The sequence below is a fragment of the Paenarthrobacter sp. PAE-2 genome, from assembly GCF_026013155.1.
GTDB classification, from domain to species: domain Bacteria; phylum Actinomycetota; class Actinomycetes; order Actinomycetales; family Micrococcaceae; genus Arthrobacter; species Arthrobacter ureafaciens.
In genome coordinates, this window is record NZ_JAPDNV010000012.1 from 57672 (window position 1) to 114758 (window position 57087).

The 57087-nt window shown below is 62.9% G+C and carries 52 protein-coding genes (2 of these 52 running past the window's edge); 33 read left to right on the forward strand and 19 right to left on the reverse strand.

What is annotated here, in order from left to right:
- On the reverse strand, positions 1 to 897 hold the 5' portion of the coding sequence (locus tag OCL88_RS09900) for a zinc-dependent alcohol dehydrogenase (protein ID WP_264962390.1). The gene continues 279 nt to the left of window position 1, outside the view; 897 of the gene's 1176 nt are visible here — the first part of the coding sequence; the start codon lies at positions 895 to 897; its stop codon lies beyond the left edge, outside the window.
- Positions 898 to 1258: 361 nt separating this feature from the next.
- Here OCL88_RS09900 and OCL88_RS09905 point away from each other — a divergent pair, with 361 nt between their 5' ends.
- From OCL88_RS09905 to OCL88_RS09920, 4 genes are all read left to right on the forward strand, one after another.
- Positions 1259 to 1507 carry a hypothetical protein gene (locus tag OCL88_RS09905; RefSeq protein WP_021472745.1) on the forward strand — a complete coding sequence of 83 codons (249 nt, stop codon included), beginning with the start codon at positions 1259 to 1261 and terminating at the stop codon, positions 1505 to 1507.
- A gap of 45 nt (positions 1508 to 1552) precedes the next feature.
- Positions 1553 to 2083: a hypothetical protein gene (locus OCL88_RS09910; RefSeq protein WP_264962391.1), complete on the forward strand. Its 531-nt coding sequence runs from the start codon at positions 1553 to 1555 to the stop codon at positions 2081 to 2083.
- 30 nt (positions 2084 to 2113) lie between these two features.
- Complete coding sequence (locus OCL88_RS09915) at positions 2114 to 2731, forward strand: SIS domain-containing protein (RefSeq protein ID WP_225740050.1); 618 nt, start codon at positions 2114 to 2116, stop codon at positions 2729 to 2731.
- Positions 2732 to 3193: 462 nt separating this feature from the next.
- A complete protein-coding gene (locus OCL88_RS09920; protein ID WP_021472742.1) occupies positions 3194 to 4264 on the forward strand; it encodes an alkene reductase in 1071 nt (356 codons plus the stop codon).
- A gap of 134 nt (positions 4265 to 4398) precedes the next feature.
- On the opposite strand, the gene OCL88_RS09925 is transcribed toward OCL88_RS09920, so the two are convergent.
- The gene (locus tag OCL88_RS09925; RefSeq protein ID WP_021474539.1) at positions 4399 to 4647 is read right to left on the reverse strand and encodes a hypothetical protein; all 249 of its coding nucleotides are present in this window, start codon (positions 4645 to 4647) and stop codon (positions 4399 to 4401) included.
- Positions 4648 to 4735: 88 nt separating this feature from the next.
- Positions 4736 to 5686, reverse strand: a complete 951-nt coding sequence (locus tag OCL88_RS09930; protein ID WP_264962392.1) for a DDE-type integrase/transposase/recombinase — start codon at positions 5684 to 5686, stop codon at positions 4736 to 4738.
- 277 nt (positions 5687 to 5963) lie between these two features.
- On the opposite strand from OCL88_RS09930, the gene OCL88_RS09935 reads away from it, so the two are divergent.
- The 8 genes from OCL88_RS09935 (at position 5964) to OCL88_RS09970 (ending at position 14219) form a co-directional block, all read left to right on the forward strand.
- Positions 5964 to 6662, forward strand: coding sequence for a GntR family transcriptional regulator (locus tag OCL88_RS09935; protein WP_264962393.1), 699 nt, complete (start codon positions 5964 to 5966; stop codon positions 6660 to 6662).
- A 268-nt stretch (positions 6663 to 6930) separates the two neighbouring features.
- The gene (locus tag OCL88_RS09940) at positions 6931 to 7935 is read left to right on the forward strand and encodes a sugar phosphate isomerase/epimerase family protein (protein WP_264962394.1); all 1005 of its coding nucleotides are present in this window, start codon (positions 6931 to 6933) and stop codon (positions 7933 to 7935) included.
- A gap of 2 nt (positions 7936 to 7937) precedes the next feature.
- Positions 7938 to 9689: a dihydroxyacetone kinase subunit DhaL gene (gene dhaL / locus OCL88_RS09945; RefSeq protein WP_264962395.1), complete on the forward strand. Its 1752-nt coding sequence runs from the start codon at positions 7938 to 7940 to the stop codon at positions 9687 to 9689.
- On the forward strand, positions 9686 to 10168 hold the full coding sequence (locus OCL88_RS09950; protein ID WP_021472738.1) for a ribose-5-phosphate isomerase: 483 nt from the start codon (positions 9686 to 9688) through the stop codon (positions 10166 to 10168). The genes dhaL and OCL88_RS09950 overlap by 4 nt, the downstream gene beginning before the upstream one ends.
- A 2-nt stretch (positions 10169 to 10170) precedes the next feature.
- Entirely contained in the window at positions 10171 to 11163 is a 993-nt protein-coding gene (locus OCL88_RS09955; RefSeq protein ID WP_021472737.1) for a 3-hydroxyacyl-CoA dehydrogenase family protein, read from the forward strand.
- Between the two features lie 20 nt (positions 11164 to 11183).
- Positions 11184 to 11948: an SDR family NAD(P)-dependent oxidoreductase gene (locus OCL88_RS09960; protein ID WP_021472736.1), complete on the forward strand. Its 765-nt coding sequence runs from the start codon at positions 11184 to 11186 to the stop codon at positions 11946 to 11948.
- 151 nt (positions 11949 to 12099) lie between these two features.
- Complete coding sequence (locus OCL88_RS09965) at positions 12100 to 13449, forward strand: MFS transporter (RefSeq protein WP_062095497.1); 1350 nt, start codon at positions 12100 to 12102, stop codon at positions 13447 to 13449.
- 50 nt (positions 13450 to 13499) lie between these two features.
- Positions 13500 to 14219 carry a triose-phosphate isomerase family protein gene (locus OCL88_RS09970; protein WP_052474152.1) on the forward strand — a complete coding sequence of 240 codons (720 nt, stop codon included), beginning with the start codon at positions 13500 to 13502 and terminating at the stop codon, positions 14217 to 14219.
- Positions 14220 to 14288: 69 nt separating this feature from the next.
- Here OCL88_RS09970 and OCL88_RS09975 read toward each other — a convergent pair whose 3' ends face one another.
- A complete protein-coding gene (locus OCL88_RS09975) occupies positions 14289 to 17867 on the reverse strand; it encodes a TM0106 family RecB-like putative nuclease (RefSeq protein WP_264962396.1) in 3579 nt (1192 codons plus the stop codon).
- A 97-nt stretch (positions 17868 to 17964) separates the two neighbouring features.
- On the opposite strand from OCL88_RS09975, the gene OCL88_RS09980 reads away from it, so the two are divergent.
- Complete coding sequence (locus tag OCL88_RS09980; RefSeq protein ID WP_062095501.1) at positions 17965 to 18417, forward strand: nucleoside deaminase; 453 nt, start codon at positions 17965 to 17967, stop codon at positions 18415 to 18417.
- A gap of 119 nt (positions 18418 to 18536) precedes the next feature.
- On the opposite strand, the gene OCL88_RS09985 is transcribed toward OCL88_RS09980, so the two are convergent.
- Positions 18537 to 20780 (reverse strand): hypothetical protein, encoded by a 2244-nt coding sequence (locus OCL88_RS09985; protein WP_062095503.1) that lies wholly within the window; start codon positions 20778 to 20780, stop codon positions 18537 to 18539.
- A gap of 379 nt (positions 20781 to 21159) precedes the next feature.
- Between OCL88_RS09985 and OCL88_RS09990 the strand changes: the two genes are divergently transcribed.
- Positions 21160 to 21591, forward strand: coding sequence for a CBS domain-containing protein (locus tag OCL88_RS09990; RefSeq protein WP_021472729.1), 432 nt, complete (start codon positions 21160 to 21162; stop codon positions 21589 to 21591).
- Positions 21592 to 21667: 76 nt separating this feature from the next.
- Here OCL88_RS09990 and OCL88_RS09995 read toward each other — a convergent pair whose 3' ends face one another.
- Positions 21668 to 21964: a hypothetical protein gene (locus tag OCL88_RS09995; RefSeq protein ID WP_021472728.1), complete on the reverse strand. Its 297-nt coding sequence runs from the start codon at positions 21962 to 21964 to the stop codon at positions 21668 to 21670.
- 76 nt (positions 21965 to 22040) lie between these two features.
- Here OCL88_RS09995 and OCL88_RS10000 point away from each other — a divergent pair, with 76 nt between their 5' ends.
- Positions 22041 to 24494: a Tex family protein gene (locus OCL88_RS10000; protein WP_264962397.1), complete on the forward strand. Its 2454-nt coding sequence runs from the start codon at positions 22041 to 22043 to the stop codon at positions 24492 to 24494.
- 102 nt (positions 24495 to 24596) lie between these two features.
- On the opposite strand, the gene OCL88_RS10005 is transcribed toward OCL88_RS10000, so the two are convergent.
- From OCL88_RS10005 to pxpA, 5 genes are read right to left on the reverse strand one after another with little or no spacing between them, the layout of a single operon-like run.
- Positions 24597 to 25577 carry a biotin-dependent carboxyltransferase family protein gene (locus OCL88_RS10005; RefSeq protein WP_264962398.1) on the reverse strand — a complete coding sequence of 327 codons (981 nt, stop codon included), beginning with the start codon at positions 25575 to 25577 and terminating at the stop codon, positions 24597 to 24599.
- A complete protein-coding gene (locus OCL88_RS10010; RefSeq protein WP_264962399.1) occupies positions 25567 to 26472 on the reverse strand; it encodes a 5-oxoprolinase subunit B family protein in 906 nt (301 codons plus the stop codon). Before OCL88_RS10010 ends, OCL88_RS10005 begins: the two co-directional genes overlap by 11 nt.
- A complete protein-coding gene (locus OCL88_RS10015; RefSeq protein WP_264962400.1) occupies positions 26469 to 27824 on the reverse strand; it encodes an acetyl/propionyl/methylcrotonyl-CoA carboxylase subunit alpha in 1356 nt (451 codons plus the stop codon). Before OCL88_RS10015 ends, OCL88_RS10010 begins: the two co-directional genes overlap by 4 nt.
- Before the next feature lie 6 nt (positions 27825 to 27830).
- Positions 27831 to 28070, reverse strand: a complete 240-nt coding sequence (locus tag OCL88_RS10020; RefSeq protein WP_021472723.1) for an acetyl-CoA carboxylase — start codon at positions 28068 to 28070, stop codon at positions 27831 to 27833.
- A gap of 50 nt (positions 28071 to 28120) precedes the next feature.
- Complete coding sequence (pxpA, locus tag OCL88_RS10025) at positions 28121 to 28885, reverse strand: 5-oxoprolinase subunit PxpA (protein WP_062095513.1); 765 nt, start codon at positions 28883 to 28885, stop codon at positions 28121 to 28123.
- Positions 28886 to 29006: 121 nt separating this feature from the next.
- On the opposite strand from pxpA, the gene OCL88_RS10030 reads away from it, so the two are divergent.
- Together OCL88_RS10030 and OCL88_RS10035 are read left to right on the forward strand one after the other, a co-directional pair.
- Positions 29007 to 30449: a PucR family transcriptional regulator gene (locus OCL88_RS10030; RefSeq protein ID WP_264962401.1), complete on the forward strand. Its 1443-nt coding sequence runs from the start codon at positions 29007 to 29009 to the stop codon at positions 30447 to 30449.
- Positions 30450 to 30639: 190 nt separating this feature from the next.
- The gene (locus OCL88_RS10035) at positions 30640 to 31971 is read left to right on the forward strand and encodes a purine-cytosine permease family protein (RefSeq protein ID WP_264962402.1); all 1332 of its coding nucleotides are present in this window, start codon (positions 30640 to 30642) and stop codon (positions 31969 to 31971) included.
- 108 nt (positions 31972 to 32079) lie between these two features.
- Here the strand turns inward: OCL88_RS10035 and OCL88_RS10040 are convergent, their stop codons facing one another.
- Entirely contained in the window at positions 32080 to 32985 is a 906-nt protein-coding gene (locus tag OCL88_RS10040; protein ID WP_062095517.1) for an MSMEG_6728 family protein, read from the reverse strand.
- Between the two features lie 83 nt (positions 32986 to 33068).
- Between OCL88_RS10040 and OCL88_RS10045 the strand changes: the two genes are divergently transcribed.
- The 3 genes from OCL88_RS10045 to OCL88_RS10055 all read left to right on the forward strand — a co-directional run bounded on the left by OCL88_RS10045 (position 33069) and on the right by OCL88_RS10055 (position 35458).
- The gene (locus OCL88_RS10045) at positions 33069 to 34100 is read left to right on the forward strand and encodes an adenosine deaminase (RefSeq protein ID WP_264962403.1); all 1032 of its coding nucleotides are present in this window, start codon (positions 33069 to 33071) and stop codon (positions 34098 to 34100) included.
- Between the two features lie 151 nt (positions 34101 to 34251).
- A complete protein-coding gene (locus OCL88_RS10050) occupies positions 34252 to 35073 on the forward strand; it encodes a glycosidase (RefSeq protein ID WP_021472717.1) in 822 nt (273 codons plus the stop codon).
- 100 nt (positions 35074 to 35173) lie between these two features.
- Entirely contained in the window at positions 35174 to 35458 is a 285-nt protein-coding gene (locus OCL88_RS10055; RefSeq protein WP_264962404.1) for an acylphosphatase, read from the forward strand.
- A 24-nt stretch (positions 35459 to 35482) separates the two neighbouring features.
- Here the strand turns inward: OCL88_RS10055 and OCL88_RS10060 are convergent, their stop codons facing one another.
- On the reverse strand, positions 35483 to 36235 hold the full coding sequence (locus OCL88_RS10060; RefSeq protein ID WP_264962426.1) for an ArsR/SmtB family transcription factor: 753 nt from the start codon (positions 36233 to 36235) through the stop codon (positions 35483 to 35485).
- A gap of 399 nt (positions 36236 to 36634) precedes the next feature.
- On the opposite strand from OCL88_RS10060, the gene OCL88_RS10065 reads away from it, so the two are divergent.
- From OCL88_RS10065 to OCL88_RS10085, 5 genes are read left to right on the forward strand one after another with little or no spacing between them, the layout of a single operon-like run.
- Positions 36635 to 38707, forward strand: a complete 2073-nt coding sequence (locus OCL88_RS10065) for a beta-galactosidase (protein ID WP_021472713.1) — start codon at positions 36635 to 36637, stop codon at positions 38705 to 38707.
- Positions 38698 to 39672, forward strand: a complete 975-nt coding sequence (locus OCL88_RS10070; RefSeq protein WP_021472712.1) for an ABC transporter permease — start codon at positions 38698 to 38700, stop codon at positions 39670 to 39672. The genes OCL88_RS10065 and OCL88_RS10070 overlap by 10 nt, the downstream gene beginning before the upstream one ends.
- A gap of 41 nt (positions 39673 to 39713) precedes the next feature.
- The gene (locus tag OCL88_RS10075; protein WP_264962427.1) at positions 39714 to 40583 is read left to right on the forward strand and encodes a carbohydrate ABC transporter permease; all 870 of its coding nucleotides are present in this window, start codon (positions 39714 to 39716) and stop codon (positions 40581 to 40583) included.
- A gap of 6 nt (positions 40584 to 40589) precedes the next feature.
- On the forward strand, positions 40590 to 42239 hold the full coding sequence (locus tag OCL88_RS10080; protein WP_264962405.1) for an extracellular solute-binding protein: 1650 nt from the start codon (positions 40590 to 40592) through the stop codon (positions 42237 to 42239).
- 5 nt (positions 42240 to 42244) lie between these two features.
- Positions 42245 to 42913: a YesL family protein gene (locus OCL88_RS10085; protein ID WP_264962406.1), complete on the forward strand. Its 669-nt coding sequence runs from the start codon at positions 42245 to 42247 to the stop codon at positions 42911 to 42913.
- Here OCL88_RS10085 and OCL88_RS10090 read toward each other — a convergent pair.
- The 3 genes from OCL88_RS10090 to OCL88_RS10100 form a co-directional block, all read right to left on the reverse strand.
- Positions 42910 to 44247: an amidohydrolase family protein gene (locus OCL88_RS10090; protein ID WP_264962407.1), complete on the reverse strand. Its 1338-nt coding sequence runs from the start codon at positions 44245 to 44247 to the stop codon at positions 42910 to 42912. The two genes, OCL88_RS10085 and OCL88_RS10090, sit on opposite strands and share 4 nt — an antisense overlap.
- A 137-nt stretch (positions 44248 to 44384) precedes the next feature.
- Positions 44385 to 44816, reverse strand: coding sequence for a VOC family protein (locus OCL88_RS10095; protein ID WP_264962408.1), 432 nt, complete (start codon positions 44814 to 44816; stop codon positions 44385 to 44387).
- A gap of 36 nt (positions 44817 to 44852) precedes the next feature.
- Complete coding sequence (locus OCL88_RS10100; RefSeq protein WP_264962409.1) at positions 44853 to 45617, reverse strand: SDR family oxidoreductase; 765 nt, start codon at positions 45615 to 45617, stop codon at positions 44853 to 44855.
- Between the two features lie 169 nt (positions 45618 to 45786).
- On the opposite strand from OCL88_RS10100, the gene OCL88_RS10105 reads away from it, so the two are divergent.
- On the forward strand, positions 45787 to 46476 hold the full coding sequence (locus tag OCL88_RS10105; protein WP_264962410.1) for a hypothetical protein: 690 nt from the start codon (positions 45787 to 45789) through the stop codon (positions 46474 to 46476).
- A gap of 18 nt (positions 46477 to 46494) precedes the next feature.
- Here OCL88_RS10105 and OCL88_RS10110 read toward each other — a convergent pair whose 3' ends face one another.
- Positions 46495 to 48840: a glycoside hydrolase family 3 N-terminal domain-containing protein gene (locus OCL88_RS10110; RefSeq protein ID WP_264962411.1), complete on the reverse strand. Its 2346-nt coding sequence runs from the start codon at positions 48838 to 48840 to the stop codon at positions 46495 to 46497.
- A 207-nt stretch (positions 48841 to 49047) separates the two neighbouring features.
- Here OCL88_RS10110 and OCL88_RS10115 point away from each other — a divergent pair, with 207 nt between their 5' ends.
- From OCL88_RS10115 to OCL88_RS10130, 4 genes are read left to right on the forward strand one after another with little or no spacing between them, the layout of a single operon-like run.
- Positions 49048 to 50154, forward strand: coding sequence for a Gfo/Idh/MocA family protein (locus tag OCL88_RS10115; RefSeq protein WP_264962412.1), 1107 nt, complete (start codon positions 49048 to 49050; stop codon positions 50152 to 50154).
- A gap of 20 nt (positions 50155 to 50174) precedes the next feature.
- A complete protein-coding gene (locus OCL88_RS10120; RefSeq protein ID WP_264962413.1) occupies positions 50175 to 51152 on the forward strand; it encodes a PmoA family protein in 978 nt (325 codons plus the stop codon).
- On the forward strand, positions 51152 to 51898 hold the full coding sequence (locus OCL88_RS10125) for a cupin domain-containing protein (protein WP_413775458.1): 747 nt from the start codon (positions 51152 to 51154) through the stop codon (positions 51896 to 51898). Before OCL88_RS10120 ends, OCL88_RS10125 begins: the two co-directional genes overlap by 1 nt.
- Positions 51899 to 51924: 26 nt before the next feature.
- Entirely contained in the window at positions 51925 to 52944 is a 1020-nt protein-coding gene (locus tag OCL88_RS10130; RefSeq protein WP_264962415.1) for a LacI family DNA-binding transcriptional regulator, read from the forward strand.
- 153 nt (positions 52945 to 53097) lie between these two features.
- Here the strand turns inward: OCL88_RS10130 and OCL88_RS10135 are convergent, their stop codons facing one another.
- Entirely contained in the window at positions 53098 to 53532 is a 435-nt protein-coding gene (locus OCL88_RS10135; RefSeq protein ID WP_021472698.1) for a hypothetical protein, read from the reverse strand.
- A gap of 263 nt (positions 53533 to 53795) precedes the next feature.
- Here OCL88_RS10135 and OCL88_RS10140 point away from each other — a divergent pair, with 263 nt between their 5' ends.
- Positions 53796 to 54533, forward strand: coding sequence for a GAF and ANTAR domain-containing protein (locus tag OCL88_RS10140; protein ID WP_021472697.1), 738 nt, complete (start codon positions 53796 to 53798; stop codon positions 54531 to 54533).
- 110 nt (positions 54534 to 54643) lie between these two features.
- Here the strand turns inward: OCL88_RS10140 and OCL88_RS10145 are convergent, their stop codons facing one another.
- Positions 54644 to 55249: a DUF4190 domain-containing protein gene (locus OCL88_RS10145; RefSeq protein WP_264962416.1), complete on the reverse strand. Its 606-nt coding sequence runs from the start codon at positions 55247 to 55249 to the stop codon at positions 54644 to 54646.
- Between the two features lie 484 nt (positions 55250 to 55733).
- On the opposite strand from OCL88_RS10145, the gene OCL88_RS10150 reads away from it, so the two are divergent.
- Together OCL88_RS10150 and OCL88_RS10155 are read left to right on the forward strand one after the other, a co-directional pair.
- Positions 55734 to 56516: a hypothetical protein gene (locus OCL88_RS10150; protein ID WP_264962417.1), complete on the forward strand. Its 783-nt coding sequence runs from the start codon at positions 55734 to 55736 to the stop codon at positions 56514 to 56516.
- A 135-nt stretch (positions 56517 to 56651) separates the two neighbouring features.
- A protein-coding gene (locus OCL88_RS10155) for an MFS transporter (RefSeq protein ID WP_264962418.1) crosses the window boundary here: on the forward strand, positions 56652 to 57087 show its 5' portion. It continues 962 nt past the right edge of the window; 436 of the gene's 1398 nt are visible here — the first part of the coding sequence; it begins with the start codon at positions 56652 to 56654; its stop codon lies off the right edge, out of view.

Here is a 57087-nt window from a genome sequence, read left to right on the forward strand (position 1 = left end):
GACCAGGTCCACCGCGGTGTGAAGCGCCGCAAGGCGGTCCACGCTCATGGTCTCCATGGCCACCTGTGCAGGCTTGTCCGGCAGCAAGGACACGGCCTTGTGGAGGAAGGACGCAACGGGGGAGCCATGCGCTTCCATACCCACCGCGTCAACCACGGAGTCCGGTCCGCGGCCCACGGTCTCTTCCTTGATTTGCCCGGCAACATCGGGGCTGTAGTCCATCGTCTCGATGCCGTGGGCTTCGGCCATTGCGCGCCGCTCCGGAACAGGGTCCACGCCGATCACCCGGAAGCCCTTGTACTTGCCGATCCTGGCAGCGAACTGCCCCACCGGTCCCAGCCCCAGGACCGCCAGCGTGCCGCCGTCGGGGACGTTGGCGTACTCCACTGCCTGCCATGCGGTGGGAAGGATGTCGGAGAGGAACAAATACCGTTCGTCGGGAAGGTCGGAGCTGACTTTGACCGGACCGTAGTCGCCGAAAGGCACGCGCAGGTACTGTGCCTGGCCGCCGGGCACGGAGCCGTAGAGTTCGGAATAGCCGAAGAGGGCAGCTCCGGAGCCCTTCTCCTTGACCTGGGTGGTCTCGCACTGGGACTGCAGACCCTGGTTGCACATGTAGCAGCGGCCGCAGGAGATATTGAAGGGCACCACAACACGGTCGCCCTTCTTGAGCCTGTGGACTTCCGGGCCCACTTCTTCCACGATGCCCATGGGCTCATGGCCGATCACGTCGCCCTTATGCATGTAGGGGCCGAGGACCTCGTAGAGGTGCAGGTCGGAGCCGCAAATGGCCGTGGACGTAATCCTGACGATCACGTCCGTTGGTTCCTGAATAGTTGGATCGGGGACTTCGATGACGCTCAATGAGCGCCTGCCTTGCCACGTCACTGCTTTCATACCGGTGCTCTCCCTGCTTTTGGCTGGAGGTGTCCCACGCTGCAGGAGACCATCCCAGCCAAACAGAGTTGGATGACCCGCACAAGGGACGGCGGGCCTCGACACCCCTTGGCCCCGTCATGGATTGAGGCCATGAGCGGAGAACCGAACGAACAGAAGCGAGCACCCGCCGAACCGCAGCAACCGACTGAACCGGCTGGCGTCGAACCTCCCCACAGCGAGCCCGGAAGCGGTGACTTCACCAGCTAGCTGGCCGGTGTCGGCGGACAATTGCGCCCAAATCGTTAGTAAGCAACCTGATAAATAGGTTAATATGATGTAAGGCACAACAGATCGAACTGAACTGACGAGGAGTGGGCAGTTGTCAATCATAGAGAATCCCCTGGTTCCCGACGGCGTTCCACGCAAGCATGCCGACCTGTCCGGCCTACTCAAGGTGCACGGCGAGTACATCCACTGCGGCGAGCCCATGAAGTTCGCCCGGTCATCGGCCCGGAGCATCTACACGCCCCTGTCCACCGAAGAGGACGAAGAGGCCCTCATGGACGTGTACCTGGAAACCCGGGTGCTGCAGTGCACCTGCGGATTCCGCATGGAACTCCCGGCCTAAGACACTCGAAAACCACCCAAGCCGTTCACCAAGGAGGCAATCCACATGGATACCGGGCAAATAGTACTGATTATCGTAGTGGCCGTCGTCGTCATAGCCGCGATCATCATCGCGCTGATGGTGGGGCGCAAAAAGAGGGCCGAAGCCAACCGCCAACGCGCCCTCGACCTGCGGGAGAAGGCAGACCAAGAGGCGGTCAGCGCACATCAGGCCAAGGTGGAGTCCGCGCAGGCCGAGGCCGCTGCTGTCCAGGCCGAAGCCGAGGCGAACCGCCTCCGCCGCGAAGCCGAGCGCAACTCAGCCAAAGCCAAGGAAGCGAGCGGCCGCGTTGAAGAGCACCTGCGCCACGCAGACAAACTTGACCCTGATGCCAACACCCGCGGCAACGGCTCCTCCCGGGACGCCGATGTCCCCGAACACGACGCCCGCGTCCAGAACGCCGAACACGACGGCCACCGCCTGACCCGGGACCGCTCGCACCGCGAAGCCGCCAATGACGGTGCAGGCCAGGGCAACACTGTGCGGGACGGTTCTGTGCGGGATGGTTCTGTGCGGGACGGCGACAGGAACGCCTAGTTTTCGAACAAGACTCTGGAGGGCAGGGAAGTGAGCATCGTGGTGAGGCGAACAGGACAAACGGTGCGGTCGGGCGACGCAAAGCCAAACAGGCACGCAGTGGACGTAGTCCTCAGCCATCTTGGCGAGATCGGTCCGGCCGTGGCAGCGTTGCGGCGCGAGTCTTCACGCCTTGCCGAGTGGGGTGAAGAGTTGGCCCGGGCCAGGCTTCGCGGCGCCAAGGTCTTTGCTGCCGGCAGCGATGGCTCAGCCCATGAGGCCCAGCGCTTCGCTTCCGAGCTCACTGCCCACGACGCCGCCCACCATCCCGACGGCAACCCGGGCACCTTCAGAGCGATCGTGGCCCACAAGGAAGCCGGGGAAACCATCAGCGGCCAGATCCCGGAGTTGGTCAACCGGGGCGACGTCGTGGTGCTGTTGGCTGCCAAGGGCATCACGGACGATCTCCGGGACGCCGCATCAGCTGCCAAGAAAGCCGGCGCCAAGGTATGGGCCCTCACCGGCAGGGAATCCAAGGACCTGGCCCAGGCCGTTAACGAGGCCGTTAACATCAATACGGATCCGCCGCACGCCGAAGAAGCGCACCTCGTCGCCGTGCTTGCCCTGTGCGAGTGCTTCGACGAGGCCATGCGCGAGGTCAACCAGTAGCACTCCCTCTATCACTTCCCGCCCGGTTTTTTCGGGTTGCTCTATCACTTCCCGCCCGTTTTCGTGGGTTGCTCTATCACTTCCCGTCGGGCTTTTTGGTTTGCTCTTTCACGTCCCGCAGCGGAAGGCTCGACGGCGGCGCTCGCCGAGTGCCGCCGTCGAACTTTATCGGCTGGCCGGGCTCCGATCGCGGCGCACGCCTTGCCGCCCATCGCGTCCGGTACCACGGGCGCGTCAAGCGGATAGGGGAGCGGCGGGAAGTCACACGGGGTGCGCCGGGCGGATAGGGGAGCGGCCTCTAACCCGATCAGGTGACAGAGCAATGCGCAAAACCCGTTGGTATGTGAGAGAGGGATGGAAAGAGGGGGAGTCGCCGGTGTGACTTGCGACTCATGACGGAATAGTTGCGGACGCCGCTCAGTTGCCGAGGGTGAACCCGATTCACTCTGAAAGGAACTGCGCATGCTGTTTTCCCCGCTGGCACTCGGTGAGCTTGAACTTCCCAACCGCCTTGTCATGGCCCCGCTGACCCGACTGCGTGCAGGCTTGGACGGCGTGCCGAATGACCTCATTGCAGAGCACTACCGCCAGCGGGCTTCGTTGGGCCTGATCGTGAGCGAAGGCACCTACCCGACGCCCGCCGGCCAGTCCTACACCGGCCAGCCCGGCTTGGTCACCGAGGAGCAGATCGCCGGCTGGAAGAAGGTGACTGATGCGGTCCACGCTGAAGGTGGCAGGATCTTCGCCCAAGTGATGCATGGCGGCCGCGTCTCCCATGCCGACATCACTGGCGGGCATGAAATTGTTGGCCCCAGCCCCGTAGCGATCGACGGTGACGTCCGTACCCCCAACGGCAAGCAGCCCTTCCCGGTTCCCCGCGAGCTGCGCACTGACGAACTTCCCGGCGTGCTCCAGGAGATCGTCACAGCGTCCAAGAACGCTATTGAGGCAGGATTCGACGGCGTGGAACTGCACTCCGCCAATGGTTACCTCCTTCACGAGTTCCTCGCTCCGAACTCCAACGTCCGCACGGACAGCTACGGTGGCTCGCCGGAAAACCGGGCACGCTTCGTCATCGAAACGGTCAACGCCGTAGTGGAGGCCCTCGGCGCCAACCGCGTGGGCATCCGCATCTCGCCCGAGCACAACGTGCAAGGAATCGCAGAGACCGATGCGGCGGATGTCCGGGCCACTTACGAGGTCCTGGTTGACACCATTGCGCCGCTCAACCTGGCATACCTCAGCATCCTGCACCACGATCCCAAGGGTGCCCTGGTCCAGGACCTGCGTGAACGCTTCAATGGCACGTTCCTGGTGAACACCGGGTTCAGCGAGATCACCACGCGCGAGGAAGCCGTCGCGCTTGTTGCCGATGGCCTTGCTGACGGTGTGGTGGTGGGCCGTCCCGCGATCGCCAACCCGGACCTTGCCCGCCGCTGGCGCGAAGGCCTGCCCCTGAATGAGCCGAACGCCGCCACGTTCTACGCCGACGGCGCGGAGGGCTACACGGACTACCCGTTCTACGCCAACTAACCCGCCACCCACTAACCCGCCACCCACTAACCCGGCACCCAACTGGGTCGCATTTGTGCGCGTTTTGCCCGCTTGTCATGTCTCATGACCTTGTAGACACTTCATGTCTCATGACTTCGTGGACGGTTGTTGTCTCACGACTGTGTGGACACTTCGTCTTGGGACTTTGTTTGTCGGCCTCTGCGGGGCGGGTACTTTGTTCGTTTCTTGCGGGTGCCTTGTGGGTCTGCGACGACTCCTGAGGGTTTTCCGTTGCCGACGTAGGTGGTTCCGTGCGGAGGTCTGGGGTGAGTGATGATCTCGGTGCCTTGTGCTCCGAAGAACATGATGGTGGTGTCGTCGTAGATGATGTGCACGGTGGTGCCGGTGTGTTCTTTGCCCATTTTGAAGTGGGTTCCTAGGATCGTCACGGACCCGTTCCGGTTCACTGTTCGGTGCGCGCTTTGCCTGTCCGTTGCGGGCGTGACTTGCTCAGGAACGGTTGGCGGGGGCGTTTTCGGGGTGGCGTTCCAGGGCCTCATAGGGCGTCGTTCCCGCGGGTAGGCCTTGATGTTCGCGTTCGTTGTTGTAGTAGAGATCGAAAGCGTCGACCTGCAGTTGCAGGGCAGCCATTGAAGGGGCCGGGAGTTGCCTGTGCAGGTATCGGTGCAGGGTTTGGTGGAAGCGTTCGTTCTTGCCTTGGGTGGTGGGTTTGTAGGGTTTGCCCGTTATCGGTTCGATGCCTTTGGCTTTGAGGAACTCCACGAGGGCCCCGGTGCGGCCGCGGCGGGTGGGATTCAGTGCCGAGCCGTTGTCGGAAAGGAACTTCTGCGGTGCTCCGTGGCGTTCGATGGCCTGGGTAACGACGGCGATTGCGGCGGCGCTGGTTTCGCCGGGTGCGACCAGGGACGCCAGCGCCAAACGCGAATGATCATCGATGAGTTGGAAGATGGCTACCTTCTTGCCGCTGGCGAGCTGCCATTCGGTCGAGTCGATTTGCCAGCACGCGTTGGGTTGCGGATAGACGAACCTTTTGTAGGCGCTTCGAGGCTTCTTCCGCGGTTCGGGCATCACGACACCGGCCCGGGAAAAGATCCTGGCCACGGTGGCACGCGAGGGCGGTGTGAAGCCTTGTCGTGAGAGCTTCGCGATGACAGAAAGCGGACCGTGGTCCTGCCCGCTCTCCTGCAGTTCCGCCCGGGTACCGAGCAGCAACTCGATCATCGCCTGTGGGGTCAGGGCCGGCATGGTTCTTGGAATCGTGGGCTTTTTCTCCAATGCCTTCACCGGCCCCACCTCGGCAGCCGCCGCCCGGACCCGGTAGAACCAGGCCCGGGAGACATTGTGCTTCCTGCAGAACGCAGTAACCGCGCCTCTGGGCGAATCCTCGGACCACGTTGCCACAGCATGCCGGATCTTGATGTCCGGTTGGGGTTTGCTCATGCATAGCAGCAAACCCGCAAGCTAAGTGTCCACGATGTCCTGAGACAGAGTGTCTACGAAGTCATGAGACAGAACTGTCTATTAAGTCATGAGACTCCACACGCGTTTAGAGCCGTCTAAACGCGCTCTGCTGCGACCTAGTTGGGGGCGTGCGGACGAAATGTGACGCTGGGGAAATGGCTGGGGATAGCTGGGGGATAGCAGGGTAATAGCTGGGGAATGGGTCCGTCCGGGCGTCCTCCTCCCTTCCGGGGGAGCATTCCTATAGGATTTGCTCATGCCTGCAGCTTCCCCGAGCTCCGTCCGTACCGGCCTTCCCGTGAGCCGGCAGGTCCTTGCCGACCACGTTTATGAGGCCCTGCTCGAGTGGTTGATGGATGGCCGGCTCGAGCCCGGAGCGGCTGTGAGCATTGACGGCATGGCCCGGGAACTGGAAGTCTCACCTACCCCCGTGCGCGAAGCGTTGGCACGTTTGGAGCACACGGGGATGGTCCGTCGGGTGGCGCTCAAGGGTTACCGTGTGGCCCCCGTTTTCACCCGAGAGGACTTCGCGGAACTGATGGAAGCCCGGCTTTCCATCGAACCTGTCAATGCCCGCCTGGCCTGTTCGCGGATGACCCCGGACGGCCTCGCAGCCTTGAAGCAGGCCGTAGAGGACCTGCGGACAGCTCCGCGCGGTGGAAGCTTTGCGGAGTACCGCAGCTACCTCGAAGCGGACGAGCGCTTCCACCAGTTGATTGCCGCGCAGGCCAGCAACCAGTTCCTCCTGGCGGCCTATAACACCTTGGGCGGCCAGATCCAGCGGTTCCGGTTGTTCGGGGGAGTGGGCATTACCGACGCCGAACAAGCGATCGCCGAACACCAGGCAGTGTTGGATGCGCTGCTGAGCGGCGATCCTGAGGCCGCTGCCTCAGCCATGACCAAGCACGTAGAGAACGTGCGGGGCCGTGCGATGGCTGACGCGCCCGAAGACTGAGGTCCGTCAGTCCCTGCCCGCGGCCGGGGAAGCCATAAGAATTTTTCCAGCGTCCATGATTCTGCGGGGCCGCACGCCGCCAGGCGCCCTGACGCCGCGTGTTTCCGCACGTCACGGACGCCTATGACGCCGCTCTCCTGATCCCGTGACGGGCTTCACAAACATTTGTATGACATATAGGATCTAGGAAGTTACGCATTCAGGGTTGACAGCGTTAACTTATTCGTAAATCCTATAGGAAACAGGATTCCACGAAGGAGTGATCATCATGGCGTACACCGCCGAAAACTGGCCCATCACCGCGGCCCTCCTGCAGTTCCCGGGCACGGATGCTTCGGGCCAGCAGGTCAACGACGCCGACGCTTCCGTTTGGGCCTCGGTCTTCCAGGAAGTCAAGGACGCCGGTTTTGCCAACGCCGACCTCACGGACAGCTGGGTCCGTCCCGGCGACCTGAGCAAGGCGCGCCTGGCCGAGTTCAAGCAGACCGCTGACGAAGTTGGCGTCGGGATCCCGGTGATCTCCGCGATCCGCCGCAGCGTCATCCACGAACGCGACTGGGAAGACAACCTGGCCTACAGCCACCGCACCATTGACGCCGCAGCAGAGCTTGGCTGCGAAGTGGTTTCCATCGGCCTCCACCAGGCCATCACCCCGGAACAGCAGAAGCAGTTGTGGTTCTGGACCGTGGAAGGCTACAAGGATCCTGTTGATGACAAGGAAGCGTGGGGCAACGCAGTCTCCCGCATCCGTGAAATCGGCAAGCACGCCGCTGAAGCAGGCATCCTGGTCTCGCTGGAGATGTACGAGGACACCTACCTCGGCACCGGCGATTCCTCCGTGCAGCTGGTCCAGGACATCGGCCTGGACAACGTCGGCCTGAACCCCGACCTTGGCAACCTGATCCGCCTGCACCGCCCCATCGAGGACTGGCGCGAGCTTGTCCACAAGACCCTGCCGTACTCCAACTACTGGCACATGAAGAACTACATCCGCGACGAGGATGTTGCCCGCGACAGCTACATCACCATGCCTGCTCCCATGGAAAGCGGCCTCATTAACTACCGCGAGGCCTTCAAGTACGCATTGTCCGTGGGCTTCCAGGGCATCCTCTGCGTTGAGCACTACGGCGGAGACGGCCTGAGCGTCACCGCCAGCAACCAGGATTACCTGCGCCGCCACGTCCTCCCCAAGAACGACGGCTACGCACTGGGCCAGAGCAAGGTAGCCCAGGGTCGCCAGCAGCCCGCATCTACCCAGTTCGCAGGAGTCTAGGAATGACGCAGATCTTCGACAACCCGGCAGAATTCGCCGACGACGCCTTGGACGGCTTCGTCGCTGCGAACCGCAACTACGTTGCCCGCGTTGACGGCGGCGTGGTCCGTTCCACCGAAGTTCCCGCCGGCCAGGTAGCACTAGTGGTTGGCGGCGGTTCCGGACACTACCCGGCATTCGCCGGTTTGGTGGGTCCGGGCCTGGCAGCAGGCTCAGCCTGCGGCAACATGTTCGCTTCCCCGGCAGCCGGACAGGTTTACCGCGTAGCCAAGGCCGCAAACGCCGGCGGTGGCGTCCTGCTGAGCTACGGCAACTACGCAGGCGACGTGCTGCACTTTGGCCAGGCACAGCTTCGCCTCAACGCGGAAGGCATTGAGACCCGCACCGTCACCGTGACCGATGACATCGCCAGCGCCCCGATTGACCAGCTGGAGAAGCGCCGAGGCATCGCCGGGGACCTTACCGTCTTCAAGATCGCCGGTGCCGCCGCGGAAGCGGGCCTGAACCTGGATGAGGTAGAGCGGTTGGCCATCAAGACCAACTACCGCACCCGTTCGCTGGGCGTGGCTTTTGACGGCTGCACGCTGCCCGGTGCCAAGGAACCGCTGTTCCACGTTCCGGCCGGCCAGATGTCCCTCGGCCTGGGTATCCACGGCGAGCCCGGCATCTCCGAGCACCCGATGCCCACCGCGTCCGAGCTCGCCGAACTGCTGGTCTCCAAGCTTCTGGCAGACAAGCCCGACGACGCCGGCGACCGCGTGGTGGCAATCGTCAACGGCTTGGGCACGGTCAAGTACGACGAGCTCTTCCTGCTCTTCGGCAAGATCGAGAAGCTGCTGAGTGCAGAAGGGCTTACCATCGTTGAGCCTGAGTGCGGCGAGCTGGTCACCAGCCTGGACATGTCCGGACTCTCGCTCACGCTCCTGTGGCTGGATGAGGAACTGGAGCAGTACTGGTCCGCTCCCGCCGACACCCCGGCGTTCCGCAAGGGAAGCATGGCACCGCGCGCTGCCCGCACCCAGGCAATTGCGGACGACGCCGAAGCCACCGAGACCGAGCAGGCCACACCGGCTGCCGCTGAACTCGGGCAGCAGGCAGTTGCCTTGCTCGCCCAGGTGAGGGACGTCGTCGTCGAGCATGAAGAAGAACTCGGCAAGCTCGACGCGATCGCCGGCGACGGCGACCACGGTATCGGCATGCGCCGTGGCGTGGACGCTGCGGCCGCAGCAGGCGAGGCCGCGTCGGGATCATCCGTGGCCAGGATCCTGCTGGCTGCCGGCGAGGCCTGGAGCGAAAAGGCCGGCGGCACCTCCGGCGCGCTGTGGGGTTCTGCGGTCATCGCGGCTGGCCAGGCCCTCGGCAACCGCGACTCCTACACTGACGCGGACGCACGCGCGGCAGTGACCGCGTTCGCCAACGCCATCACGGAGCTCGGCAAGGCAGAACCGGGGGACAAGACCATGGTCGATGCCCTCCTGCCGTTCCGGGACACTTTCCTGGCAGAGCTCGACGGCGGAGCGTCGGCTAACCAGGCACTGGCAGCAGCTGCTGCGGCTGCCGAGCCCGCTGCCGCGGCAACCGCGGACCTCCGTCCGCTCAAGGGCAGGGCACGTCCACTCGCGGAGAAGAGCCTTGGCCACCCGGACCCCGGTGCTGTCTCCTTCGGGCTGATAGTCAACCGCATCTCGCAATTCATTGATTCACAACTGGCCATCGCCGCTTCGGCACCGGCCGGAAACGGAGCCACAGAATGAGTACAGCAGCAGGCTGGCGCATAGTCGTCGGCAACGATGAAGCAGGCGTCGAGTACAAGCAGGCCCTGGTGGCCCTCCTCGAAGCAGACCCGCGCGTCGAGTCCGTCACCGACGTCGGGGTGGGAGCCAACGACTCCACCGCCTACCCGCACGTGGCCGTCGACGCAGCCCGCAAGGTAGCCGACGGCGAAGCCGACCGTGCGCTGCTGATCTGCGGCACCGGACTGGGTGTGGCCATCGCCGCGAACAAGGTTCCCGGCATCCGCGCAGTCACCGCGCACGACAGCTACTCGGTGGAGCGTTCCGTCCTGAGCAACAATGCACAGGTCCTCACCCTCGGCCAGCGCGTGATTGGCTTGGAACTTGCCAAGAAGCTCGTGGGGGAATGGCTCGGCCACCGCTTCGATGAAAACTCTTCTTCCGCCGCCAAGGTGGATGCCATCTGCTCCTACGAGCCCAACTACACGAAGGCAGTCTGATCATGACCGAGACAAGCACCTCCACCGCCGGTGCCCCGAACACCGCAGCACGGAAGATCGCCGTCGTAGGTTCCGGCTACATGGGCGGCGGCATCGCCCAGGTCCTGGCGCTCGGCGGCGCCCGTGTTGCCTTGGCGGACGTTTCCGCCGAGGTGGCACAGAAGAACTTCGACCGTCTCCTGGAGGAATCGGACCAGTTCATTAAGGACGGCCTGTTCCCCGAGGGCTCCACTGAGATCCTCAAGCAGAACCTGTGGGCTGCCAAGGACATCGAGGAAGCCGTGGCCGATGCCGACTTCATCGAAGAGGCAGTGCCGGAAGTCCTGGAGATCAAGCACCAGACCCTGGCCCGGATCAGCGCCGCTGCAAAGCCGGACGCCCTGATCGGTTCCAACACCTCCACCATCTCCATCGCCGCGCTGGCTGAGGCTGTCACCAACCCGGAGCGTTTCCTGGGCGTGCATTTCTCCAACCCGTCCCCGTTCATCCCGGGCGTCGAGGTTATCCCGCACGCAGGCACCTCGGCTGCGACCGTTTCCGCATCGCAGGAAATGGTGCACGCTGCCGGCAAGCAGACCGCCGTCGTCAAGGATGTCACCGGCTTTGTCCTGAACCGCCTGCAGTACGCGCTGTTCCACGAAGCCGCCCAGCTGGTTGAGCAGGGCATCGCAACCGCCGACGACGTCGACACCCTGGTGCGTACGACGTTCGGCTTCCGCCTGCCGTTCTTTGGCCCGTTCGCCATCGCCGACATGGCCGGGTTGGATGTCTACAACTTCTGCTACAAGTCGCTGCAGACCAGCTTCCCGGAACGCTTCGCAACGCCGAAGATCCTCACCGACCTCGTGGAAGCCGGCAAGCTCGGCACCAAGACCGGCGCAGGCTTCCTCAACGTTCCCGCCGAACGCACCCCGGAACTCATCGCGTACCGCAACAAGGCTTACGTGGCCATGCAAAAGCTCATTGAAGAGCTTGGCCCGGCACCCATCAACTGATTCCACCAAGGAGAAATCACATGACTTTCCCCGCTGAGCGCACCGCCATCGTCACCGGCGCTGTCTCCGAACGCGGCATCGGCCGCGCAACCGTGAACTACCTGGCCGCACAGGGCTGGAACATCGGCATCATCGACCTTGATGATGCCGCCTGCAAGGCAGCTGCCAAGGAAGTTGCCGCCGAATTCGGCGTCAAGGCCCACGGCGTTGGTGCCAACGTGGCCAGCGAAGCCGAGGTCCGTGCAGCAATCGACGAACTCGAGGCTGAACTGCCCCAGATCGTTGCCCTGGCCAACGTGGCCGGCGTCAGCTCGCCCATCGGCTACCTCGAGCTGGAACCGGCCGAATGGGACCGCGTCCTGAGCATCAACCTCAACGGCGTGCACTACGCCACCCGCCGCGTTGCCGAGTCCATGGTCAAGAACAAGATCGGCCGCATCGTCAACATCTCCTCCGTGTCCGCACAGCGCGGCGGCGGAACGTTCTCCAAGACCCCCTACTCGGTGGCGAAGGCCGGAGTGATCGGCCTGACGCGTGCCACGGCGCGCGAGCTTGGTCCGTACGACATCACGGTGAACGCGATCTCGCCCGGCCCGATCGACACCGACATCATGGGTGGAACCCTGAGCGAGGAACGCAAGGCCGAACTGACCCAGGACCTTGTAGTGAACCGCGTGGGCAGCACCCGCGACATCGCAGCAGCCATCGCCTTCCTCATCAGCGAGGACTCCGGATACATCTCCGGACAGACGCTGAATGTGGATGGCGGGCTGTACATGCACTAGGCCCGGCATGAGGACCTGGACCAAAGAACGCAAGATCTACCTCGCCGTGGGCATCCTTGCCTGCGCCGTGGGCGTATTCCTGATTGCTTTCACACGCTGATAACCCGCTCCGGTTATCACCCCCCAACTGACTACTCAAAGAGGAGTTTCCATGTCCGTTGCCTCAACTTCCACTAAGGAGTTGCTGGATTCGCCGGTACTTAAGTCGGCTATTTCCAAGGCTTCGAAGCGACTGATGCCCATGTTGGTCATCTTGTACATTGTCGCTTTCCTTGACCGCACCAACGTGGGCTTCGCAGAAGCTGCGCTGGAAGTGGACAGGGGCATCACTGCCGGCGCGTACGCACTGGGCGCAGGCATCTTCTTCATCGGCTACGCGCTGTTCGAGATCCCTTCCAACCTGTTGCTGACCAAGTTCGGCGCCAAGGTGTGGCTTGCCCGCATCGCCATCACGTGGGGCATCGTTTCGGCCTGCTTCGCGTTCGTGCAGGGTGAGACCTCGTTCATCATCCTCCGGTTCCTGCTGGGTGTTACCGAAGCAGGCCTGTTCCCGGGCGTCATCATGTTCCTCGCCGCCTGGTTCCCCAACAAGGTCCGCGTGAAGATGTTCGCCATCTTCTACCTGGCACAGCCGTTCTCCCAGATGATGGGCGCTCCGCTGTCCGGTTGGCTCATCAACATTGGTGACCAGGTTCCCGGTGTAGAAGGCTGGCAGGTCATGTTCTTCGTTGAAGGCATGCTCGCAGTCCTTGCAGGTATTGCCGCTTTCTTCTTCCTGATCAACAGCCCGCAGGAGGCCAAGTTCCTTACCAAGGAAGAAAAGACCGCCCTGAGCGATGTCATGGCACTGGAAGACACGGTCAAGGAAGAGTCCGGTCCCCGCGGCGTCCTCGCCTCCATGAAGAACGGACGCGTGTGGTATTTCACCGTTATCTACTTCTGCCTGCAGATCGCGGTGTACGGTGTGACGTTCTACTTGCCGCAGCAGGTTGCCCAGTTGACGGGCCAGAAGGTGGGACTGGCAGTTGGTCTCCTGTCCGCCATCCCGTGGTTCTTCGGCATCTTTGCTTGCTACCTCATCGGTAAGGCAGCCAACAGCGTGGTCCGCCGTCGGCGCTGGGGTACGGCACTGTTCGTTTCCACTGGCCTGTGCATCTTCGGATCCGCGTGGGCGGGGGCCAACCAGCAGCCTGCTTTGGGCATCATCTTCATCACCCTCGCAGTCTGCAGCTTCCTCTCAATCGGCCCGATCTCCTGGTCCTACCCGACCGCGTTCCTCACCGGTACCGCCGCAGCTGCAGGCATCGGCCTCATCAACTCCCTGGGCAACCTCGGTGGCTTCGTAGCACCGATCCTGCGCACCACGGTCAACGAGGTCACGGCCTCGGACACCGGAACCATGGGTGTCTACGCGCTGGGTGTCCTGCCGTTCCTGGCAGCCATCATGATGTTCGGCACCAAGCGTTTCAACAACAAGGCCGACGAATTGCTGGGTAAGTGAGCCTTTCCAACGCCTCCTCCGGCGCTCTGTACATCGGTGTCAGCACCAAGATGTACATGGGCTACGCGCAAACATTGGCGTGGCTTGAGCGACTGAACAAGGAAGTGGACGCCCGTCCGGCCCTCGCGGCCGGGCGGGTTGTCCCGTTTGTCATCCCTTCATTCCCGGTTCTTCCCGCCGCTGCGCAGCAGCTCGAAGGCACCCCCGTGGTTCTGGGCGCGCAGGACTGCGGCTGGGCTGACGGTCCCTGGACCGGCGAAGTGTCCCCGTCGATGTTGGCCGAACTGGGCGTGGGAATGGTGGAGATCGGGCACGCGGAGCGGCGCAAGCACTTTGCCGAAGACGATGCCACCATCGCACTGAAGGTCCGGGCCGCCGTCGATCATGGCGTGACGCCGCTGCTGTGCGTGGGCGAGACGGAGCTGGCAGAGCCCGGCGCCGCAGCGAAGACTGTTTTCGAACAGGTTTCGGCAGCAGTTTCCGGAGACTGGGCTGTGGCCGGCAGGATCGTTGTGGCCTATGAGCCCGTCTGGGCCATCGGAGCGGCCGAGCCGGCTTCGGCGGACTACGTTTCCGAGGTAGTGGCCGGTGTGCGGGCGCTGCTGGCAGAGCATGGTTTGGCGGGGCTGCCCATCATCTATGGCGGTTCGGCCAAGCCCGGACTCCTCCCGCAGCTATCGGGTGTTTCCGGGCTCTTCCTGGGCCGATTCGCGCACGATCCCGCGAACTTTGGAAGCGTGCTGGACGAGGCCCTGGCCCTGACCAACTAAATCAACTAACTGGCAGTAGGGGTTGTTCTGGACGCTCAGAACAACCCCTACTGCCAGTTAGTTGGGGGATTATTCGGGGGAGCAGAGGGCAACGAAACCGCCCAGGTTCTCAAGTCCCTCCGGATGCGTCGGGAGGTAGTTGGTCAGTTCGGGCGAACGCACGACGACGGCACGCCACTTGCCGCGCGACACCGCCACATTGATCCGGTTGCGTGACAGGAGAAACTCCATTCCCCGGGGTACTTCCCCCGCGGCGGAGGCGGCCATGGAGACGACCACCACCGGCGCTTCCTGGCCTTGGAACTTGTCCACGGTGCCTACCCGGACCTTGCCGAGTCCAGCCTCGCGAAGGTGGTGCTTGATCAGCTGGACCTGGGCGTTATAGGCAGCAACCACCAAAATGTCCGTCTCCTGGAGCGGGCGGGGGGATCCTTCCTGCTCGGAAGGATCACGCCAGTCCAGGCCGAGGTGGGCCTGGACTTGGTGGACTACTTCCTGTGCTTCCTCCCGGGACGAGGTCGAATTGCCGGAGTGCTCCACGTAGACACACGCGACCCCCGGAGCGGCGCCCTCCAAGGTGCGTGCCGATGCCGCCTCCGCAGCCCGAAGCCGGCCATCATAGGAGAGCTCGGACACGGCCTGGCACAGCGCCGGATGCATGCGCCAGGACAGGGCCAGAAAGTACCCAAGCTCGGCCGGCAAGGTGTTGTGGCCGTCCGAGAGCCAGCCGAGTGCCGACTCGTTCACGGGTTCCGGATGTGTTCCTTGGGTAACCTGCGGAAGTTGCTGTGGATCTCCCAGAAGCAGAAGCCGCTTGGTGGCCCGGCTGACGGCCATGGTGTTGGCGAGCGAGAACTGCCCGGCTTCGTCAATGACCAGCAAGTCCAAGGACCCCGGCGGGACCTCTTTGCCCACCATGGCCCAGGCCGTGCCACCAATCAGGGCGCCACCGGGCTTGGCCAGGATGTCGGTGACATCTGCCTTACCGCAGCCCTCCCACGGCACAGGCTCGCCATGTTTGACCTCCTTGGCTACCCGCAGTGGGTCCACGCCGGCCTTCTCCACGGCAGCGCACAGCATGTTTTCCACCACGGCATGGGACTGTGCCACTACTCCGACTTTCCAGCCCTCGTCCACCAGCCGTGCCAGGACGTGTGCACCAACGTGGGTCTTCCCGCTGCCCGGAGGACCCTGCACGGCCAGGTATGAGTTGTCCAGGTCCTTTACCGCAGCCGTGATCGCTTCGATGTATCCGTCCGGGCCGGGGGATACCGGCGGCAGCGCGCTCAACGTGCGGAGCCTGGGCGGGTTCCTGCGGATCATGTCCAGGGCAGGGTGGTCCGGCCAGTCCGGCAGGGAGTCCCGCAGCCGCGTGGCGAGGGCGGCCAGTGCAGCCCTTTGTCCTGTAGTGAAGATGGGCTGGCTGGGAGTGAGGGCCATGGGGAGTTGCTGGAACTCCGAAGAATCATTCCGCAGCCCTTCCTTGACGATGACGAACTCGAAGTCCTCTTCCTCGCCGGTCTCCACGACCTCTGTGCCGTCCCACCCACTCCGGCCCAGAACGGACGACTCCTTTCCGACCAACGCATCAGGCAATGGCGGCCCGTACATTCTGAAGTACTTCTTGCCAACCTCCAGTCCTGCCCCGTCACCTGAACGGCCCACCAATTTCAGGATCCGCGCCGGATTACTGCGGGGACTTGGCTTGGCCCAGTCCTGCAGCACCTCGCCGTCCTTGACGATAAAGAGATCGCGCGCGTCGTCCCACTGCGAGGTGGGCTTCTCGAGGCGATCAAAATGCCCCCACCAGTACTGCTTGTCCTCGCGGCGGTGATACCCGACTCCTGCCGCCACGATGCCAATGGCCTTTGCATCCGCCGAAGCACGCTGGTCCTCGGGCAAACCGTCCAGGTAGTCGAACAGCGCCTGTTCCTCCGGCGCCGCTTGATACTTTTCCGGGTCCGACGCGGGCTGGGCCTCTCCTGCCGGCGCCTCCCCGGCCGCGGCATCAAAAGCACCGGGAACAATGCCCCGCTCCGCACCACGTGCCAGCAACCAGTTCCGTAGCTCCAGCGTGGAGAGGCAGTCGTATTCGTTGTAGTCACGGATGCTTTCAAGGATGGCCGCGGCTTGGTCGACTTGGCCCGTATCCCTTGCCGTGCAGTAATCCGCATAGGCCACCACCGATGCACCGGCGTCGGTGACCTCTCCGGAGCGGAGGTGCCGGCCCATGTACAAGGGCTCCAGTTTCTTGATGCTGTAGGAGTTCTCGGACACCCGGATGCTGTGGCGGACGGTGTCGTACAGGTCCACCAGCACGCCTTGCCGCAGGAGATCGTCGACGGCGGATTCTCCCAGCACGTGAGTAAGGGAGAGATTGCGGAGGGCCGTTTTCTCGTAGGCCGCGTAGTGGTAGATGTGCATGCCCGGGAACTGGGCGCGGCGCTTGGCCACGTAATCCAGGAAGTCAACGAATGCCTGTCCCTCTTCGGACCGTGAATGCGCCCAGAAGGGTCTAAATACCGGCGTGGCTCCCGGCTCCTGGGGGTTCTCGATGACGCCGAAAAGGTACTCCAGCCCCCACTTGCCGGACACTGGATCCTGCCACAGGGGATCGCCCTCGAAGTCGAAGAAGATGTCGCCCGGATCAGGTGCAGGGAGCCTGCCCAGCGTGTTGTCCGGCAGGATGTTGTAGCTGACGGACCTGGCCTCGCCTGCTTTGTCCGTGTAATTGACCGTTCCGTCAGGGGATCCGACGCCGGTCTGGAGCCGGGCCTGCTCGCGCAGCCGCAGCAGGGTGTGGTCGTCTTCGACAGGCAGGACGGCCAGTTGGTCGATGGTGGTGACGCCTGATTCGATCAGTTTCTTCCGGCGGCTGATCCTCATGCCTGCCACCATCAGCAGGTCCCGGTGAAGCTGGACCTGCTCCGCACAGTAATCGCACCGCCCGCATGCTGTGAAGCGGGAGTCGCCCCACGCCACAGGCCCGGACTCCGCGATGTGGGTAGCGGTCAGATTCAGGAATCGGCGGCGGCGTTCTTTGAAGACCGGCAGGATCTGTGACAAGGGGTGGTCACTGTGCTCGCGGTTGCCCAGGACCAGCGTGACCACGGGATCGGGGGTGATGCCGGCCTGAAGGAGCTGGTCCCCGTACGCCGCCAGCTGAAGGAGCGCAGTGACTTTGGCATGACGGGCCAGCTTGGTGTCAAAAACCGCGTACTCGCCGCCGGGTTTCCGGACGAGGAAGTCCGATCTGCCGTGGAACGTACCGTCGAAGAACGCCGCCTGAAAAACGACGTCCGCACCGGAGCGGAGCGCCGTGATTGATTCCGCATGCTTGGCAGTCAGGGTGGCGCGGTCCATCGCGGTGGCGGGTTCGACGTCGTAAACGCCTCTTCCCGTCTCCGCGTCCCAAGGTCCGAACTCCGCAATGAAGTCGTCCAAAACCCTGTGCTCGTGGACATCCCCCAGCTTGGCGGTCCTTTCCAGCATGGCGTCCGGGGTAAAGGAAGCAACGGGGGAGCGCCCGAGTTTCTCGTCGAGTTTGCGGAGCAGCTGGTACTCGCAGGTTGCAGCAATGACGAGGTCGCTGGCGGAGAAGACCAGGTCCTGCGGTGCGCCCGCTGCCTCCGGATCGAGGAAGAACACGGTACCTACTCCTAACGCCGAGCAAAGCTGAAACCCTTGCAGCCAAGCTACCAGCGGGCTCGGACAATTTAGCGTGCCGCCGTTCTAGACTGCCCCCATGACTGAATCGACCCACGCCACAGATGCAGCCTTCGAAGCTGCCTACCAAGCCGCGCAGAAGAGCCTGAGCGAAGGCGGCATTCCCATCGGCGCAGCGTTGGCCCGTGACGGGAAGGTCATTGCCAGCGGCCACAACGAACGGGTGCAAAACGGCGATCCGATCGCCCACGGCGAGATGTCGGCCCTCAGGGCCGCGGGCCGTCAGAAGAGCTACCGGGATACCACGCTCTACACCACCCTGGCACCGTGCGCGATGTGCACCGGAACCATCATCCAGTTCAAGATTCCGCGCGTGGTGGTGGGCGAGGCGGAAACCTTTCCGGGCGAATTCGACCTCCTCCGTTCCCGCGGCGTGGAGGTGGTGGTGTTGGATGATCCCCGCTGCGTCGACATGATGCGCACGTTCCAGGAAGAGCATGCCGAGCTCTGGGCCGAGGACATCGCCGAATAGGTCACCGGCGGCCAAGAGGAGTTCAACAAAAGCGCAAAGAAGGAGCGACGGCGGCACCAAGGGCGGGGTGCCGCCGTCGCCGGCTGCTGGGAACCGCGGCTCAAAAAGCCATCCGAAGGCTATTTGGCGGGCTTCCTCGGAGCCGACCGGCGGGAACGGGCCGCCGGGGTTGAAGGGATGAGTTCCTTGACCTGAGCCACTACGGAGGCATGTGCGCCGCGGCTTCCCAGGTCCTTGGCGAGGGTTTCCACCTCCGACTTTGCAGCTGCGGCGTCATCGGACTTCGCGTGCAGGTCAGTGCGCAACTCCACCAGCTTCCGGTAGGCCAGGTTGCTGCTCCGGCCGCCCTCCTGCTGGTAACTGGCAAGGACCGGTTCGGTCAGGCTGAGTGCCCTCTGGGGGTCCGCGCTGTGATGCTTCACCATCTTGTCCTTTTGCCTGCGGTAGAAGTCATCGCCCACGGACTGCGCGACGGCGGTGGCCGCCTTTACGCCCAAAGGCGCGCCGCTGAAGCGCTCGGCTGCCTCGGTCAAGGCATCCAGGCCCCGGCTCAGGTAAGGCGACATGGAACCCTCGAACGCGAGGGTGAGCCCAACCTCGCGGGTGAAGAACTCCGGAGCAAAGCGGTCTTCCTCCTTGGAGACGGGGAAACCGACCCGCAAAGGCAAGGTGTTGGAGGCTTGGACGACGCCGTCGGTGCTGTATACGGCCCGGACCAAATACTGGCCCGGCTGGTCGAAGACAAAGCCGACCGTCCCATAGGCCAGCTGTACCAACTCGCTGTAACGGTCGCTGCCGTCGCTTCCGCCATCGGTCGGTGCCGGCGCGAGGGTCACCAGTTCCGGTAGGCCATAGAAGCAGACAACCGATTCGTGCAGCACTACGGTCCCGTCGGGCTTCTGGACGTAGACGCTGGTGTTCCCGTACCGGGGATCCAACCGCGAGTCCACCAGCACCGGGGCGTCGCCCGTGTTCCGCAACCGGAACTCGACGGCTACAGGTTCCATGTAGTCGAAGTAGTCCTTGGCCGAAAGAGTCAGCTCGATGTCGCTTCCCGGCCCGGACACGGTCATGGCGCCCGGTGGAGATTCCAGGTGGCCACCGGAGGCCCAAGGGTCACCGCCCATGATGACGGCGGCGCGGTCGCCGTGGCGGATGTGGAGCAGTTCGTCGTCGTCGAAACGGAACCGGAAGTTGCCCCAGAACGCATCGGCGCCGTTGCGCTGATCGTATTTCCAGTCGTAGTTCATCCAGGACAGGGAATCCGGGCGGGCTTTATCCCACGCGTGCAGGAAATTGAAGGCGTGTCCGGCCTCATGGACCCAGGTATAGAGGAAGTGGCGCATGGCCCACGCCTCGTCCTGGGTGGCGGGGTTGCTGACGAGGTTGGTGAACCAGGTGTGGTTGCGGAAAACCGCGAAACCCTGGCGATCGGGTCCCCGGCCTGCGCCGCCAAACCCGGCAGCGGCGTCGAACATGATGCCGCCCACGCCTGCGGAGTCGAACAGTCCTGCCTGGACGCCCCAGAGGTTCCACGCGGGCCAGCCGGAGTTGTACTTGCCGAAGGAGGTCTCCATGGCATCATGCAGCTCACCGACGCTCCACGAAGCGAAACCGGGAGCGCTGTCGTCAATCACGGTATGGACGGCGTCGATGGTGACCGCAATTCCGGCGTCTTTATAGGACGACTCGATCGTCAGTGTGCGTTCGGCCAGATCGGCCGGCCTGTTGTTGTGCCCGTGGCTGTTATAGACGGGCACTTTCGGTTCGATATCCACCGACTGGCAATAGTCCAGTTCAAGGTTCACGTCCCTGAAGCAATCAGAACGGTACTTGCAGGCGTACGGTGCCCCCGCGACGCCCCCGCCCGTGAACGTGGCAACCGCGCCGGTGATGGCGCCGTTCGACCAGGAGACAATAACCTCCACTGAGGTCACCGGGTGCGTGCCTTTCCAGAAGCGCACAGTGCCGGTGATGTGGGCATCGGACTTGTTGATGGTCACCACCGGAGCATCGACGATCCATGATTCGACGTACGTCTTCACTACCTGGGTGAGCCCGCCGACTTTCACAGTCCGGGTACTGAAGAAGTCCCCGCTGACTTTGTTCAATACGGGAGATTCGACGCCTTGGCGGGGATCGACGTCGAGCCTTAGTTCAACTGCGCTGCCAACAGGCCCGGTGACGGCCTGGTTGCCTTCATACCTGCCGCTGATGGCGGCGGTCCGCCAACAGCGCCACCAGTCCTCCGATGGCCAGGGGAACGAGGCGGGAGACGGCCCGGGTGCGGGAGGGAACGGAATGGCTGAGGGGTGGTGGGGGACAGGGTCAAGGAGGGTGCTGGGGACGTTGGGGGTGTCCATGGGAGGATCTTTCTCGCGCTGCAAGCAATCAATGTTTGCCCAAGCCGTTTGCGGCGAACGCGGCCTGGGGGCCGGTCCGGGGCGGACGGTGACGGCGTGACGGCTCGGGGGCAGGCGGTGCGAGTGGGGAGTCCTGAGGAGGTTGAATGGCCGTGCCCGGAAGCCGTGAATAACCCACAACGGATGATACTCCAGCGAATGGATTATTTGAATAGACCTGGTGGGAAAATTCGTTGCGGGGACCGCCTGCGCGCCTAGCCAGTAGTAGCCGCCCGGCGTAGTCTGGCATCATCGGCGTCGGTGCCGAGGACCCCATCTGCAATACCCCCGAGGACCCCGTAGCTCCCGCGTCGAGAACCCATTCGATGAAGGAGGACCCATGAGTGTCGTACGTGAATTCATGACCACAGATGCCAAGTGCGTCGTCGAGGACCAGACTCTTGAAGTGGCCGCCCGCATGATGCGGGACATGGACTGCGGTTCGCTTCCCATCTGCGGCAACGACGGCAAACTGACCGGCGTCATCACCGACCGCGACATTGTGGTCAAGTGCATCGCCGAAGGAAAGGATCCCCGTCAGGTCCTTGCCAGCGAACTCGCCCAAGGCAAGCCGTACTGGATCGACGCTGATGCCAACGTTGACGAAGCCATCCGCATGATGGAAGAACACCAGGTGCGCCGGCTACCTGTCATCAGCAACCGCGCCATGGTGGGCATCATCAGCCAAGGGGACATCGCCCGCAACTACAGCGAGCAGCGCGTCGGTGAACTGGTGGAGCACATTTCCGCCAAGGAGCACATGGCCCACTAGCCGCCCGCGGGTCCCGCGTGCCGCCCTTCCGGAGGCGCGGCCCGGCGTTACCAATCCAGCCGCCGCGAAGCGCTCCCTAGAGGAACGCCTCGCGGCCCGTTCCTTCGCGCAGCACCAGCTCGCCCTCCTCGATAGAGACGATCAGGCTCTTGGGCTTACCTGCCAGCTTCCTGCTTGCGCTGAGATTCCGACTCCTGACTTCCACCCCCACGGTGGCGCCCTTCGCGGGAAGTTCCACCGTCATTTCATCGGCCATGCCCAGCAACATTTTGGTGGACACCTCCCGCTCAGACGCAGCTTCCTTGCCGTTGACGGTAACTGTCACGTCATCGGATTCGAAGCCGTCCTGGAGGATAATCAGCAGTTCCTGCATGGTCCAACTACAGCACTAACGCGGCCCTCGGGATAGGGCCGGACCTGAAAGTGTCGGCCGGGTGAGGCAAACTGTCATGGTGACTCAACTTCTCCAACACCAGTCAGCCGACTCTGCCATCCACCAGCTCATCGCCAAGGAATTGGGCGTCCAGGCCTGGCAGGTCAAGGCCGCGGTGGAACTGCTCGACGCCGGATCAACGGTCCCCTTCATCGCCCGCTACCGCAAGGAAGCCACCGGGACGCTGGATGACACCCAGTTGCGCGACCTCGAAGAACGCCTCCGCTACCTGCGCGAACTGGAGGATCGCCGGAAGGCAGTGCTCGAGGCGATCGCAGCGCAAGGAAAGTTGACCCCCGAACTCGAGGCCGCCGTCGTCGGGGCCGATACCAAGGCGCGGCTGGAGGACATCTACCTCCCCTTCAAATCCAAGCGGCGCACCAAGGCGCAGATCGCCCGCGAAGCCGGACTCGAGCCGCTCGCCGACTCCCTGCTGGCCAACCCGCAACTCAGTCCCGAGGCCGAGGCCGCCAAGTACCTCAACGCCGGGCACTCCATCGAAGATGCCGCTGCTGCGCTCGCCGGGGCGCGGGCCATCCTTGTGGAGCGGGTGGCACAGGATCCGGACATTGCCGAGGACCTCCGCGAACGGTTGTGGACCCAAGGCCGCATGGTTTCCCGCGTGAAGAAGGGCAAGGAAGCCGAGGGCCAGAAGTTCAAAGACTACTTCGAGTTCACGCAGGTGCCATCGGGCATGCCCTCGCACCGTGTGCTCGCGCTGTTGCGCGGTGAGAAGGACGGCGTCCTGGAGTTGGATCTCGCCGAAGCGGACCCCGCCGACGACGACGCCCTTGCCGCCGCCCGTACGCGGTACGAGAACGCTGTGGCCAAGTCCCTCGGGGTCGCCAACCAGGGCCGGCCCGCTGACCTGTGGCTCACCCAAACGGCGCAGCTGGCGTGGCGCGGACGCATCCTTGACCGGCTCACGACGGACCTTCGCGGGCGTATGTTCGCCGACGCCGAGGACGAGGCCGTCCGCGTCTTCGCAGCCAACCTGCGCGACGTCCTGCTCGCGGCGCCTGCCGGCAACCGGGCCACGCTGGGCCTGGACCCGGGACTCCGAACGGGCGTGAAAGTGGCCGTTGTTGACGGTACCGGCAAGGTAGTGGCAACGGACACTATCTACCCCCACGCCCCCGCCAAGAAATGGGACGAGGCCCTGGCCACCTTGGGACGGCTCGCCAAGCAGCACAACATCGAGCTGGTGGCCATCGGCAACGGCACGGCTTCCCGGGAGACGGACAAGCTCGCCACGGAGCTCATCAAGTCCCTCGATGCCGCCGGTGTGAAAGGCGTCCAGAAGCTGGTGGTGTCCGAGGCCGGCGCGTCCGTGTACTCGGCCTCGGCGTTGGCAGCGTCCGAGCTGCCGGGAATGGACGTCTCGCTCCGCGGTGCCGTGTCCATCGCCCGTCGCCTCCAAGACCCGTTGGCGGAGCTGGTGAAGATCGAGCCCAAGTCGATCGGCGTGGGCCAGTACCAGCATGATGTCACTGCATCCAAGCTGGACCGCTCCCTGGATGCCGTGGTGGAGGACTGTGTGAATGCCGTGGGTGTGGACGTGAACACGGCCTCACCGGCCCTCCTGAGCCGGGTGGCCGGTGTTGGACCGCTGCTCAGCGAAAACATTGTGGCCTACCGGAACCAGAACGGCCCGTTCGCCAAGCGCAGCGATCTGAAGAAGGTGCCCCGGCTGGGAGCCAAGGCCTTTGAACAGTGCGCCGGCTTCCTTCGGATCACCGGGGGAGTGGAACCACTGGACGCCTCCAGCGTGCACCCCGAGGCCTACTCGGTTGCCCGCAAAATCCTCGCGGCGGCCGGTGGAGGTCCTGCTACTGCACTGGACCCGCAAGCCTTTGTTGACGGCACATTCGGTTTGCCCACCGTGAAGGACATCATGTCCGAACTGGAAAAGCCGGGCCGTGACCCGCGCCCCGCGTTCGAGGCGGCTTCCTTCTCCGAGGGCATCGAGAAGATCTCGGACCTCAAGCCCGGCATGATCCTTGAAGGCACCGTCACCAACGTTGCGGCATTCGGTGCGTTCGTGGATGTTGGAGTGCACCAGGACGGGCTGGTTCACGTCTCTGCGCTGTCCAACAAGTTCGTGTCCGATCCCCGCGAGATCGTGAAGTCCGGGCAGGTTGTCAGGGTCAAGGTGCTCGAAGCCGATCCCGAGCGGAAACGGATCTCCCTCACGCTTCGGCTGGATGATGAGCCGGGCGCTTCGGGCGGCCGCGGTCGCGCCGGAGGTGGACGTGCTGCGGGTCAGCAGGGCGGTACCCCGCGCGCGGCCGGCCGCGACGGGGGACAGCGCGGCGGTGCCGGGGGCCAAGGACAAGGGCAGCGGGATCGCCGGCAGGAAAGCGGTCAGCGGCAGGGCAATCCCCGCAACGCCAACCCTCGGCAGGGCGGCGCCGCATCCGCAGACACGGCCATGGCGGAAGCCCTCCGACGCGCCGGCCTGGGCAAATAACCGGACAAGCAACCGGCACGAAAAAGACACCCAACTGGGTCGCAGTACTGCGCGTTTTGACCGCTCTAAACGCGCTTAACTGCGACCCAGTTGGGTGCCGTCTTACGCCTTTGCCGCCAAGGCCTCCCAGGCTTTGCTCTTCAGTTCCGAACGCTCCTTGCGTGCCACGATTGCTTCGTCCTGGCTGACGGCAACAAACGTCGTGACAGTCCCAGGGGCCGCACGGGCCACAAGGTCCATGTCGGCGCTGATGACGGTGGCGACCATGGCGTAACCGCCGCCGGAAACAGCATCACGGTGCAGGATGATGGGTTGAGTGCCGCCGGGAATCTGGATGGATCCCACCGCGTAACCGGCATCGACGATGTTGGAGGGGTCTGATCCGGCGCCGAACGGTTGCTCGCGTTCTTTCCATTCGACCCCCGGCCCGGAGTAGCGGAGGCCCATCCGGTCGGCCACGGGGGTTACTTTCCATTCGCCGTTCAGGAGGTTCTCCTTCCCGGTGTCCGTTAGCCGGTGGTCGTAGAGGCCCAGGACAATCCGCACGGTTTGCTCTTTGTCGTAGGAAGGCCGGAAGTGCTCAGGCATGACCCGGACTGCTGGAAGGTCACCGGTTGGCTCGCCGACCGGCACCAGGTCCCCGGCTTCGAGCTTCCTGCCGTTGAGCCCGCCAATGCCGCCAAGGACATAGGTGGACCGGCTCCCGAGGACTACGGGGACGTCGATTCCGCCGCGGACCGCGATGTAGTAGCGCGTGCCGCCCTGGATGACGCCGAAGCTGAGCTCGTCGCCGGCCTTGAGCTGGAGTTGCGTCCACTGCGGCCGGGCTTGTCCGTTGATCTTGACCTCAACGGGAGCGCCGGTAACGGCGATGGTGGCATCGGTGTCTGTCACCAGAACAGGTCCCAGATATGTGCATTCGAGGACGGCGTCTCCGGCACTGTTTCCTACCAAGGCATTGCCAAGTTCCGCCGAATACTGGTCCATGGAGCCGCTTTGCGGGATACCCACGTTGTAGTAGCCCACGCGTCCTTGATCCTGGACGGTGGTGGCGAGGCCAGGATTCTTGATATCAAATGCCATTGAGGGCCTCCATGAGTTCCTGGTTGTAAGCCTGCGGATCAGCCAAAGCCTTTGACGCGTCGAAGGTGACCGGGACTTGGCGGTAGCGGTATGTTCCGTCGTCGACCTGCGCCTGGATTTCGTTGTACTCGTCTTCGGTGACTGGCGTGAACTTGACGATGTCGCCGGGTCGGAAGAAGACCATGAAGTCCTTGAAATCGGCCAGGGACTGTGCGGGATCGTAAATCGGAGCCGCTGCTACACCGAACATCTGGTAGCCGCCGGCGCCGCGGACGGAATAGATGGCTGCGAAGCAACCGCCATGGCCCACTGTCAGTTTGGGGGTGTCAGTACGGGGGCTGAGGTACTTGGGTACTTGCAGTTGCTTGTCCCGCTCCACCAGTTGGAACAGGAACGGCAGCCCGGCCACGAACCCCACCATGGACACGAGCCACGGCTGTTCGTGGTGGCGCCGGATGAAATCTGCGGCGTCCTGCAAACCGTTGACCTTCGCGGCGTAATCCAGATCGGTACCGTCCGGTTCCTGATGGAATCCTTCCCGGAAGCGCTGCGCTACTTTAGCCGTGAAGGGATCGTCGTACCAGACGGGAACCTCGATGATCCGCGTCTCCAGCACCTGTTCGTTGTGGTTCAACAGTTCCAGTTCGATGTTCCGGACCGTTGATTCAAGGCTCGACGGCGGCAGGACGTCGGGATTGAACCTCACCAGCAGTGACGCATTGGCCGGGCAGATGTCGACGACGCCGGGCAGCGCAGCGTCCGACAGTTTCCTGGCGATGGACATCACTTTGAAGTTGGCCGCCAGGCTCATGGATTCGTCGACCTCAACGAACAGGAACTCGTCGCCGCCCCATGTGTACCGTGCTTCCTTCAGGACCGGGCTTGGGCTTGTCATTTCGCCTCCAACAGATCGGGAGCGGACTCGATGAACTTGGAGTGGTGGGTGACCGCCGCGAATTCGGGACGGGCCAGCAGCATCTTGTGCACGGGGACAGTGGTTTTGACGCCTTCGACGTGGACGTGGTCCAAAGCAGCGAGGGTGGCGGCGATGGCGGAGTCCCGATCGGCCGCGTGCACAATCAACTTGGCCAGCATGGAGTCGTAGAACGGGCTCACCACGGATCCGGTGTCCACACCCGTGTCCACGCGGATTCCTTCGCCGGTGGGCCATTCAAGGGAGTCCAGGCGCCCGGGGCTCGGGAAGAAGTTGTTGCCCGGGTCCTCGGCGTTGATCCGGCACTCGATGGCGTGCCCGGTGAACGTGATGTCCTCCTGGCTCAGGGACATGGAACCGGTTCCTGCGATCAGCAGTTGCTCGCGGACCAGGTCAACCCCGGTGATCTGCTCCGTGATGGGGTGTTCCACCTGGATACGGGTGTTCATCTCGATGAACGCAGCCTCATGGTTCAGGGGGTCGTACAGGAACTCCACGGTGCCTGCGCCTTGGTACCCGCACTGCCGGGCAAGCTCCACGGAGGACTCGCGGATGGTCCGGCGCACGGAGTCGGGGAGGTCCGGTGCGGGAGCCTCTTCGATGACCTTCTGCGATCGGCGTTGCATGGAGCAATCGCGGTCGCCCAAGTGGATGAAGTTGGTGCCGTCGCCCAGGATCTGGACTTCCACGTGGCGGGCGTGCTCCACGAAGCGTTCCAGGTACACCGTGGGGTCACCGAACACGGAGGCTGCCTCGCCGCGGGCCATCTCGATGGTTTCCAGCAGTTCGTCTTCAGCGCTGACGAACCTGATGCCACGGCCACCGCCGCCTGCGGATGCTTTGACCACCAAGGGGTAACCGATGCCGGAGGCAATTGCTACGGCGTCTGCGTCCGGGGCGAGTGGACCGTCGGTACCACGAAGCACGGGGACTCCGGCTTTATGTGCTGACTCGCGGGCCAGTGACTTGTTGCCCATCATCTCGATGGCGTCGGCGTCGGGGCCCACCCAGATGAGCCCGGCGTCCGCTACTTTGCGGGCGAAGGAAGTGTTCTCCGAGAGGAACCCGTAGCCGGGGTGTATTGCGTCGCAGCCGGTGTCCAGGGCTGCGGCAATGATCGCGTCCTGGTTGAGGTAGCTGGCGGGGGCGGGGGCGGGGCCCACCACCACGGATTCGTCGGCGGACCGTGCGGCGAGGGAGGTTGAATCAGGCTCGCTGACAACAACCACCGTGCCGAGGCCCATGTCCCGTGCCGTGCGGATGATGCGTACGGCGATCTCGCCGCGATTGGCGATCAGCAGTTTCTTTATCATGGGTGCCTATCCTTCGCGTACGACGACGATGGGGTCGCCGGGGTTGACCATGTCGCCTTCGGCCACTTCGAACGATTCGAGGATGCCGGCCACGTCGGACTGGATTTCGGTGAATTGCTTCATGATTTCCACGATGCCCAGTGTCTGTCCCACCTCAATCGTGTCGCCCTCGTTGGCGAACGGTGGTTTTCCTGGGCCGGGCTTTCGGTAGAAGATGCCGGGGAGCGGGGAGACGATGGTTCCCATGGGGTGTTCTCGCTTTCAGAAAAGTGGGGTTGGAAAAAGGGGGGAAAGGTTCAGCGGGCGTTGAGCACTGCGCGCACGGCAGAGGCAACGGCAACGGAGTTGGGTGCATCGGAGTGGACACAGATGCTGCCGAAGGTGATGTCCAGTTCGGTGCCGTCGACGGCGAGGACAGGACCGCCGTCGAGCGCTTTTTGCACGCGGTGGGCAGCGGCGTCCGGGTCGGTCGGCTCGGGGCGGCGCTGGATCAAGAGCTCACCGGCGGGTCCGTAGTTGAGGTCTACGTACAACTCGGGGACGAAGTCCACGCCCATGGCCTTGCAGACGGACTCGTGGGCGGTCCCGGCGAGTCCGAAGAACGGGACGCCGAACAGCTTGGCAGTGCCGGCGGCAGCAGCCATGAGTTCCTCGTCGCCGGCCAGCATGCCGTACAGCGCGCCGTGCGGTTTGATGTGGTTCAGGGGCAGGCCGTGTTTCGCCAGGAAGGCCGTCAGTGCGCCTGTCTGGTAGAGGATGATGGATTCGACTTCCTCCGGACGCAGCACCATGCGGCGACGGCCGAATCCCACAGGGTCAGGGAGCCCGGGGTGGGCGCCCACGGCCACGCCGTGTTCCGCGGCAAGCTCCACGGTCCGGTTCATGACGTCCGGATCGCCGGCGTGGTAGCCGCAGGCCACGTTGGCAACATCGATGATGCTCATCAGCTGTTCGTCATTGCCAAACTCGTGGAGGCCCACGCCTTCGCCCATGTCCGAGTTCAGGAGCACGGTCTTCGCAGGGCTGGGCGCAGAAGTGCTTGAGGTCACATTCGTTTGCATGGGGGCAACGCTATCCAAGTGAACTTCGGATAGTAATTGTGCAGGCTGCTGAATCTCGCGCAACGGATTATGATGTCTGCACTATCGGGCGTTGATCCGCCTGCAACTGACGGAGGCCCAAATGCGTGTTTCGGACTTGGTGGACGACCCCGACCTCAAGATAGCCCTTCGTGTTCCCGGGAGTCCGGGCCGCCTTGCCAGGCCCATCGTCTGGTGCGCACCCACCGAGCACATGGACCCCACCCCCTTCCTCAGCGTCAACGCCTTGGTGCTGACCAACGGCATGGGCCTCAACGTGAAGGACTACCGGATCTGGGACGCCTACGTGGAGCGGCTGATGGCGGTGCCGGTTTCCGGGCTTGTCTTCGGGCTGGGGGCAGCGCACAGCGAGCTTCCTGCCGGGTTGGTGGAGGCCTGCGAAGTTCACGGACTGCCACTGCTGGAGCTGCCACCCGAGGTGCCGTTCGTGCTGGTCATGCGGCATGTGGAACACGTCATTGCCACCGAACGGTATGAGGAACTGCGGTCCGGGTGGGAGTTGGCGGATGAATGTACCCGGCTCGCTGCCGAGGGCCGCTCGCTGGCAACGGTCCTGGAGCGCGTTGCCGCTTTCGTCCACGCGCGGGTGACGGTGGTGGACGACGTCGGCTTCGAACTTATCGGGGCCGGGGACGCAGCGGGAGGTACTGCGCGCACAACCCTGCGTATCCCCAGCGGAGAGTCGCAACGGTTCCGGCTGATGATCGAGGGCATCAAGAGCACCGTGGTTTTGCAGCCGATCCTGGGTCCCGTGGCGGCCGTGATCGCGATGCAGCTGAGCTACACACTGGGTTCACGGTCGCCTCTCCACTCGAGGGAGGCCGCCCGCTTCATGGAAGCGCTGTACGACGGCGGGGTGCGGCCCGGGCAGCTGAAGAAACTCGCCACGGAAACCGGGTTTGATCCCGACGCCTCCTGGGGTTCCGTGCTCATCGGGGCCTCCAAGGACATTCCGCGCCTGAAATTGCGGGCCATCGCGTGGCGGGCAAGGGTTGGGCTCGAAAGCAATTTCGGCATTGTTCGTTTCATGGAGGAGAAAGGCCTCACCACCCTGTTGGTGCAGCAGAAGCGAGCCACGCCACCGCTGTTCGACATGGTCATGGACTTCTTCAAGGACGCGCCCGAGCTTTCCGTGCTGGTCACGGAAAACTCGACGCTGAACGAACTTCCGCTGGCCCTCAGCCTCGCCCGCCGGCACCTTGGTAAGCCCGGTGTCCGGACCGCCCCGCTCGCAGACCTTGCCGGGATCGTCCAAGGGCTGCCGAGCGCGGGACTGGTCTCGATGTCCGAACGCCTGCTGGCGCCCTTGGCGGCCGACGGCGGCAGCGCCCTGCGTGAGACCCTCGCCTGCTACTTGCGGCACAGCGGGAGTTCCCGCGAGATCTGCGAGGAACTGTTCATCCATCGGAACACCCTGAGCTACCGGCTCCGTAAGATCGAGGACCTGCTGGGGCTGGACCTGTCCGACGGGGAAGTCAGGGCGACGTGCCTGCTCGCGCTGAGTATCGTCGCCGCCAATGCGTGAGGTAAATGTGCAGGCTGCATAACGGGAGGCCCCAAAATTGGGCGAAAATCCCGATGCCCGCCTGTGGTGGCCATCACTAGCCTCAGATGCGGGCCATAATTGCCCGCCACGATACGTGAACCTCTTGGGACATCGCTCACGGCGGCAGGAATCCAGGCCCTCTCCGTTCGACCGAACCCTAGGGGTTGCTTTGTCCTACGCAAATTACGTCATGCCGGAAGCACGCCGTGCTCCGCGCTGGTCCCTGACCATGGCCTGGTGGGCTCTTTTCTCGGCCATGTTTTGGATTTATGTGGCCGTTGCCTCCGCAAACGCGGTCGGTACCGTCAACACCATCATCGGCATGGTTCTCACCATTGCCACCTACGGCATCATCAACCTTGTCCTTTCCCGGTATGCGGCCAGGACGGGGCTCACAGTGGAGCTCCTCTCCCGGACGCTGTTTGGAATCGTCGGCTCTGCGCTGGCCTCCCTGATCTTCGCGGCCACGGCCATCTACTACGCAGTGTTCGAGGGATCCATCATCGCGGTGGCATTCCAGAAGTTCTTCGGCGGTGAAATCACCATGTGGTACGCCATCGTGGTGATCTACGCCCTTCCGCTGGTGGCAGGTGGAGTGCAGAACTGGCTTGACCGGCTCAACGGCTGGTTGCTGCCGCTGTACTTCGCCGGGCTGGTGGCCGTGGTGGTCGCGGCCACTGCCATCCGCGGTGTTCCGGTCGGTTTCCCCGAGGGCATCGCCGACGGCCCCGTTCCGGGCTGGCTGACGTCCTACCTGATCTACATGGGTGTGTGGATCATGATGATGTACACGTTCGACTACGCCCGCATGGCCCGCAAGCAGGACGAGAAGTTCCACGGCCGGATCACTTTTGGCTGGGTCTTCTACGCCTTCACGTTCGGCATCAACGGCCTGGTGGGCATCTACATCATGAGCGCGTGGGGGCTGGAAGGTACCGAGACCGGGGTGGTGGACGCCTTCATCTCATCCCTGGGCATCTTCGGGGTCCTCGTCATCTTCATTTCGCAAACCCGCATCAACACGGCCAACTACTATCTGGCCTCGTCCAACCTGGACGCCTTTGCCACCCGCGTGTTCCGCCTGGCCCTTCCCCGGTGGGTGTGGGTAATTGTTGCCGGCGCCATTGCCTACCTGTTGATGCTCACCAACGTCCTGTCCTACCTGCTCAAGGCATTGGCATGGCAGGGTGTGTTCGTCACCGCCTGGGTGGCTATCGCCTTGGTCTACATCGCCCTGAACCGGCACAAGATCAACGAAGTCCCGGAGATCCGCCGGGAACGGTTGTCCGCCTTCAGCCCGGGAACCGTGGCCTGGATCCTTGCGTCCGGAGTCGGCATCTACCTGACCGAACAAATAGCGGCACCCGTGTTGGCGCAGCTGGCGCCGCTCATCACAGTGGCCCTTGCGGCAGGCAGCTATGTGGTGGCCTACCGGCTGAAGAAGCCGCCCGCCATGGATATCTCGGAAGACGTCCACCTGGATGAGGAGCAGCTCGTCTAGGCAGCAAACAAACTGCGACAAGCAAACGACGGCGGCAGCCGGGTTCCGTAGAAACAGAACCCGGCTGCCGCCGTCGTGCGCTATATCCGGGCGGCACAGAAACCGAAGTTACTGCGCGGGTGCGGGAACCGGGAAGAACACGCGGGGGTCCTGCAGCAGTGCGGGGTAGTCGAAATCGGAGCGCTTGATCACGTTGGTGACCTCGAAGTTGCGGGCGAAACGGCCCTCAACCGTGATGGGCCGGCCTTGGATGAGTCCGACAGCGAACGTCTGTCCACCGTCGAACGGGACTGCGACCTCCGTTTTACCGGGTAGCGTGCTGAAGGCCTGGTCCTGGGCGGCGCGCTTACGCGTGGGCTTCTTCTCCCGCTGCACCGGACGCTTCTTCGGAGCACCGAGGTTGCGGCGGGACTTCTCTTCCTCGTACACGAACTGGTACTCGTCCGGGCTGGCGACGGGGCGCGCCTTCCCGTGCGGGGGCAGGCTCACGGTCTCCAGCTGCTCCGGCCGGAGCTCACCCACGGGTGCGCGGACGATCCAGAGCCGGTCCTCTTCGGGGTCCTCGGGGTGGAATTCGTGCCGCGGCTCGGGCCAGACGTAATCCAGCCGTTCCTCGATCCCCGGGAAGAGTTCGCGGTAGTGCTTGGGGTCCTTGCCCGCCAGCTTGGACCGGTGGCTGAGGTGCAGTTCTTCCTCACCAAGCCACCACGGCATGGGGATCTTGGCGGCGTAGTCCGGGTGCGCAGCCTGCGGCGCAAACTCCGCGATGTTGTCACGGGTGTTGTCCGGGTGCCCACGCTTGACCCACTCGTCCACCATCGCCAGCCCGTACATGGTGAGGGCGGGGACATGGCCCATCCACATGCGCACAGCGGGGTGGTTCTGCCAGCCGTACTCGGGGATGACCAATGCGCGGAGCACTTGGAGGGCTTCGACGCGCTGCTTGCCGAGCCTTGAGGTGTCCAGCGCGGCGGCGCTCTCACGGAAATCGGCGAAGGGGAGGAAAGTCTGCATCCTTTCAGTTTGGGGGTGCATCGCCGCAGATCCAAGTTGAGTGTCCGGGGACACGCGAAGACGATTCGGCCTAGAGTTGTCGAGTGGAAACTATTGGCGAGAAAACGACGACGACGGCGCCCCCGGTTGCCGAACTGCACCTGCACATCGAAGGGACTCTCCAGCCCGAGCTGATCTTCTCCCTGGCTGAACGCAACGGGATCGACCTTCCGTACCAGGACATCGACGAACTGCGCGAGAAGTACGAGTTCACGGACCTCCAGTCCTTCCTGGACCTGTACTACGCAAACATGGCTGTCCTGCAGACCGAGCAGGATTTCACGGACATGACCCGTAACTACCTGAAGCGGGCCGCGGCCGGTGGCGTACGCCATGCGGAGATCATGATGGATCCTCAGGCACACGTGTCCCGTGGTGTTGCGTTGGAGACCTGCGTGAACGGCGTGGCCAAAGCCCTGGCAACGTCCAAGGAGGATTTCGGCGTTTCTACGTTGCTCATTGCCGCGTTCCTGAGGGACATGCCCGAGGACTCCGCGCTGGACGTGCTGGAGCAGCTCCTTGATATGAACGCACCGATCGCCGGCATCGGGCTGGACTCCGCAGAGGTGGGCAATCCGCCGTCGAAATTTGAGCGCCTGTACCAGCGCGCCGGCGAGGCGGGCCTGCGGAGGATCGCGCACGCGGGCGAGGAGGGTCCGGCGTCGTACATCACCGAGGCCTTGGACCTCCTGCACGTCGAGCGGATCGACCACGGCATCCGGTGCATGGAGGACACTGAGGTCGTGCAGCGGCTGGTTGCCGAACAGGTGCCGTTGACCGTGTGCCCCTTGTCAAACGTACGGCTCCGGGCTGTGGACAAACTCGAAGACCATCCCTTGCCGGAAATGCTCGCCATCGGCCTGAACGTTAGTGTTAACTCCGATGATCCCGCGTACTTCGGCGGTTACGTGGACGACAACTACCAGCAACTGGTGAAAGTCCACGGCTTCTCCGTTCCGGAGCAGGCAACTCTGGCGGCGAACTCCATCCGGAGTTCGTTCGCGAGCGATGAGCGCAAAGCGGAGTTGCTGGAGGAAGTCACCCAGTGGGTCAAGGAGTCGCTGCCGCCGCAGTAATTTCGCCGCTGTAGCCGAGACTCCTCCATCACTTGGGGCGTCGTGAATGTCACACTCGGTCACGACACACGGTGTTTACCTTTCGCAGTCGCGGGAATTAACAAATCATTGGCAAACTGCTGGGTGAGTATTCACCCATTGAAGGAGAAGCATGGGCGCGAACACCGCCGAGAACACCAATCTTCGTTTGAAGGCCGTACTGGACATCCTCGCCGAGAATGTCTGGTCCGAGGAGAAGCTGAATGCCGGTGAAGTCCTGGCCGAAGCAACCGCCCGCGTTCCGTTCAACGCCCACGAGGCTGAACTGCTGAGCGGTGGGATTCCGCGCGGCCACAAGACCCTGACATCCGCTTCGGCCAAGCTGGTCAAGGCGGGCTGGCTGGTCAAGGGACGTTCCGGCTGGACCATCCCGGAAGAGGGCTTGCGCGCGACCGTCGCCTTCCCGGACGCTGCGGCTTTCGCGGCAGCGCTCGACGCCGGAACCCCCATTCCGGACGATGTCGCCGTCCCGACTGCCCCGCCTGCGAAGCCGAAGACCAAGCGTGCTGCCGGCAAGAAAGCTGCCCCCAAGGCCGCTGCCGCGAAGGAAGCCGCGCCCAAGGCCACGGCTGCCAAGAAGACGACGCGCAAGGCACCGGCCAAGGCTGAAGCTGCATCCGCCGTCGAGACCTTGCCTCAGCCAGAAGCCGTTGCGGTTGCCGGGGACTTCAACAAGATCCTCGGTGCCCCCGAGGATTGGGCCCCCCAGTACGACGAAACCCAGATGGAGTTCAACCCGCTGGTGCAGGTCTGGTCCCTGTCGGCCGAGCTCCCGGCCGGTTTCTACACGTACAAGATCGCGCTGAACCGTTCGTGGAACGAGAACTACGGTGCCTTCGGAGTCCGCGACGGTGCCAACCACGAGTTGAACCACGACGGCGGCCCGGTCACCATCACGTACAGCCACGCAACGCACGACATCGTGGTGGCGTAGCCCCCAACCGCAGTAAGACTCACGAATCCGGCCCTTGTCCGCTGATCCTTCCTTTGCAGGGGGAGCAGCGGGCAAGGGCTGGATTCGTTAAGGTGGGTCCATGGCAGCAGATGCAGTGAGGCTCACCGCGCGGGTTTCCGGCGTGGTCCAGGGGGTCGGTTTCCGCTACCGGACGGCCCTTAAGGCGGACGAGCTGCTGCTCACGGGCACGGTCCGCAACCTCGCCGACGGCACGGTGGAAGTTGTTGCCGAGGGCCCGCGCCACGACGTCCAACGGCTCCTGGACTGGCTGGATTCTTCGCACGCGCCCGGCCGTGTGGAGCGCGTGGACTCGGAGTTGTCCGAGGCCACGGGCGAATTCGCAGGGTTTGGGATAGCCGGCTAGGCCCAGCGATTGTTCACGGGCTGTTCAGGCGTACATCAGCGAGCCAGGGGTAGTCAGGGTTTCGCCGGTTTCCAGCCAGGTCTTCAAGCCGGAGAGAATCATGGGCCAGCCGCCGTACAGCTGGTCGTTGGCGCCTTCGCGGAGTTGATCGTGCGTCACGGTGAGATGGCACGAGTCGCCCACCGGCTCGATCTCCCACGTGATGCGCGACGTGCCTTCAGCCTTCACGTCCTCGCCCCACAGTGCGGTCATGGTCTGAACCAGCCGGCGCGGGGGATCCACCTCGATGTTCTCACCCTCGCCTAGAGGGGCATCCGCTTTCACGTTGTGCATCTGGAACTTCCCGCCAGGGGTCCAATCCGACGTAATGGTGTTTCCGAACTGGTACTTGCTGCGGATCTCGCTGGTGGTGATGGCCTCCCAGAGCCGCTCCGGGGTGGTCTTGATGTAAATCTCGAAGATCTTTTCCATGGGACTTTCCAATCTGGATTTGAGGTCGCTGAGGGCAGCGGCCCATGGTTCCGCATATTTGCTCACCCAACGATCGTGGATGAGTCGGATGGGTACCGGATTCAGGAAGTGCAGCTTTTCACGCCCCCGACGGCGGGTCACCACAAGGCCTGCCTCTTCCAGCAGCTTGAGGTGCTTGGCGATGCCGAAACGGGTCATCTCGAACCGGGATCCGAGGACAGAGAGGGTCTGCCCGTCCTCGCGGAACAACTCGTCCAGCAATTCCCGACGGGTTGGATCAGCGAGGGCTTTGAACACGAGGTCCATGAGGCCCACAATAGGTGACCATTTAGTCACATGTCAACGGTTTCTCTTCGGGTTCCCCGGCGCGTTCCCTTCGCGGGGCCGAGTTCGCTGGAAGCGTCCGTGGACGCCGGTCCCTACGTAGGTCCTGGCACGTTTCCCGCGAACTCGGCGAAGGCCCACCCAGGGCTGCGATCATGGAAAGTTTCCGAGAGTGCGCCGAAAACAGTGCATCCCTCGACGCGGCCACAGACGTGCTCGGGCACTCTCAAAGCCCACCAGAGGACTGCCCACCACCGAACTGAGGCCGGACAATTGCTTCGAAACTGGCTGTTGTTATCTCGTAAACTTTACGATAGTTTCTCTCTGTGATGCAGGTCGCACTGAAGCTTCGGGGCGACGACGCCCTATCGAAGGACAAAGATGACCATCCACCCGGGAGATTTACTGCAGGCTGAAGAGCGCCTCAAACGGATGCATGATCGACTCGGCGGCATTGCCTACGGGGGTGACTACAACCCGGAACAATGGCCGCGGGAGGTGTGGCGCGAGGACGCCGAACTCATGAAGCAAGCGGGGGTGAACCTGGTGACGTTGGCCGTGTTCTCCTGGAGCCGCTTGGAAACAGCGGACGGCATCTTCGACTTCGACTGGCTGGATGAGGTTATGGATCTCATGCACGCCCACGGCATCGGGGTGGACTTGGCGACTCCGGACGCTGTCCCTCCAGCCTGGCTTGTGCAGCAGTATCCGGACATCATGCCGGAGAGGGCGGACGGCAGTATCTTCGGCTTCGGGTCGCGCCAGCACTTTGACGTGTCCCATCCTGTTTACCGGGCAAAGTCGTTGGAGCTCACGGAGAAAATGGGGGAGCGCTATGCCTCGCATCCGGCGCTGCGCATGTGGCACGTGGGCAACGAATACGGCCCCACGTCTTATGGTCCGTGGGCTGAAGACGCCTTCCGCGCCTGGTTGCAGGAAAAGTATGGCTCGATCGATCACCTGAACGATGCGTGGAGCACCAGCGTGTGGGGTCAGCTGTACACGGAGTGGAGCCAAGTCCGGGTTCCGGAACAGCCACGCACCTGGTCCAACCCGTCGCGTCGACTGGACTTCCACCGCTTTACGTCGCACAGCATGCTGGAGCATTTCAAGGCTGAACGGGACATCCTCCGCCGTCACACGCCGGACCTTCCGATCGTCACCAACTTCATGCGCTTCTACAAGACCAACGACTATTGGGCATGGGCGGCCGAAGAGGACGCCGCCGCCTTGGATATCTACCCCGACCCGCGGGAAGTCGATGCCCATGTAGCGGCCGCACTGAATTTCGACCTCATGAGGTCCCTCCGCCATGGCCAGCCATGGATGGTGATGGAGCAAGCGACCGGCGCGGTCAGCCAGTGGTCAATCAATGTCTCCAAGCTCCCCGGAACGATGAGGCTCGGCTCGTACCAGGCCATAGCGCAGGGTGCTGACGGGATCCTGTTCTTCCAGTGGCGCCAAGCCAAGGGCGGAACCGAGCGCTATCACTCGGCCATGGTCAGCCACGCCGGCCCCAACACGCGGATCTTCCGCGAAGTATGCCAGCTTGGCCAGGAGTTGAAGGCGCTCGGCGAGGTCACCGGATCCCGTTCAGAGGCAAGGGTGGCCATTGTCTTCGACTGGGATTGCTGGTGGGCGCTGGAGTTGGGCAATTCGCCCCGCTCGGACCTGAATTATCCGCAAGAGGTCCTGCGCTTCTACCGGCCCCTTTTCGAAGCCAACGTCGCGGTGGATTTCGTCAACACGAACAGCGACCTTTCCCCTTACGACGTCGTCCTCATGCCCGCCTCATACCTGCTGACCGATGCTTCCGCTTCCCGGTTTGAGCAGTATGTCGCTTCCGGGGGACGCCTGGTGGTTTCCTACCTGTCCGGAATCGTTGACGAGAACAACTCGATCCGCTTGGGCGGCTACCCCGGCGCCCTCCGCGACGTACTGGGTGCCTGGAGCGAGGAGATGCACCCGCTCGCCGAAACGGAAGATCTGGTCAAGCTGGCAACGTTCGACGGCGGCACGTCCTCCGCGGACTACTGGACTGAGCATGTGCACGCCGAAACGGCGGAAGTCGTTGCGAGCTACGCCTCCGGCCGGCTTTCCGGAATGCCTGCAGTTACCAAAAATACCGTTGGTGCCGGAACTGCGATGTATATCTCCGCGAGGGTGGAGGACGGCTTGTTGCAGCAGCTGCTTGCTGACGTCCTCCGGACCGCCGGCATAACCGCCGTCCTGGACGTGCCCACAGGAGTGCAGGTCCGTCGTCGTACCAGCACCACGCCTGACGGCAAGGTTAACAGCTTCCTTTTTGTCCTCAACCACAATGACGCTCCCGTCACCGTAGAGGTGAACGACGGCGGAACCGACGTTTTCACTGACAGTCCCGTTCGAGGGGCGGTGGAGGTCGGAGCGAATGGCGTACTGATCCTCAAGACAGGAGCACCCGCATGGCACTGAGATTGGACGTTCCACCCGCCGCGGTTGTTGATGAAAAGCGGCCGGGGAAGAAACGCGACAAGCCAGGCAGCTGGAAGTTGGCCTTCAAGAGGGACTGGCGACTGTACACGTTGTTAGCGCTACCACTGGTGTACTTCCTCGTGTTCCGGTACCTGCCCATGGCCGGAAACGTCATCGCCTTCCGCCAGTTCCAGCCGGGCGGCAACATCTTTGGCGAGAAGTGGGTGGGGTTCAAATACATCACCCTGTTCATCAACGACCCCAGCTTTTGGCAGGCATTCCAGAACACGATCGTCCTGGGTGTTCTGACCTTGGCCTTCTGCTTCCCCATGCCCATCATCTTTGCGCTGATGCTGAATGAGCTACGGTCCCAAAAGTTCAAGAAGTTCGTGCAAACGGTGGCCTATCTCCCGCACTTCATGTCCGTGGTGATTATTGCCGGGATGATTCTGCAGAACTTCTCCATGACGGGCACCGTCAACCAGATTTCGGAAGCATTGTTCGGCACCTCGGTGAACTTCACCCAGGACCCCAACTGGTTCCGTCCCATGTACATCAGCTCCGAGGTGTGGCAGACCATGGGATGGGGCGCCATCCTCTACCTCGCCGCACTGACACGGGTGGACGAATCGCTGTACGAGGCAGCCCGGATCGACGGGGCAAACCGTTGGCAACAGACGTGGCATGTGACGCTGCCGGCCATCAGGCCCACCATCATCACCCTGCTGATCCTCAACATCGGCACGTTCATGGCGGTGGGCTTCGAGAAGATCCTGCTCATCTACAACCCGTTGAACTACGCAACGTCGGACGTCATCTCCACCTACCTCTACCGGGTGGGCCTGGAATCCAGCAATTTCAGCTATGCCGCCGCGATCGGAATGTTTGAATCCGTCATCGGCCTCACGCTGATCCTCTCAGCGAACGCCATTTCAAAGCGCGTCGCAGGAACGAGCCTGTGGTGAAAAAGTCTGTCTCCGCCGATCGCGGCGTCCTCTTGAGTGAAATGCAGGTTTCCACCGGTATGAAGGTCTTCAGGGCTTTCAACCTGTTGTTCCTGATCCTGATGGTTTTTCTTACGGCATACCCGTTCCTCAACATCATTGCGCAGTCGTTTTCCAGCGAGGGGTTCATAAACTCCGGGCAGGTCAACCTGTTTCCGATGGGCTTCAACACGGAGACGTACAAGCTGATCCTGGCTGACTCGGCCTTCTGGACGAACTACGGCAATACGGTTCTCTACACGGTGGTGGCCACTGCCATCTCGATGGTCCTGACCACATCTTTTGCCTACGCCATAGCAAAGAAGGACTTGAAGGGCCGCAGCGTCTTCATTGGTCTGGCCGTGTTCACCATGTTCTTCAACGGTGGCCTCATCCCCAACTACGTGCTGATCAGTTCCCTCGGAATGCGGGACACCATTTGGGCCGTGGTGTTGCCGAACGCCATCAGCGTCTTCAATTTGCTGATCATGAAGTCGTTCTTCGAGAACATGCCGAGGGAGCTGGAGGAAGCTGCGTCCATTGACGGGCTGACCCAGTACGGGATCCTGTTCAAAGTTGTGCTGCCGTTGAGTAAGGCGATTGTGGCCACCATGGTGCTGTTCTACGCCGTGGCCAACTGGAACTCCTGGTTCCAGGCATTCCTTTACCTGGACAACCCGGACCTCTTTCCCGTCACGATCTACCTCCGCAACATGATCGCCGGAGTCACCACAGCCGGATCGGCGGGAGGCACGGCCGAGAACGTCGGCCAGATCGCCGCCAACATCCAGTCGGTCACCATCGTCCTGACCGTCATACCAATCCTTTGCGTCTATCCCTTCGTCCAGAAGTACTTCTTCTCGGGCGTGATGCTCGGTTCCGTCAAGGAATAACCCCTCATGAAAGGACAAGCAATGATCACCAAACGCCAACTCCGTAGGCGGGATTTCCTTGGGCTCGCGTCCGTCGTCACGATCGGCCTGGTCATGACCGCCTGTGACGAGGGCGGTGAAGAGAAAGTGGACACCTCGAAGTCCCGCAAGGGCGCCATGGACAGTTTCGGGGTGGGGGACACCTTCAGGGCGACGGAGCCGTTGACGTTTACGTTCCTTTTCTCGGATCAGCCCACCTACCCGTACAAGAAGGACTGGCTGCTCTTCACCAAGATGGCCAGCGACAACAACGTCACCCTGGAACCCACCATTGTTCCCAACAGCGACTACGAACAGAAGCGCAGCCTTCTCATCAGCTCGGGTAGCGCACCTGAAATTATCGCCAAGACCTACCCCGGCCAGGAAGCAGCGTTCGTATCGGCCGGAGCAGTGCTTCCCGTCAGTGACTACGTGGACCTGATGCCCCACTTCCAGGACAAGGTCAAGAAGTGGAAGCTTGAGCCGGAAATCGAAGCACTGACCCAGGAAGACGGCAAGTACTACGTCCTCCCGGGCCTCCACGAGGAACTCTGGCCCGATTACTCCCTGTGCTTCCGTCAAGACATCCTCAAGAAGGAAGGCCTGTCCGAACCGAAGACCTGGGACGAACTTCGCGAGGTCCTGCGGTCGCTCAAGAAGTCCTATCCCGACGTCGTGCCTTTCTCCGACCGGTTCAAGGGCGACAGCGTCCTGAACATTGCGGCGCCATCTTTCGGCACGGTGGCGGGGTGGGGCCTGGTTGACGGTCTCCTCTTTGACCAGGACAAGAAGCAGTTTGCCTTCGCCGGAGGTTCGGACAAGTTCAAGGAACTGGCAACGTACTTCAACTCACTTGTGTCCGAGGGCCTCATGGATCCGGAAAGCTTCACCCAAACCGATGACGCAGCCATCCAGAAGTTCGTCTCAGGCAAGTCGTTCGTGATCAGCGCGAACTCGCAGAACGTGATCACCTACAGGACGTCCATGGAGCAGTCCCTTGGCAAGGGCAACTTCGAAATCAGCAAGATCACGGTACCTTCCGGACCTGCCGGCGACATCATCGGTGGCACCCGCCTGGAGAACGGCATCATGCTGAATTCCTCGGTGAAGGACAAGGACAGCTTTGTGGCCCTCATCCAGTACATCGACTGGTTGTTCTACAGCGACGCCGGCCAGGAATTCAGCAAGTGGGGCGTGGAGGGCACGACGTACACCAAGGAAGGCGGCAAGAGGAAGCTCGCTGCAGATATCAACTTCCAAGGCCTTAACCCATCAGGTACCAAGGACCTGCGCGTGGACTACGGCTTCTCCGGGGGCAACTTCGCGTATGGCGGAACAACTGATCTGTTGCAATCGACGTTCAACGACGAGGAACTCGCGTTCCAGGAAGCGATGAAGTCCAAGACACCGCGTCCGGTTGCGCCGCCTGTTCCGTTCAACGATGTGGACCGGGAGCAAGCCACCCTCGCATTGACCCCGCTCAAGGACCACGTCAAGCAGAACACCCTCAAGTTCATCACCGGCCAGCGCCCGCTCGGGGAGTTTGATGCGTACACCAAGGAACTCGACAGCAAGGGCATGACCAAGTACGTGGACCTCGCCAACAAGGCCTATAAGGCGTACGCGGACAAGAAGTAGGACCCATGTCAGCCACCAAGGCGGAGTTCGGTTCAGGAGTGCTGTTCAAAGCTGCGGGCGTTGTATACGGCGTGATGGTGTGCAGCGGCCTGTTGCTGCTGACGAACGTTTTGGTCCTTGCCACGCCGCTGTTGGGGCCGCTGGCATTGGCAGGTTTCGCCCTGACTGGCCCTTCCGTCGTTGCTGCCTGCTATGCCTTCAATCGGCTCCTGGCGGGCGAAGACTCCAGCGTGTTCAGCGACTTCCTCCGGTCCTACCGACGGGACTTTGGACAGTCTTTGCTGGTGTGGCTGCCGTACCTGGCATTGCTCACGGTCATCGCGGGCAATCTCATCAGCCTTCCGGGCAGCAACCTTGAGGCGGTTGCTGCCCGGGTAGGGCTGGTGGGACTGGGCATCATGGTGGGCACAGCTGCGGTGCATGCGATGGCTCTGGTATCGCGGTTCGGTTTCCGGACAACGGACATCTACCGGCTATCCATCTACAGCATGGCGGCGAATAAGCGGGTTTCGCTGGGCAACGCAGGGATTTTGTTTGTTTGGTGCTTCGTCCTTTTGGCGACCACGGCGTGGTTGGTGCCCTTTACGGCAGGGCCGGTGTCGTACCTGCTGTGCTTAAACTCCAAACCGCTGCTGAAGCTGGTGGAAACCAAATTCACGGAGGCAGCCGACTAGAGGTTGGTGCGCACCACTGCGCCTTGTGCGACGACGGTGCTCACCTTCTCGAGCGCCGAACCGTCGGTCAGGGGATCGGCGTCGACAATGACGACGTCGGCGAGCGAGCCCCGGACCAGGCGGCCGACGGCGTCGCCACGGCCAAGCAGCCGTGCGGCGTTGGTGGTGGCGGCCTGCAAGGCTTCCACCGGGGTCAGGCCGGCCTCCGACAGCAAACGGACCTCCGTACCGATCGGAGTGACGTCGGTACCAAAGGAGTCGGTACCGGCAATGATCGTCACGCCCGCGTCCTTGGCAGCCCGCACGGCAGCCTGCAGGATGGGCGTGTACTCCTTGCCCCGGGCTGCGAGGATCGGGTTGGCGGACGTGGCCATGCTGGTGATCGCATCCATGGTGGGGGTGAAGTACGTTCCGCGGCGGGCCATGTCCTGGATGGTTGCTTCGCTGACGAACACACCGTGTTCAATGCTGCGCACGCCGGCCCGGACTGCGCCGTCGATGCCTTCGGCACTGTACGCGTGGCAGAGCACTCCGGCGCCCTTGGCGGCTTTGACGATTGCCCCGATCTGCTCCACGTCGTACACCAGTTCGCGGGGGTCCTGCTCGGGAAGGCCCGCCCGCGGGTTGGCCCGGGTCTTGATCACTTCAGCGCCGCGTTTAATGTTGACCCGGGTGAGGTAGGCCAGGTCCTGGGTCTCCGTCACGCCGTTCTTGAGCATCGCCAAGGGGGCCAGGTCCGGGTCGGCCAACAGCGAGTCGCCCTGGTCCGGTGAAATGAAGAGGCCGGCGGCTGTCATGCGTGGCGAGATGCCCGGAGACCAGGACGGTACGGCAGCCAAAGCGATGTCCTGGTAGAAGGAGCTTGAACCGCTGCGGACGCTGGTGGCGCCGCTTTGGAGCAGGAGCCGGGCATCGGCCAGCGCGTTGGCATGGACGTGCGCGTCCACAAGGCCGGGAAGGACCCACCGACCCGTTGCGTTGAGGACACGGGCACGCTGCACGACGGCGGCAACGGCCTTGCGCGTTTCGTCGCGGCTGCCGACGGCAGCCACTTTGCCGCCGTCGAGAACCACGACGCCGTCAGCCACGGCGTCGCCGGTCTTGGGGTCGACCACCGTTCCGCCTTCGATGATCAGGGCCTGGGTGGTGAGGGGCTTGCCCGGGTAGTTCGGGCCTGAATTGGGGTTGTAGGCCAGGGCCGGGGGAGCCGAGACCATCTGGGCGGCGAGCCCGGCTACCGAGATTCCTGCCAGCGCGGCAGCTCCGGCGAGGACTCCGCGGCGGGGCAGCTCACTTTTTGGCGTGGGTGCTGAGGTGTGGTCGTGGTTGCACATCGTTGTACTCCTGGAGGAAATGCCGGAACGCAATGGTCATGGGTTCCATTTTGGTATTCCAGATTGCAGGAAGTCGATGCGGAAATGCAAGCTTCAGGTGAAAAACTCAGAAGCCGAAGGGTAATTTGGTATGCCAATCAGCCGAAGACTACCGTACCGTCCTCCTCGATCCTCCAGCCGGGGTTGTAGCCGATTTCCCACACGATGCCGTTCGGATCCTGGACGTGCCCGTGGAAGATGCCTCCGAATGCCCCTGCCTGCGCGGGCTTCAGTACGGTGCCGCCGGCTGCGACGAGCTCCTCGATGGTGGCGACCACTTCTTCCTGGCTTCCGACGTTGTGCGAAAGGGTCACCCCGCTGACGCCGGCGGTTGTTGTGCCTGAGGCGAGGTCCTGGTCGAATTTCCCGGCGTCGAAGAGGCCCAGTACCTGCCCGGGCGCAACCTGGAAGAAGATGATCTCCCCGGGCACATCCAGGAGGGGCTCCCAACCGAGCCCGTCCTGGTAGAAGGTCCGGGCCCGGTTGAGGTCCTGCGTGGCAAACGTGATGAAGTGCAGTCGCTGGTCCATGCGGGCAATGGTAGTCCGTAGGTCCCGCTGCGGAGGCTAGCTGAGGTGCTGGCGGGTGCCGTTGATGTCCGCCGCGGGAGCGGCGAAGAGCGCCGCGATGTGTTCGGCCAGCTCGTTGACGTGCGTGTAGCCTGGGAATTTCCGGTGCGGGGCCGCTTCCTTCATGGCGTCATCCAACAGTGCCTTCACGACGAACACGGTCGCTGCCGAGGTCTGTTCCTTGGGCTCGGTTTTGTGGCCGGACTGGGCTGCGTTGAAGCCGTCTGCAACTCCCAGGACCCACGCTTCCGAGGCTGCCTTGATGGCCGAGTACGCTGCGCCGCCCGCCGTGGGCTTGGCCGCGCTCGTGGCCGACACGATTGCCAGCCTGCCTCGCGGGGACGCTTCCAGGTCGGCGTAGAAAGCGCGCGAGGTGTTGCGCAATGTGGTCATGATGCTGGTGTGGAGGATGTCCCAGTCCTCATCTTTCTGGCCCGTGATGCCTTCGCCGCCACGCCAGCCGCCCACCAGGTGGATGAGTCCGTCCACGTGCCCAAGGTCATTGCGGACCGAGGCCGCAAGCTTTTCCACTGCCTCGCGGTTGGCGAGATTGCACGTGTAGGGCGTCACGCCGTCGAGGTCTTCCGCAAGCGCTTCAAGGCGCGAGGCGTCGAGATCGACAGCGGCCACCCGCGCTCCCAGCGCTACGAGCGCCTTGACCACCGCTTGCCCTGCAGCGCTGGTGGAACCGGCCACGACTACGTTGAGCTGCGGGGCGGTTGCCGAGGTTGCCACGTCGTTGTGGCCGTTCGTGTTGGGCACGATGGTGTCCTTCCATGCGGGTGACGGTTGTTCTACGAAGCGTACCGAGCGACCAGTCAAACTAACGCTTTGACGTACCGAGCATAAGAAGAACTCCTGCTTGGAAGCGTGCTTGCCGCCCTGAGGCTGCGGGTTGTTGGGTGTTGAGAGCAGGTGGGAGGATGGCTCTGTGGAACCCCTTTTCAACTTCCTTGGCAATTATTGGTGGCTGGTTTTCGTCTTTGGCGGCATGGCCGGCGGGTGGGCCAAGTCGATCTCCAAGGCCAACGAGCGCCGCCACCGTCGCAAGGTGGAGCTGTACACGTTGAAGAACCAGCAGGTGGTTGCGGAGCAGGCAAGCCAAGCCGAGGTCGCGGTCCTCATGGCCGCTCACGACGCCGTGAACCACAAGTGGCTCGACTATGAACTGGACGTTGGAAAGCTCATCGACTATCCGCTGATGAGTGATGTGCGGGAGCCGCTGACCGTAGCTTTCCTGCGGGCCAAGAAAGAAGCCGACGGCCTGCGTCCAGCGGCGGCTGCGGACATCACGACGGCGGCAAGGCTCGCCGAATACCGGTCGGCGGTCCGCAGCTACGAGATCGCCTTCGAAATTGCCGAGCACGAAGCCAAGCGCATCAAGGACGCCAACTTCACCGGCCCCGAACGCGATCGATTGGCCACGGCACGGAAGCTGTTGAGGATCGCCGAGGACGTTGCCGCGACGCCCGCCGAGCGCCAGACGGCCTACAAGCGTGCCCGTAAAGAGCTTGATGGCCTGATCGTGCTGCCCGACGTTACGCTGGCTGCGCTGGAAGCAAAGGTGGCCGGGATGATCGACGCCAGGCGCGATCCGGAGGCGGACGCTCAGATGGCCTAGGCCCGCGGGGCCCCTCGCTTACCCGTCATGGCGAATTTTCACCGGCGTCAACATCTCACGGTCAAAGCCGACCACTCGACGCGGGCCGTGCAGGATCACCTCGTGGGTTGCTGAGTTGCCTTTGCTGGACGTTCCTACGCGGAGCCTGACCAGCCCGGGAGTCACAACCCGGGAAAGGTCCACGCCAGTGAACGATGTGCGATCGGCATGGACCACGAAGTCCACGGTGGCCGATGCGCCCGCGGCCAGCTCCACCCGGGCATAACCGATCAGCTCACACACGGGTCGGACCACTTCGGCCACCGGGTCTTCCAAGTACAGCTGGACAATCTCGGCTCCGCCGCGGGGTCCGGTGTTGGTGACCGTGCAGCTGACAGTGACCGTGCCCGTCGTCGGCATGGTCGGCGCGCTGCAGCGGTGGGTTGACAGTTCGAAACCTGTGTATGACAGGCCATGACCGAATCCGTACAAGGGAGAAGGGTCAAGGGCGCTGACCTCTGTGCGGCCTGCCAGTTTCGAATGGAAGTAGGTGCCGGGTTGGCCGCCGGGGGAGCTGGGAATTGAAACCGGCAGTTTGCCGGATGGATTCACGACGCCGGTGAGTACGTCCCAGAGTGCCTCGCCTCCCTCTTCGCCAGGGAAGAAGCCTTGGACGATCGCGTCCGCGCGGTCCACGAAGGCCCCGAGAGCGTACGGCCGGCCGCTAAGGACCACCACCACCGACCGGGTTCCGGATTCGGCGCAGGCGCTCAGGATGCTGTCCAGCATTGAGTGCTGGTCTCCGGGCAGTCGGAGGTCCGCGGCGTCATTCCCTTCGCCTGACGTGCCCCTGCCGAAGAGACCGGCGTTGTCGCCCACCACCACAACACAGGTCTCCACTGAGGCGGCAAGTGCGCAGGCCTCAGCGATCTGTTCATTGCTTGCCGATTCGCAGTTCCCTGTGACCGCAACCCGCGTGGAGCCGAATCGCTCACGGGCTACTCCGGCCACGGAAGGAATCGAAATGCCCATTGGCACGTCGGGGTGCGAGGCGCCTACGTGGGCATCGAACGAGTAGCACCCCAGCATGGCAAAGGGATCATCGGCCAGCGGACCAACTACTCCTACGGAGCCTGGCGCAGAAAGGGGCAGGGCGGGCGTGCCGTTGTGGTTCCTGTTGCTCAGCAACACCAGGGACTGCACTGCCAGCTCCCGTGCCAGGGCGCGGTCTTGAGGGGGATCGAGGTCCACCGTTCCGGAAAGTGCGGCCGGAGCGGCGCTGAAGCCGGGTGAGAGGAGGCCGAGTTCGGCTTTTTGCCGCAGCACCCGCCGGAGCGCTTCGTCCACGACCGACTCAGCGATGGATCCTTCGCGGACTTTCCGAAGCAAGGGTTCGCCATAGCAATTCACCGTTGGGAGCTCAACGTCGACGCCGGCAGTCAGCGCCAGGACGGCAGCCTCACCGGGGTCAGCGGCTACCCCGTGGGTGACGTCCAGGAACGCGATTCCGAAGTAGTCAGCCACCACGGGTCCAGAAAAACCCCATTCCTCACGAAGCAGCCCGGTCAGAAGGGCGCGGTTCGCGGCGGCCGGTACGCCGTCGACGTCGGTATAGGCGTGCATGACGGAACGGGCGCCGCCGTGCCGGATGGCCATTTCGAACGGTGGCAGCATCACGTCAGCCAATTCGCGCGGCCCCATGGAAACCGGTGCGTGGTTGCGCCCGGCCCGGGAAGCGGAGTAGCCCACAAAGTGTTTCAGGGTGGAAACGATTCCGGTGGACTCGAGTCCTTGGACGTAGGCCGTGGCAACCGTGCCAACCAGGTATGGATCCTCACCGATGGTTTCCTCCACCCGGCCCCAACGGAGGTCCCGGACGACGTCAAGGACGGGAGCCAACCCCTGATGGACTCCGAGCGCTTTCATGCTGGTTCCGATGCGTCGGGCCATTTCCTTGACCAGGTCAGGGTTGAAAGTGGCTCCCCACGCCAGGGGGACCGGAAAAGCGGTAGCCTTCCACGCCGCCAGTCCCGCCAAGCATTCTTCATGTACCTGCGCGGGGATTCCAAAGCGCGACGCGGCAATGATCTGCTCCTGCGCACTGGCCAACCGCCGGGCACCGTCCAAGGGCTCCAGCGGGACGGTCCCATACATGCGGGTAATTTGGCCCAGCCCGTTCGCGATGACTTCCTCCCACGAGCGGAGATCACCGGCCATCTGGCTCTGCAAAGGAGCCACCGAATCGCCGTCCGTAGAGGCGTTGACCCACACGCCGGCCAGTTGTGCGAGCTTCTCTTCGAGCGTCATTTCCGCGATGAGGTAGTCCACTACGTCCTCGGCGGGAACGCGGGCGAGTGTTTGCTTTTCGGCAGCGCCGCTGCTCATGGGTTCTCCCTGTAGTTGGCGGTGATTTTTAGAAAGTATCAGAAAATTCTGTTTACTTTCTACGGGCAGAAGTGTTGACTTACAGGGTGACCGCGAGGTCAAAGTGGGCGTTATCTGCTGATAGATGAGCAGAAAGAGAATGCGACGTATACATTCATTCGCGCCTTCAACAACGGAAACTTTCGGAATCGACAACAGAAAGATCACATGAAGACTTACAGAGTGGCCATCGTTGGAACCGGGGGCATCGCCGCCGTGCACGCCGCCAACCTGGCCCGCACGGACGGCCGGGCCGAGCTCGTGGCAGCCTGCGATGTGGACGAAGCGCGGCTGCAGGCCTTCACGGCCGAACACGGAATAGCGGCCGGCTTCCAAAGCCTCAGTGAGCTCCTGGCCGAAGCCAAGCCGGACATCGTCCATCTCTGCACTCCGCCCATGCTGCACATCGATCAGGCCATCGAATGCCTGGAAGCCGGAACCCACGTCCTGTCTGAGAAACCGCCAGCTCTCAGCCTGGCCGACTTCGACCGGCTGAACACCGCGGGCCGAGCCAACGGAGCCCAATTTTCCTGCGTCTTCCAGCACCGCTTCGGCGACGCCTCAGCGGCCGCGCGGAAATTGATTGGAGGCAGCGATTTCGGACGACCCCTCGTAGCCCGCTGCGACACTCTCTGGTACAGGCCGGATAACTACTTCGACATGCCCTGGCGCGGGACGTGGAAGGCAGAGGGTGGCGGTCCAACCATGGGCCACGGCATCCACCAGTTCGACCTCCTCCTGCACCTCCTTGGACCGTGGGAGGAAGTGGTGGCGATCGCCGCCCGGCAGGCCAGGGCCACCTCCACCGAGGACCTGTCCGCCGCGTTGGTCCGCTTCGAAAACGGCGCCACGGCAACGGTCATCAACTCCCTGCTTTCTCCCCGCGAAACATCAGAGATCCGTATTGACTGCGAGTTCGCCACAGTGGAGCTCACCCATCTCTACGGCTACAGCACCAGCAACTGGACCGTCACTCCTGCCCCGAACCACGAATCGTCCGTCGCCGAAGCCTGGAAGGCTGAACGGCTGGAGCGGGGCAGCGGCCACTCCGCACAGTTCCTGGCGATGTATGACGCGCTCGACGCCGGACTGCCGCTCCCGGCCGACGCCGAGTCGTCGCGGCAGACGCTGGAGTTCGCTGCCGCCATCTACGCCTCAGCCTTCATGGGCCAAGCGGTCCGCCGGGGCGAGATCGTCCCCGGCCACCCCTTCTACGGGGGCATGGACGGCGACGGCCTCGGTACCCGTGTCCTCGCCTCAACCGCCCGCGCCTGACCATCATCCGGAGAGACACCATGACAGCCACAACCCAGACAACAACAGCCGCGTCACTTGCATACTCGGACGATGGGCGCTCGCTCACCTTTACAGCGGGTGATCTGGCCATCGCCACGTACACGTATCAATCTGAGGACGAGCAATACGAAAGCCCGCGGCCCTATTTCCATCCCCTCACCACCCTCGGCGGAGACGAAGTAACTATCTACCGGCCGTGGGACCACGTGTGGCACAAGGGCCTGTCGTGGGCACTTCCCAATGTGGGCGACCACAACTTCTGGGGCGGTGCCACGTACACCCGGGACACGGGCTACGCGAACCTCGACAACAACGGCGCCATGGGCCATGAGGCGTTCACCAGCATCGAGGAATCCACCGATGGGATCACCGTGACCGAGTCACTGGTGTGGACTGCGCAGCCCTCCGGTGGTCAGGCAGCGTCCGCAGGCCAGGCTGGAAAGCCGCTCATCAAAGAGCAACGCAGCTTCGCCATCGGGATGCTGCCCGTTCCGGGGGCGTGGGTGCTGCTTTTCAAGAGCACCATGGACAACATCTCAAGCACCGAAATCGGCATCGGCAGCCCCACCACTGAGGGCCGCGACAACGCCGGATACGGAGGGCTGTTCTGGCGCGGTCCACGCTCCTTCACCGGAGGGGAGTTCCGATCAGAGTCGGGAACAGGGGCGGACGAGTTTATGGGAACCCGTTCTCCCTGGATCGCATTCACCGGCCAGCACGACTCCACGTGCCGGAAGTCCACCATCATGTTCGTCGAGGATCAGGGCAACCCCGGTGCGTGCAACCAGTGGTTCGCCCGCTCGTCGATGTTCGCTTGCCTCGGCTCGGCGCCCTTCTTCAGTGAAGTAGTCCCGCTCAAGGTGGGTGAACCGCTCACGTACCGCTACGCCGTCGTGATTTCCGATGGTGCAGTGGACGCGGACGCCGCCGCCACGTTGGCTGCCGCCGCCGGCGAGGCATTGGAGGCTTGGGCGTAGTGTGCACGTCGTTCCCCGGAGCTACTGCCGTTTCCGAAGTAAGCATCTATTCATGGCCTGGAATGGATGGCGCTTCCGGGGGATCGCCGCACATGCATACGGCTTCCACCGAGGCCTATGTGGTGCAGCAGGGGACTGGCCGGCTTGAAACGCTGGATTCGCGCGGTTTTACATCAACGCCATTGGAGCCGGGGACTGTCGTCTGGTTCACGCCCGGGACTGTGCACCGGGCCATCAATGACTCAGGTGATCTCCGCGTGCTGGTCGTCATGCAAAATGCCGGCCTGCCGGAAAACGGTGATGCCGTGCTGACCTTCCCGGCGGAGTACCTCGGGGACGCGGACGCCTACTCACGTGCCGTGCGGCTTCCGGCCGCCGACGCGGACGCCGGCGATGCTGCGGCGGAGGCGGCTGCGCGCCGCCGTCGTGACCTGGCTCTTGAGGGCTACTTGGAACTGAAGTCCGCCGTCCTGAGGTCCGGGGTCTCCGCGCTCGCCGACTTCCACGCAGCCGCTGCCGCTCTGGTCCGGGAGCGGACCGAGCTGTGGCGAAAGTATTTGGCCGACGGAGCGGGACGCCAGGCGCACATCACCGCGGCACATCTGGATTCCCTCGGGTCGACGGAAAGTTTCTACCTCCGGGAAGCGAGGACTACGATGGGCGAACGGAAATCCCGCAGGATTTACGGCATGTGCGGCCGGATCCAAGCGTGGGAACTTTCCGAAACTGAAGCTGCCGGGAGGTGATTCCCGGCCGAAAGGGGTAGGCACACATGGGGACCAAGCAGGACTCGGGACGGGCTACTATTAGCGAAATCGCCCGCGAGGCAGGGGTCTCCGTGCCGACCGTCTCGAAGGTCCTCAACGGCCATGCCCATGTAGCTGCGGCAACCCGCGCCCGTGTGGAGGAAATCATCGCCAAGCGCGATTACGCCCGACGCCCCGCCAAACGCAGCAAGCGCGCCGGACTCATCGACCTGGTGTTCCCGGGCATGGGGTCCGAATGGGCCTGCGAGATCATTGAGGGCGTCGAGCGCGTGGCCCAGGAAGCAGGCTACGGCACCGTGGTCAGCAGCCTCTCCCTGGACGGCTCGCGGATCCGTCCGTGGCTGGCGAACCTCGCAGAGAGAAAGTCCGACGGCGTCCTGCTGGCGGTTTACGAACTGGACTCAAAGCAGATTCAGCGCATCAAGTCCCTCGGAATTCCGGTGATTCTCATCGACCCCGTGGGCAAGCCCGGGCCGGAGCTGATGACGGTCGGTGCCGCCAACTGGGATGGTGCATTCCTTGCCACCGAGCACTTGCTGAAGCTGGGCCATCGGAGGATCGCGATGATCGGCGGCCGTGAGGACCTCCAATGCAGTGGTGCCCGCGAGGACGGCTACCTTGCAGCCCTCCGCCGGGGAGGAGTGGAGGCTGACTCGTCGTTGATGGTTCCCGGAGATTTTTCCATCGAATCCGGTGAGCGGGGGACTGCTTCGCTTTTGCGGTTGAAGGATCGGCCCACCGCGATCTTCACAGGCAACGATGCCCAGGCTGTCGGGGCGTACCGCGCCGCGCGATCGGCAGGCCTGCGCATCCCGGAGGACCTGTCCATCATTGGCTTCGACGACATTCCGGCCGCCGAGTGGCTCGAACCGGGCCTTACCACCATCCGCCAGCCCGTAGTCCAGATGGCGGAGACTGCCATGCGGGCGTTGCTTCGCCATTTGGAGGGTGACGAAGAGTTGCCGCAGAGGATCGAGCTGGGAACGGAGTTGGTTGTACGGGGGTCCACGGCCGCGGTGTCTTAGATCTGGCTCGTAGCTGCATGCCTTTGGCCGGCGTGCTTTTGGCCGGCCTGCCTCCGCGACCTTCTTTGGACAAAGAACGGCCACTCCGCAACTGCAGCCGGTTGCAAAGTGGCCGTTCGACTGTGAAGGCGGGTCGTGGCGGTACGCCCGGCCCTAGCCTCGACCCATATTGGTCGACGGGTCCTCGCCGCCCTCGGACGGATCTGCCCTGAGCGCGTCCGGATCGCCGTCGGGGAGGCCCGCCGGTCCTGGAACGTCGCCGGAGGCCGTGGGAATGTCCCGGTCTCCTTCGCGGTCCTGATTGATGTCGCTGTCCGTGATTCCGGTGTCCTGCTCAACACCGCCATCGCCAGTGGCCGGCACCCCTGAGTCGGAAGAGCCCGCGCGACCCGACGTTGCCTGGGCCTGCTCTTCCGGGGTGTCGGAATCCATGGCGTTGGATCCTTCGCTCAGCGAGGAGTGCACCTGGATGTCGTCTGCTTTCTGGTTCGGTTCCGGCACTTGCCCGCCCTTGACGGGTTCAGACGTGCCGGCCAAGTCTTCCATCGCATTCTCGGCGGCCTTATTGATGCTCTCTTCGATGCCCATCAGATAACTCCTTTGCGCTGTTGGTCCTGCACTGCGGACTATAAAAGTAAGCCTACTTAGTTTCCGCGCAAAGTGACAGGTAGAAGGTGTTCTCCAACGACGGGCGGACGGGGTGTGAAGCCGCAGGTCAACCAGACCGTGGCGCACTTTGTACCGTTCATCGTTGGACGATAAGGTATTCCCAGACCGTTTTGCAGAGGGCGGCATTTTTCGCTCCTTTGCTCTAGGCCAGGGACGCTTTCAGGCAGTAGGAAATACGTCACATGGTCAACCCCCACCCCGAGCAGGAAGCTCTCCAGAATGGATACTTTCTGGATCTTGTCCTCGGTAGTGAAGATGTCGAGGCGTTCCTAACGGACTTGGCAATTTTCTCGGCAGAGAGTCTCTCCCACCCCGACTCGCCGGTTTTTTGCGGCATCACCGTCCTGCGAAAAAAGCGCGCCGCCACAGTTGCCACCAGCCACGATCGCGCCCGGGTGATGGATGACCTCCAGAACGACTTCGATAGTCCATGCCGCACTGCCATGGATCAGATGGGTTCAGTCCTGGTGCCGGATCTCACGCGTGAATACCGCTGGCCCGAGTACGTTGCCGCGGCATCAAGGCAGGGTCTGCGCTGCCTACTGAATGTTCCGCTCCTGGTTGAGGGGGATACGCGCGCAGCGCTCAACCTCTACTCCGAACATGCCAACGCCTTCAGCGAGTCCCACGTCGAACGGGCAGAGGTCTTCGCGTCCCACGCTTCCAAGTCACTTCGGCTGGCCCTGAAGATCGCCCAGCTGAGCGACGCCCGCAACGACCTCGCCGCAGCAATGCAGTCGCGCACCGTGATCGATCTCGCCGTCGGCGCCATCATGGCCCAGAACCACTGCAGCCAGGAGGAAGCCTTCACCATTTTGCGGACGGCTTCCAGCAACCGGAACATCAAGCTCCGCCATCTGGCCCAGTCGATCATCGCGGCCGTGTCCTCGGGCAAGGTCACGACGCACTTCGAGGAGTAAGAGCGGCGGACTTGCGTAGGGTTCGGTTAGGCCTTTCTTGACACGCCCGCTCTCTGAGCGGGAATGCAAAAGAGCGTCGGGGTATGTTACCCCGACGCTCTCCCGAAATATTACTTGCTCGAGCTTGATCCCGAGCAGCTTGCGTGAGCGCCGGTTCCTGCTCCGGTATTCTTTGAAACGCTAACGCCGTCCACAAAGATTTCACATGAAACTGAGGACTCGGCTGTGTAATCTCCCGAAACGGAAAGCGTCGTGAAGTCGAATCCTGTGGTGGTCAGTTCTTTCTTCCATTCAGAGGTGATGTCCTCATTAGAAGAGCCCGAGCCGTTCCAGTAGGTTACTTGAGCCGGTCCGGTTGTCGTGACCACATACTGAATCGTGTGTTCTTTATTCAGAGATTCGCTGACGCTATTTGCTGCAGCTGCCACGATTGAGGTCACGATGATGGCAACGATCACTGAGATAACGCCAAGGATCAAGCCCGTAACCGAGGTTCCCTTCTTGGTGTACTTCCTGGTCAGGCCGATGATGCCGAAGATCACTGCCAGCGGGCCGAGGATGAAGGCGATGAAACCAAGTATCGGAATGATAGAGAAGACTACGGCCACGATTCCGAGAACCAGCGCTGTGATTGCAAAACCGTTGCCCTTGCCAGGCTGGTTGTAGTTGGGGTCCGCCGGGCTGGGAGCCACGGGGGCGGAATACGGTTCACTCATTTTTTATTACCCTTTTTGCTTGAAACAATGCGAGTCGATGCAACCATCAGGCCAAGGGACATAAACGGCAACTAGTGTGCGCTTCCCCAAGCCAGCGGCGATCTTAGTGTAAGCAATTACCAAACGGGCGTGGATAATTTGAACGTACTATTTACTTTGTGTCGGAAGTATCAAAAAAATCGAGATGTAACGATAGCTCTCCCTCGAATCTATGCACTTGCCTGTCGAAATTCCGCGCCGTCCAATCCGGGTGTTCGGTGCCGGATATAATCCATGCTAGAGCCTGAATGGGGCGCTCATGAGCTGGGCTTGAAAGGGAAAAGTGAAGATTTATAACTCGCCGCCGAATTGGCCTGCGCCGCCTGCCGGCTGGCAACCACCAGTGGGTTGGCAGCCTAACCCCAGCTGGGGTCCAGCGCCGGAGGGGCACCAGTTTTGGCTCGACGTTCCGGAGGCACCCTCCACTTCCAATGAGCCAGGGAAGGTGCTTACTACCACAGCGTTCGTGTTGGCGGCAGTAGGGCTGGTCCTATTCTGGATCCCGGTACTCAATGTCCTTGCCTTGCTGTTGGGACTAGCGGCGGCCGTTTTGGGAGTCATCGCACTTGTGAGCGGGAAGAAGAACCGAGGGTCGTTGAGGGGCTTGGCCATAGCTGCTACGACCGTGGGAACTGTTGCACTCTTTGGCGCCCTCCTTACCGTTTTCGCATATTCCTCCGGCTCAAGGGCAGCTGCCGAGGCGATGGACGCCTTGCCGACCGCAAGCCCCGGAGATTCGGCGTCGGCCGCCCCGTCCAGCACGCCTTCCCCTTCTCCGACACCAAAAGTCAGCGCAGGATCTGGTGCGGCCCCCCACCCGATAGGGACCATAGCCCTGCTGGGTAATCAGTATCAAGCAGCCGTCACAGGAGTGAATCTGAACGCGAACGACGACGTCCTCGCCAACTACCGGTTCAACGACGAGCCAGATGGACAGTACGTTCTGGTGGACATATCTGTGACTTATATAGGAGCAAAGGAAGGAAACCCTTGGCTCGACCTCTCACCGACGTTCGTCGGTTCAGACGCACGTCAGTACGACAGTAACGACTGCGGCGCCTCTCTAACCAACGGGGAAATGAAAGTACCTACGTTGGAGAAGGGTGGTTCTGCAACCTACCAAGTCTGTATGGATGTGCCTCCAACTGCGATTGAAGGCGGCAAAATATTCATCGAAAACGACTGGTCATTTCGAGACCAGCGAAGGACCTACTGGGGACTGAAGTAGCACCGCCCAAATTTGCTGGATCATTCGCGTAGCGCCGCCCGCCGTCCCCGGCTTTCAGGCCCTCCGGTCGATTGACCACCGAATGATCTAGCAAAATTGACGGCCACCCGCCGTGTTTCGTGACCCGGGGCAACCATGGACCAGACTGGGTACGTGACGAACAAGAACTCCCGCCCCGGTTTGGCCGTCGCGGCGCTCAGCATCGGTACAGCCCTCAACCCGCTGAACTCGTCCATGATTGCGGTGGCGCTGGTGGTGCTGCGGGAGGACTTCGCGTTGGACGTCGCAACCGTCACCTGGGTCATCACAGCCTTCTATCTCGCGTCTGCCGCCGGGCAACCGCTCATGGGCAGGCTGGCCGACCGCTTCGGACCACGTCGTTTGTTCACCTTCGGGATGGCGCTCGTCGCGGTCACCTGCGCGATCGCCCCGTTCCTTCCGAGCTTCGCGCTCGTCTGCGTGGCCCGGGCCTTGATGGCCGTGGGCACCGCGACCGCGTACCCCTGCGCGGTGGTCATGGTCACCGAACTTAGCCGCTTGGCCAACGAACCCACCACGCGTCCGCTCGGGC

Excerpts from the sequence above, each read along its gene's own strand:
- OCL88_RS09935 (WP_264962393.1), top strand. The coding sequence starts at position 5,964 with ATGCCTGCAGCTTCCCCGAGCTCCGTCCGTACCGGCCTTCCCGTGAGC.
- OCL88_RS10140 (WP_021472697.1), top strand. The coding sequence starts at position 53,796 with ATGGTCAACCCCCACCCCGAGCAGGAAGCTCTCCAGAATGGATACTTT.
- OCL88_RS10095 (WP_264962408.1), bottom strand. The coding sequence starts at position 44,816 with ATGGACCAGCGACTGCACTTCATCACGTTTGCCACGCAGGACCTCAAC.
- OCL88_RS10065 (WP_021472713.1), top strand. The coding sequence starts at position 36,635 with ATGACCATCCACCCGGGAGATTTACTGCAGGCTGAAGAGCGCCTCAAA.
- OCL88_RS10030 (WP_264962401.1), top strand. The coding sequence starts at position 29,007 with ATGCGTGTTTCGGACTTGGTGGACGACCCCGACCTCAAGATAGCCCTT.
- OCL88_RS10020 (WP_021472723.1), bottom strand. The coding sequence starts at position 28,070 with ATGGGAACCATCGTCTCCCCGCTCCCCGGCATCTTCTACCGAAAGCCC.
- OCL88_RS10050 (WP_021472717.1), top strand. The coding sequence starts at position 34,252 with ATGGGCGCGAACACCGCCGAGAACACCAATCTTCGTTTGAAGGCCGTA.
- OCL88_RS10015 (WP_264962400.1), bottom strand. The coding sequence starts at position 27,824 with ATGATAAAGAAACTGCTGATCGCCAATCGCGGCGAGATCGCCGTACGC.
- OCL88_RS09940 (WP_264962394.1), top strand. The coding sequence starts at position 6,931 with ATGGCGTACACCGCCGAAAACTGGCCCATCACCGCGGCCCTCCTGCAG.
- pxpA (WP_062095513.1), bottom strand. The coding sequence starts at position 28,885 with ATGCAAACGAATGTGACCTCAAGCACTTCTGCGCCCAGCCCTGCGAAG.
- OCL88_RS10145 (WP_264962416.1), bottom strand. The coding sequence starts at position 55,249 with ATGAGTGAACCGTATTCCGCCCCCGTGGCTCCCAGCCCGGCGGACCCC.
- OCL88_RS10000 (WP_264962397.1), top strand. The coding sequence starts at position 22,041 with ATGGTGACTCAACTTCTCCAACACCAGTCAGCCGACTCTGCCATCCAC.
- OCL88_RS10075 (WP_264962427.1), top strand. The coding sequence starts at position 39,714 with ATGCAGGTTTCCACCGGTATGAAGGTCTTCAGGGCTTTCAACCTGTTG.
- OCL88_RS10010 (WP_264962399.1), bottom strand. The coding sequence starts at position 26,472 with ATGACAAGCCCAAGCCCGGTCCTGAAGGAAGCACGGTACACATGGGGC.
- OCL88_RS10085 (WP_264962406.1), top strand. The coding sequence starts at position 42,245 with ATGTCAGCCACCAAGGCGGAGTTCGGTTCAGGAGTGCTGTTCAAAGCT.
- OCL88_RS10080 (WP_264962405.1), top strand. The coding sequence starts at position 40,590 with ATGAAAGGACAAGCAATGATCACCAAACGCCAACTCCGTAGGCGGGAT.
- OCL88_RS10060 (WP_264962426.1), bottom strand. The coding sequence starts at position 36,235 with ATGGACCTCGTGTTCAAAGCCCTCGCTGATCCAACCCGTCGGGAATTG.
- dhaL (WP_264962395.1), top strand. The coding sequence starts at position 7,938 with ATGACGCAGATCTTCGACAACCCGGCAGAATTCGCCGACGACGCCTTG.
- OCL88_RS09955 (WP_021472737.1), top strand. The coding sequence starts at position 10,171 with ATGACCGAGACAAGCACCTCCACCGCCGGTGCCCCGAACACCGCAGCA.
- OCL88_RS10120 (WP_264962413.1), top strand. The coding sequence starts at position 50,175 with ATGACAGCCACAACCCAGACAACAACAGCCGCGTCACTTGCATACTCG.
- OCL88_RS10040 (WP_062095517.1), bottom strand. The coding sequence starts at position 32,985 with ATGCAGACTTTCCTCCCCTTCGCCGATTTCCGTGAGAGCGCCGCCGCG.
- OCL88_RS09910 (WP_264962391.1), top strand. The coding sequence starts at position 1,553 with ATGGATACCGGGCAAATAGTACTGATTATCGTAGTGGCCGTCGTCGTC.
- OCL88_RS10110 (WP_264962411.1), bottom strand. The coding sequence starts at position 48,840 with ATGAGCAGCGGCGCTGCCGAAAAGCAAACACTCGCCCGCGTTCCCGCC.
- OCL88_RS09920 (WP_021472742.1), top strand. The coding sequence starts at position 3,194 with ATGCTGTTTTCCCCGCTGGCACTCGGTGAGCTTGAACTTCCCAACCGC.
- OCL88_RS09985 (WP_062095503.1), bottom strand. The coding sequence starts at position 20,780 with ATGGACACCCCCAACGTCCCCAGCACCCTCCTTGACCCTGTCCCCCAC.
- OCL88_RS10055 (WP_264962404.1), top strand. The coding sequence starts at position 35,174 with ATGGCAGCAGATGCAGTGAGGCTCACCGCGCGGGTTTCCGGCGTGGTC.
- OCL88_RS09995 (WP_021472728.1), bottom strand. The coding sequence starts at position 21,964 with ATGCAGGAACTGCTGATTATCCTCCAGGACGGCTTCGAATCCGATGAC.
- OCL88_RS10005 (WP_264962398.1), bottom strand. The coding sequence starts at position 25,577 with ATGGCATTTGATATCAAGAATCCTGGCCTCGCCACCACCGTCCAGGAT.
- OCL88_RS09930 (WP_264962392.1), bottom strand. The coding sequence starts at position 5,686 with ATGAGCAAACCCCAACCGGACATCAAGATCCGGCATGCTGTGGCAACG.
- OCL88_RS09960 (WP_021472736.1), top strand. The coding sequence starts at position 11,184 with ATGACTTTCCCCGCTGAGCGCACCGCCATCGTCACCGGCGCTGTCTCC.
- OCL88_RS09990 (WP_021472729.1), top strand. The coding sequence starts at position 21,160 with ATGAGTGTCGTACGTGAATTCATGACCACAGATGCCAAGTGCGTCGTC.
- OCL88_RS10115 (WP_264962412.1), top strand. The coding sequence starts at position 49,048 with ATGAAGACTTACAGAGTGGCCATCGTTGGAACCGGGGGCATCGCCGCC.
- OCL88_RS09965 (WP_062095497.1), top strand. The coding sequence starts at position 12,100 with ATGTCCGTTGCCTCAACTTCCACTAAGGAGTTGCTGGATTCGCCGGTA.
- OCL88_RS09925 (WP_021474539.1), bottom strand. The coding sequence starts at position 4,647 with ATGGGCAAAGAACACACCGGCACCACCGTGCACATCATCTACGACGAC.
- OCL88_RS10090 (WP_264962407.1), bottom strand. The coding sequence starts at position 44,247 with ATGTGCAACCACGACCACACCTCAGCACCCACGCCAAAAAGTGAGCTG.
- OCL88_RS09970 (WP_052474152.1), top strand. The coding sequence starts at position 13,500 with ATGTACATGGGCTACGCGCAAACATTGGCGTGGCTTGAGCGACTGAAC.
- OCL88_RS10130 (WP_264962415.1), top strand. The coding sequence starts at position 51,925 with ATGGGGACCAAGCAGGACTCGGGACGGGCTACTATTAGCGAAATCGCC.
- OCL88_RS09950 (WP_021472738.1), top strand. The coding sequence starts at position 9,686 with ATGAGTACAGCAGCAGGCTGGCGCATAGTCGTCGGCAACGATGAAGCA.
- OCL88_RS10070 (WP_021472712.1), top strand. The coding sequence starts at position 38,698 with ATGGCACTGAGATTGGACGTTCCACCCGCCGCGGTTGTTGATGAAAAG.
- OCL88_RS09980 (WP_062095501.1), top strand. The coding sequence starts at position 17,965 with ATGACTGAATCGACCCACGCCACAGATGCAGCCTTCGAAGCTGCCTAC.
- OCL88_RS10135 (WP_021472698.1), bottom strand. The coding sequence starts at position 53,532 with ATGGGCATCGAAGAGAGCATCAATAAGGCCGCCGAGAATGCGATGGAA.